Annotated in this window: 41 protein-coding genes, 4 tRNA genes and 1 riboswitch (2 of these 46 running past the window's edge); of the genes, 24 read left to right on the top strand and 21 right to left on the bottom strand. The window is 48.1% G+C overall.

Going from position 1 to position 57,671, the window contains the following annotated elements; genetic code table 11:
- The 5 genes from BQ7489_RS09960 to BQ7489_RS09980 form a co-directional block, all read left to right on the top strand.
- Positions 1-1,536: the 3' portion of a patatin-like phospholipase family protein gene (locus tag BQ7489_RS09960; RefSeq protein WP_072530878.1), read on the top strand. It extends 780 nt beyond the left edge of the window; the window shows 1,536 of its 2,316 coding nt (coding positions 781-2,316); the start codon falls outside the window, past its left edge; the stop codon is at positions 1,534-1,536.
- Positions 1,537-1,612: 76 nt separating this feature from the next.
- Positions 1,613-1,686: transfer RNA gene (locus BQ7489_RS09965), tRNA-Arg, on the top strand.
- Positions 1,687-1,713: 27 nt separating this feature from the next.
- Positions 1,714-1,787: transfer RNA gene (locus BQ7489_RS09970), tRNA-Arg, on the top strand.
- Positions 1,788-1,815: 28 nt separating this feature from the next.
- A tRNA-Arg gene (locus BQ7489_RS09975) sits at positions 1,816-1,889 on the top strand.
- 31 nt (positions 1,890-1,920) lie between these two features.
- Positions 1,921-1,994: transfer RNA gene (locus BQ7489_RS09980), tRNA-Arg, on the top strand.
- 219 nt (positions 1,995-2,213) lie between these two features.
- On the opposite strand, the gene BQ7489_RS09985 is transcribed toward BQ7489_RS09980, so the two are convergent.
- The 3 genes from BQ7489_RS09985 to BQ7489_RS09995 form a co-directional block, all read right to left on the bottom strand.
- The gene (locus BQ7489_RS09985; RefSeq protein WP_072532116.1) at positions 2,214-4,586 is read right to left on the bottom strand and encodes a beta-galactosidase; all 2,373 of its coding nucleotides are present in this window, start codon (positions 4,584-4,586) and stop codon (positions 2,214-2,216) included.
- A 28-nt stretch (positions 4,587-4,614) separates the two neighbouring features.
- Positions 4,615-7,911, bottom strand: a complete 3,297-nt coding sequence (locus tag BQ7489_RS09990) for a DUF5107 domain-containing protein (protein WP_072530879.1) — start codon at positions 7,909-7,911, stop codon at positions 4,615-4,617.
- A 107-nt stretch (positions 7,912-8,018) separates the two neighbouring features.
- Complete coding sequence (locus tag BQ7489_RS09995; protein ID WP_072530880.1) at positions 8,019-9,407, bottom strand: sugar porter family MFS transporter; 1,389 nt, start codon at positions 9,405-9,407, stop codon at positions 8,019-8,021.
- A gap of 156 nt (positions 9,408-9,563) precedes the next feature.
- On the opposite strand from BQ7489_RS09995, the gene BQ7489_RS10000 reads away from it, so the two are divergent.
- The 4 genes from BQ7489_RS10000 (at position 9,564) to BQ7489_RS10015 (ending at position 14,038) form a co-directional block, all read left to right on the top strand.
- Positions 9,564-10,451 carry an AraC family transcriptional regulator gene (locus BQ7489_RS10000; protein ID WP_072530881.1) on the top strand — a complete coding sequence of 296 codons (888 nt, stop codon included), beginning with the start codon at positions 9,564-9,566 and terminating at the stop codon, positions 10,449-10,451.
- A gap of 375 nt (positions 10,452-10,826) precedes the next feature.
- The gene (locus BQ7489_RS10005) at positions 10,827-11,975 is read left to right on the top strand and encodes an ABC transporter substrate-binding protein (protein ID WP_072530882.1); all 1,149 of its coding nucleotides are present in this window, start codon (positions 10,827-10,829) and stop codon (positions 11,973-11,975) included.
- An 18-nt stretch (positions 11,976-11,993) separates the two neighbouring features.
- A complete protein-coding gene (locus BQ7489_RS10010; protein WP_072530883.1) occupies positions 11,994-13,031 on the top strand; it encodes an iron ABC transporter permease in 1,038 nt (345 codons plus the stop codon).
- Positions 13,028-14,038 carry an ABC transporter ATP-binding protein gene (locus tag BQ7489_RS10015; RefSeq protein WP_072530884.1) on the top strand — a complete coding sequence of 337 codons (1,011 nt, stop codon included), beginning with the start codon at positions 13,028-13,030 and terminating at the stop codon, positions 14,036-14,038. Before BQ7489_RS10010 ends, BQ7489_RS10015 begins: the two co-directional genes overlap by 4 nt.
- 25 nt (positions 14,039-14,063) lie before the next feature.
- Here the strand turns inward: BQ7489_RS10015 and cbiD are convergent, their stop codons facing one another.
- The 6 genes from cbiD to BQ7489_RS10045 all read right to left on the bottom strand — a co-directional run bounded on the left by cbiD (position 14,064) and on the right by BQ7489_RS10045 (position 24,118).
- Positions 14,064-15,857, bottom strand: a complete 1,794-nt coding sequence (cbiD, locus tag BQ7489_RS10020; RefSeq protein ID WP_072530885.1) for a cobalt-precorrin-5B (C(1))-methyltransferase CbiD — start codon at positions 15,855-15,857, stop codon at positions 14,064-14,066.
- Positions 15,854-17,674, bottom strand: a complete 1,821-nt coding sequence (gene cobM, locus BQ7489_RS10025; RefSeq protein WP_072530886.1) for a precorrin-4 C(11)-methyltransferase — start codon at positions 17,672-17,674, stop codon at positions 15,854-15,856. Before cobM ends, cbiD begins: the two co-directional genes overlap by 4 nt.
- Positions 17,671-18,858: a precorrin-6y C5,15-methyltransferase (decarboxylating) subunit CbiE gene (cbiE, locus tag BQ7489_RS10030; protein ID WP_072530887.1), complete on the bottom strand. Its 1,188-nt coding sequence runs from the start codon at positions 18,856-18,858 to the stop codon at positions 17,671-17,673. The genes cobM and cbiE overlap by 4 nt, the downstream gene beginning before the upstream one ends.
- Positions 18,851-20,257, bottom strand: coding sequence for a precorrin-3B C(17)-methyltransferase (gene cobJ / locus BQ7489_RS10035; protein ID WP_072530888.1), 1,407 nt, complete (start codon positions 20,255-20,257; stop codon positions 18,851-18,853). The genes cbiE and cobJ overlap by 8 nt, the downstream gene beginning before the upstream one ends.
- 170 nt (positions 20,258-20,427) lie before the next feature.
- Positions 20,428-21,717 carry a hypothetical protein gene (locus tag BQ7489_RS10040; protein WP_072530889.1) on the bottom strand — a complete coding sequence of 430 codons (1,290 nt, stop codon included), beginning with the start codon at positions 21,715-21,717 and terminating at the stop codon, positions 20,428-20,430.
- Between the two features lie 37 nt (positions 21,718-21,754).
- Positions 21,755-24,118 carry a TonB-dependent receptor gene (locus tag BQ7489_RS10045; RefSeq protein WP_072532117.1) on the bottom strand — a complete coding sequence of 788 codons (2,364 nt, stop codon included), beginning with the start codon at positions 24,116-24,118 and terminating at the stop codon, positions 21,755-21,757.
- Positions 24,119-24,260: 142 nt separating this feature from the next.
- Positions 24,261-24,462, bottom strand: a riboswitch (cobalamin riboswitch).
- A gap of 66 nt (positions 24,463-24,528) precedes the next feature.
- Between BQ7489_RS10045 and BQ7489_RS10050 the strand changes: the two genes are divergently transcribed.
- From BQ7489_RS10050 to cobS, 4 genes are read left to right on the top strand one after another with little or no spacing between them, the layout of a single operon-like run.
- Positions 24,529-25,266 carry a precorrin-2 C(20)-methyltransferase gene (locus BQ7489_RS10050; RefSeq protein WP_239496944.1) on the top strand — a complete coding sequence of 246 codons (738 nt, stop codon included), beginning with the start codon at positions 24,529-24,531 and terminating at the stop codon, positions 25,264-25,266.
- 14 nt (positions 25,267-25,280) lie between these two features.
- Positions 25,281-25,787 carry a bifunctional adenosylcobinamide kinase/adenosylcobinamide-phosphate guanylyltransferase gene (gene cobU / locus BQ7489_RS10055; protein ID WP_072530891.1) on the top strand — a complete coding sequence of 169 codons (507 nt, stop codon included), beginning with the start codon at positions 25,281-25,283 and terminating at the stop codon, positions 25,785-25,787.
- A gap of 31 nt (positions 25,788-25,818) precedes the next feature.
- Positions 25,819-26,859 (top strand): nicotinate-nucleotide--dimethylbenzimidazole phosphoribosyltransferase, encoded by a 1,041-nt coding sequence (gene cobT / locus BQ7489_RS10060; RefSeq protein WP_072530892.1) that lies wholly within the window; start codon positions 25,819-25,821, stop codon positions 26,857-26,859.
- A 25-nt stretch (positions 26,860-26,884) separates the two neighbouring features.
- A complete protein-coding gene (gene cobS, locus BQ7489_RS10065) occupies positions 26,885-27,637 on the top strand; it encodes an adenosylcobinamide-GDP ribazoletransferase (RefSeq protein WP_072530893.1) in 753 nt (250 codons plus the stop codon).
- A gap of 33 nt (positions 27,638-27,670) precedes the next feature.
- Here cobS and cbiB read toward each other — a convergent pair whose 3' ends face one another.
- The 5 genes from cbiB to BQ7489_RS10090 are packed head-to-tail and all read right to left on the bottom strand — an operon-like array spanning position 27,671 to position 33,080.
- Positions 27,671-28,621, bottom strand: coding sequence for an adenosylcobinamide-phosphate synthase CbiB (cbiB, locus tag BQ7489_RS10070; RefSeq protein WP_072530894.1), 951 nt, complete (start codon positions 28,619-28,621; stop codon positions 27,671-27,673).
- Positions 28,606-29,619 (bottom strand): threonine-phosphate decarboxylase, encoded by a 1,014-nt coding sequence (locus BQ7489_RS10075; RefSeq protein ID WP_072530895.1) that lies wholly within the window; start codon positions 29,617-29,619, stop codon positions 28,606-28,608. Before BQ7489_RS10075 ends, cbiB begins: the two co-directional genes overlap by 16 nt.
- Positions 29,612-31,102, bottom strand: coding sequence for a cobyric acid synthase (locus tag BQ7489_RS10080; RefSeq protein WP_072530896.1), 1,491 nt, complete (start codon positions 31,100-31,102; stop codon positions 29,612-29,614). The genes BQ7489_RS10075 and BQ7489_RS10080 overlap by 8 nt, the downstream gene beginning before the upstream one ends.
- Before the next feature lie 31 nt (positions 31,103-31,133).
- Positions 31,134-31,712 carry a cob(I)yrinic acid a,c-diamide adenosyltransferase gene (locus tag BQ7489_RS10085; protein WP_072530897.1) on the bottom strand — a complete coding sequence of 193 codons (579 nt, stop codon included), beginning with the start codon at positions 31,710-31,712 and terminating at the stop codon, positions 31,134-31,136.
- Positions 31,713-31,718: 6 nt separating this feature from the next.
- Positions 31,719-33,080, bottom strand: coding sequence for a cobyrinic acid a,c-diamide synthase CobB (locus BQ7489_RS10090; protein ID WP_072530898.1), 1,362 nt, complete (start codon positions 33,078-33,080; stop codon positions 31,719-31,721).
- Between the two features lie 196 nt (positions 33,081-33,276).
- On the opposite strand from BQ7489_RS10090, the gene serB reads away from it, so the two are divergent.
- Both serB and BQ7489_RS10100 read left to right on the top strand, forming a co-directional pair.
- Positions 33,277-34,509 carry a phosphoserine phosphatase SerB gene (gene serB, locus BQ7489_RS10095; RefSeq protein WP_072530899.1) on the top strand — a complete coding sequence of 411 codons (1,233 nt, stop codon included), beginning with the start codon at positions 33,277-33,279 and terminating at the stop codon, positions 34,507-34,509.
- A gap of 27 nt (positions 34,510-34,536) precedes the next feature.
- A complete protein-coding gene (locus BQ7489_RS10100) occupies positions 34,537-35,838 on the top strand; it encodes a DEAD/DEAH box helicase (protein ID WP_072530900.1) in 1,302 nt (433 codons plus the stop codon).
- Positions 35,839-36,200: 362 nt separating this feature from the next.
- On the opposite strand, the gene BQ7489_RS10110 is transcribed toward BQ7489_RS10100, so the two are convergent.
- Both BQ7489_RS10110 and BQ7489_RS10115 read right to left on the bottom strand, forming a co-directional pair.
- Positions 36,201-36,983 (bottom strand): DUF4738 domain-containing protein, encoded by a 783-nt coding sequence (locus BQ7489_RS10110; protein ID WP_072530901.1) that lies wholly within the window; start codon positions 36,981-36,983, stop codon positions 36,201-36,203.
- On the bottom strand, positions 36,980-38,293 hold the full coding sequence (locus BQ7489_RS10115; RefSeq protein ID WP_072530902.1) for a UDP-glucose dehydrogenase family protein: 1,314 nt from the start codon (positions 38,291-38,293) through the stop codon (positions 36,980-36,982). The genes BQ7489_RS10110 and BQ7489_RS10115 overlap by 4 nt, the downstream gene beginning before the upstream one ends.
- Positions 38,294-38,401: 108 nt before the next feature.
- Here BQ7489_RS10115 and BQ7489_RS10120 point away from each other — a divergent pair, with 108 nt between their 5' ends.
- The 6 genes from BQ7489_RS10120 (at position 38,402) to hydF (ending at position 45,539) form a co-directional block, all read left to right on the top strand.
- On the top strand, positions 38,402-39,550 hold the full coding sequence (locus tag BQ7489_RS10120) for an HU domain-containing protein (RefSeq protein ID WP_072530903.1): 1,149 nt from the start codon (positions 38,402-38,404) through the stop codon (positions 39,548-39,550).
- Between the two features lie 24 nt (positions 39,551-39,574).
- The gene (locus BQ7489_RS10125) at positions 39,575-40,117 is read left to right on the top strand and encodes an FHA domain-containing protein (protein WP_072530904.1); all 543 of its coding nucleotides are present in this window, start codon (positions 39,575-39,577) and stop codon (positions 40,115-40,117) included.
- A 233-nt stretch (positions 40,118-40,350) separates the two neighbouring features.
- Positions 40,351-41,829: a 4Fe-4S dicluster domain-containing protein gene (locus BQ7489_RS10130; RefSeq protein WP_072530905.1), complete on the top strand. Its 1,479-nt coding sequence runs from the start codon at positions 40,351-40,353 to the stop codon at positions 41,827-41,829.
- A 12-nt stretch (positions 41,830-41,841) separates the two neighbouring features.
- The gene (gene hydE, locus BQ7489_RS10135) at positions 41,842-42,882 is read left to right on the top strand and encodes a [FeFe] hydrogenase H-cluster radical SAM maturase HydE (RefSeq protein ID WP_072530906.1); all 1,041 of its coding nucleotides are present in this window, start codon (positions 41,842-41,844) and stop codon (positions 42,880-42,882) included.
- A 17-nt stretch (positions 42,883-42,899) separates the two neighbouring features.
- Positions 42,900-44,318, top strand: a complete 1,419-nt coding sequence (gene hydG / locus BQ7489_RS10140) for a [FeFe] hydrogenase H-cluster radical SAM maturase HydG (protein ID WP_072530907.1) — start codon at positions 42,900-42,902, stop codon at positions 44,316-44,318.
- A gap of 36 nt (positions 44,319-44,354) precedes the next feature.
- Positions 44,355-45,539 (top strand): [FeFe] hydrogenase H-cluster maturation GTPase HydF, encoded by a 1,185-nt coding sequence (gene hydF / locus BQ7489_RS10145; protein ID WP_072532118.1) that lies wholly within the window; start codon positions 44,355-44,357, stop codon positions 45,537-45,539.
- Between the two features lie 21 nt (positions 45,540-45,560).
- Here the strand turns inward: hydF and BQ7489_RS10150 are convergent, their stop codons facing one another.
- The 4 genes from BQ7489_RS10150 to BQ7489_RS10165 all read right to left on the bottom strand — a co-directional run bounded on the left by BQ7489_RS10150 (position 45,561) and on the right by BQ7489_RS10165 (position 52,436).
- The gene (locus BQ7489_RS10150; protein ID WP_072530908.1) at positions 45,561-46,886 is read right to left on the bottom strand and encodes a cobyrinic acid a,c-diamide synthase CobB; all 1,326 of its coding nucleotides are present in this window, start codon (positions 46,884-46,886) and stop codon (positions 45,561-45,563) included.
- An 80-nt stretch (positions 46,887-46,966) separates the two neighbouring features.
- A complete protein-coding gene (locus BQ7489_RS10155) occupies positions 46,967-48,247 on the bottom strand; it encodes a TolC family protein (protein ID WP_072530909.1) in 1,281 nt (426 codons plus the stop codon).
- A gap of 25 nt (positions 48,248-48,272) precedes the next feature.
- Positions 48,273-51,386 (bottom strand): efflux RND transporter permease subunit, encoded by a 3,114-nt coding sequence (locus BQ7489_RS10160; RefSeq protein WP_072530910.1) that lies wholly within the window; start codon positions 51,384-51,386, stop codon positions 48,273-48,275.
- Between the two features lie 15 nt (positions 51,387-51,401).
- Positions 51,402-52,436, bottom strand: a complete 1,035-nt coding sequence (locus BQ7489_RS10165; protein WP_072532119.1) for an efflux RND transporter periplasmic adaptor subunit — start codon at positions 52,434-52,436, stop codon at positions 51,402-51,404.
- 203 nt (positions 52,437-52,639) lie between these two features.
- Between BQ7489_RS10165 and BQ7489_RS10170 the strand changes: the two genes are divergently transcribed.
- The gene (locus BQ7489_RS10170) at positions 52,640-53,539 is read left to right on the top strand and encodes a helix-turn-helix domain-containing protein (RefSeq protein WP_072530911.1); all 900 of its coding nucleotides are present in this window, start codon (positions 52,640-52,642) and stop codon (positions 53,537-53,539) included.
- Between the two features lie 118 nt (positions 53,540-53,657).
- On the opposite strand, the gene BQ7489_RS10175 is transcribed toward BQ7489_RS10170, so the two are convergent.
- Positions 53,658-55,097 (bottom strand): tagaturonate reductase, encoded by a 1,440-nt coding sequence (locus BQ7489_RS10175; protein WP_072530912.1) that lies wholly within the window; start codon positions 55,095-55,097, stop codon positions 53,658-53,660.
- 337 nt (positions 55,098-55,434) lie between these two features.
- Between BQ7489_RS10175 and uxaC the strand changes: the two genes are divergently transcribed.
- Both uxaC and BQ7489_RS10185 read left to right on the top strand, forming a co-directional pair.
- On the top strand, positions 55,435-56,841 hold the full coding sequence (gene uxaC / locus BQ7489_RS10180) for a glucuronate isomerase (protein WP_072530913.1): 1,407 nt from the start codon (positions 55,435-55,437) through the stop codon (positions 56,839-56,841).
- Positions 56,842-56,939: 98 nt separating this feature from the next.
- Positions 56,940-57,671 carry the 5' portion of an MBL fold metallo-hydrolase gene (locus tag BQ7489_RS10185; protein ID WP_072530914.1) on the top strand. It continues 75 nt past the right edge of the window, so 732 of the gene's 807 nt are visible here — the first part of the coding sequence; it begins with the start codon at positions 56,940-56,942; its stop codon lies beyond the right edge, outside the window.

Consider the following 57,671-nt stretch of genomic DNA (forward strand, 5'->3'; position numbering starts at 1 on the left):
ACCGACTATACCATCCCCGATTCCTTGGGTATCCTGATGACCTTCAAGTATACCGATGTGAGCCTGATGGATTTCGACCGCTTCGACGAACTGCACGACATAGGCTACAAGCGTACCATCGAGCTGATGGATTCCATCAAGGCCCGTATCCCGCGCCGTGCGAATTACCGACAGCTGGAACGCCGCCGTATCACTTACAGGAACCAGTTGCCGGAGCTCAGGTTCCGCCGTATCCTTATCGATGGAGCCAATTACCAGCAGAAAAACTATATCCGCAGGGAATTCCATTCCTCGGAAAATGAAGTGTTCTCTTTTGAAGATTTCAAGCGGGGATATTTCCGTCTGATGGCCGACAACATGATTTCGGAGATAATTCCGCATGCGGTATATAATCCAGCCGACTATACCTACGACCTGCATCTGAATGTCAAGCTGGAAGATGATCTGGCCTTGCGTGTAGGAGGTAACGTCGCTTCCAATGGAGCAAACCAGATTTATGTGGGTGCAACGTACCACAACCTGAACAACTACTCGAAAGAAGTATCTCTCGACGGACAGCTCGGACAGATATACAACAACTTCCAGATATCCGGGCGGATAGACTTGCCTACCCAGATACCGACTTCCGTACGCCTGGTAGGCTCTTTCTCTTCTTTCGACTATTACAAGCAGGAAAAGATTTTCACGACGGGAAACGACCCTGTATTCAACCAGAAAAAAGAGAATTTCGTAAAGCTTCTGGTATCCATGCCTTTTCTTACCCGCCAGAAAGCCGAATTCTCGATCGGGTACGGACAGCTTAAGGATGAATATTTCCAGTCGAATGTCATCGATTTCAGCAATGACAAGACGGACATGAGCAAATACAACGTTTTCGGAGGATCGGTGGCACTCGAGGGCAATACGCTGAACAGCCGTAAATACGCTACGGCAGGCCGCCGCGAGAGGCTTGTTGCCAATATCTATACAGGTAAGGAACATTATTTCCCGGGTAATGCGCCCGAAGAAGGTACCGGAAACCTGATGCAGAATTATGAATATAACCAGTCCTGGCTCCAGCTTTCGTACGAAATGGAACGTTATTTCCAGCTCAGTCCTAAATTCATTCTGGGAAATTACATCCACGCCTATTATTCGTCGCGTAATTTCAGCCAGAACTATACGGCATCCATGATGCAGGCCGGAGAGTTCTCTCCTACCAGCCACAGCAAGATTACCTATAATGAGGCGTTCCGTGCCAACCAGTTTGTCGGACTGGGGGTAATGCCTATCTATATGCTCAATTCCGTATTCCAGGCAAGGGCCGAAATCTACGGGTTCGTACCCATATTCCCGATATTGCGCGATGAAAATAACCAGGCATATTACGGGAAAATACTCAGCCGTATGTCGTATATGGGAGAAATTTCATTTGTCATCAAGCTTCCGTTCGGTTCAGTTGCGGCCTATGTAAACCACTATAGTTCACCAAATAAGAACTGGAATGTAGGGATAACATTGGGCTGGCAGATATTTGGAAGCCGGTTTATCGAATAAAAAACGTTCAAAAAAGTAGTCGAAATATTTGCACAATTCAACGGAAGTACCTACCTTTGCACCCGTCAAACAAAAAGGCCGCGTAGCTCAACTGAATAGAGTAGCTGACTACGGATCAGCCGGTTACAGGTTTGAATCCTGTCGCGGTCACTCTTGATTTTGATAGTTTGAAGATTTGGTCGCGTAGCTCAACTGAATAGAGTAGCTGACTACGGATCAGCCGGTTACAGGTTTGAATCCTGTCGCGATCACTCTTCGATGATAGCGTTTGAAAGTTTTGGCCGCGTAGCTCAACTGAATAGAGTAGCTGACTACGGATCAGCCGGTTACAGGTTTGAATCCTGTCGCGGTCACTTTCGTTGATAACGTTTTTATAGTTTTTCTGGCCGCGTAGCTCAACTGAATAGAGTAGCTGACTACGGATCAGCCGGTTACAGGTTTGAATCCTGTCGCGGTCACTGAGGTCTTCACTTTCAAACGGTGGAGACCTTCTTTTTTGTATGTCACTGCATGATACATAAAAAAGAACCTGATATCCCGGTTGTGATGTCAGGTTCTTTTCTTCCAATGATCAAGTCTTTTTGATTGAAAGATCAAATTCTTTTTTCAGATTATTCAAGTTCTTTTTCAGATTCGTCAGGTTCTTTTTCCCGTGCTATAATTTCCGGTAACCTGCTTTACTCTGTGCGGATAACGGCCCTATACTCCGGAATAAGCTCTACGCTCCTGATCTGACATACGGCACGTTTCCCTGTAAAATCGGGAACCGCTTTTCTAGGCAGATCTGCCATGAAAGGGGCGTCTTTGGCCAGCGGACGGAAGTAGAAGCTCATTTCATTACTCTCCAGCGCCTGGCGGAAACGCTTCATGCCGATAACCCAAGGTGCTCCGTAATAGAAATGGTCCAGAACCATCTCTCCTCCGATGAACGCCATACCTACATCACCCACATAGTTGACACGCAGGAAGTATTCGTTTACCTGCGGAAATTCGGGTTGTCCGGCACGGACAGTCATTCTCCGGGCACCTACCTTTTCCCATTCTACAGAAGGGATAACCGGGTCTACTTCGGTCCACTGCTGTTTCCAGCCGGCAGCCGACGGATACAGCACATAGCCGATACGGTTTTCTCCCAGACTCAGCAAAGTACATTTTCCCTTTTCCGGCAAGACTGTAGCCGAGGTTATCAATACCTGGTTATCCAGCTTTACCAGATTCAAAGCCTGCGTGCGCGTCAAGGTGGTGACCTTTATTTTCCGGCCCGAGCGTGCCTTTACCGAGAATGTGCTTTCCAGTCCCGGCCGGGGCGTATAGATATGCTTCCCTCCTTTCAGCGTCTGCCTGTCGAAACAATATTCCGTATCCATACCTTCGGGGGCAAAGAATATATAATGGTCGCATCCGTCCTCTTCTATCCGAGTCAGAAGCTGAGCGGTGGCATACTTCAGCAGTACATCGTCCATGTGCAGGTTGAAAGGCAGGATGACACTCTCATCCTTTTTCAGGGTAAAGGTTCCGTCGCTCGGAATCATGAGCGGACCGCCTGGCAGGTCCAGCTTGAGCCGGAGTCCGGTCTGGTCTGTACGTGCCGTGTCATGATCCTGGAAATTGGTCATGAACACAAAGCCCGATCCGTCCTTCACGCGTACAGCATACCGCAACGTAGTACGGTCGGCAGGAGTAATCTTCTCATACCCTTCGGGCAGGACGGTTTGCATCGGTGCCAGCAGGTAGCCGAAATCCTTCACGAAAGTATGGAGCAGACGCAGGCATCTGTATGAGTCTCGTACCTGTCCGAACTCTCCCACCGGCGCCTGAAAGTCGTAGGATATTTTAGGGACACCCATCGGTTCGTCGCTGAAAAAACCTACTCCGTCACTCCGTTTGGGTGTCGACCCGCCGTGATACATATAATAGCCTATGCCGTTGGCACCGCTTCCCAGTGAGCGGACCATCAGGGCTTCGGCGGCTTCGGCAGTAACTACGGGCCGGCGCGAATAGATCATCTGGATTCCTACCCCCATCTCTGCGCAGAACGACGGATAAGCGTCGGTATCATAGCGCACCGGAGCATAGTCGGGATTATGCTGTATATCCTTGAAGAGGCAGAACGGTGACATCGCCACCTTTCCCCAGAACGGGTATGTATAGGCTGCAGTTACGGGAATTACCTCGTTGTCGATGATGGCTGCGTTCCCCCACCCCGTAGCCGTATAGAGAGGAGTTATCATGCCTTCCTCTACAGCCATCCGCTTTAGGGTACGCATATGCAGTTCACCCAGTTCGGCAGTTGTTATCTTCTTGTCCTGCACCCCTACACCGACCATCGTGATGGAAGAGTCGTAGGTGGCGGCTGTCATGTCTTTCTTTTCTCCCGGATAGCAGATAGCCCAGGGAGCGGCCGAGTGCTGGTGCTCATTTTCTATCTGGATACCGATAACGGGGCCTCCGTCCTTGTAATAAAGACCTTCAAGCTGCAACGCTATCTGATGATATAGGGATTTCACGCACTTCAGGTAATTGTCATCGTTCGAACGCACCTCCAGAGGTTTTGCAAAGAGCCAGTCGGGCAAGCCTCCGTTACGGATTTCTCCATGACAAAAGGGACCGATACGGACTATTACGGGCATGTCGTGTTTCTGGCACAGGCGCACAAAACGGCGCAGGTCCTTATTTCCTGTCCAGTCGAACACTCCTTCCTTTTCCTCATGGATATTCCAGAACACATACGTAGAAATTACCGTAAGTCCTCCGGCCTTCATTTTCAGGATAGCGTCTTCCCACTGTTCTGCCGGATACCGGCAATAATGGAATTCACCCATGGCCGGAATGACCGGAAGGTTGTCTTCCATCATGTAAAAACTGTTGAAACTGATGTTCCCTCCCGTCGGAGAGCTACCGCCCAGCTTGAGATGCCCTGAACGGATTCCACGGAAAGTGTCCGGAACCTTCAGTTCATATACCTGCTGGGCAGATACCGGAAGCATACCTTCCACTCCCAGAGCAAAGGCACACGCCATTATATAACTTACATATCTTCTTTTTTTCATTGTTCTGTCCATTAAAATTCCTTACAGATTACATGTTTTCACTTACTTTGATGTACGACCGTAATGCCTGGATTCCCTGATGGTTGTTGTCCATCGCTTCAATCTCTTCCAGAAATTTCAAAGCCTTCTCCCTGTCACCCAGTCCCCAGTGTCCGAGAGCCATCATGTACTTGCAGTGGATTACGTTCCGGGCGTCCAGATTGTCTTCCCAAATCAGCAGGTCGGGCAGCGATACGGCAAAATAATCCATTTTCACCTTATCGAACAGGTGCTTCTCACCATATGAAACCAATTTATGGAAACGGCCGTTGGCCTGACCGCTCCTTCCCAGTTTCAGTAAAGCCAATCCCTGGTAAAAAATCTTGTCCGGCTTCGCATCATTATAATAAAGTGCAGGAGCCGGTTCGATAGGACCGGCAGTAGCCTTTTCCCAACATTCCATCGCTCTTTCCATCTGGCCCATCTTTTCATAGGCACATCCCATGAAATAATAGAAATCGTTTTCCTGTGCGCCATACAGCTTACCTTCACCCAAGTGAGGAGGATAGACAAGACACTCTTCCAATATATCTGCAGCTTCCTTGAACCTTCCCTGTACCAGAAACTTCTTTGCCAGTTCCACCCGGGCAAACTGATACTGACCCGAAACCTTCCCTTCACCTCCTTCCCAAGGATGAAACACATGCTTGTCAATCAACTCCTTGGCTACCTCAAATTTACCTGTCTGGTTCAGTAAGGTGATTTCTTCCAGCGTAAGGTCGTCACGGCAGGCTATCAGCTCCGGATATTTCTGCAGGAATTCCAGCCGGTCCTTATGCGGACGATGCATCCGTTTATAGAGCTGGTCCAGTTCCATCAGGATACGTGCGTCGCCTGTATCCAGCCGGAAAGCCTTTTCCATGTATTCCAATGCTTTATACGGTGAATTCATCTTGTTGAAATAGGCTAGCGCCAAGTTACGCCATACCGTAGGGAAGCTGTCATCCAACCGGGCCGAATATTTCCACGCCTCTACCGCCAGGTCATATTGGCGCTTGTCGTAATACAGGTTGCCCAGATAATAAGGAGCTTTTGCGTCTCCAGAATTCCGTGCCATGGCGCACTGAAGGGCCAATATAGCTTCCAAACGGTTAGGAAAACAGCAGTCGGGCCGCATGGCGGCTGCTTTCTGCAATATACCGTCGGCTTCGTCCGATCCGGCTTGGACCAGGCACCATCCCCAGTAATAGTAGGTCATCGGTGTTACCGCCCCTTCCCGCTCGGCCAACTGCCAAAGTGCCGCTGCTTCTTCCAGGCATCCGGCATTGCAGTAGTCCAGAGCTACCTCGTCATAATTATGAGGCTCACGGCGCATCAGATCCTTAAAGCGGTCCAGAACTTCATTACTGCCGGTAATCAGGTATTTCTCATACAGGCATCCGAAATTGAACAGATCTATCGAGAGCGAGTCTTCGATCCATCGCAAAGCTTCATCCGTCCTGCCACATTTACGCAAGACAGCCGTTTTCAAGGCACGTGCCTTGTGGTTGTGCCAGTTGCGGACCAATGAACGTTCTATTTCATCCAGAGCGTCTTCCAGTCTGCCCTGCATGAGCGAAATCTGTGCACAGGCAAAATAACCGGCATCCTGCCAGGCAGCGTTCCAGCACGATTTATAGAAGTGGTCATAAGCCTCGCTGTAACGGCCCTGATACTTCAGAGTCAGTCCCAGATTATAGATCGGTTCTCCGTCATAAGGATTCGGATTACGTTTCTGCAGGACCTTCACCGCCGTTCTCAGGTAAGGTTCGGCTTTGAGGAACCGTCCCTTACGGATATACCAAAGGCCCAATGCATTGTTGTTGCGTACATCCAGCGGATCGCGACGCAGGGCTTCCTTGTAATAGTCGACCGGGTTATAGGTGGCATGACGGTATTGTTCCAGATGCAAGCCCGTAAGGTAAAGCTGTTCGGTGGTCTTGATTTCTTCCGGAAGCAGAGCAGCTTCGGCAGCATCGGGAATAGGCTTCACTTCATCGGGTTCGGCATGCCAGTTCAGCAGCTCTTTTCCTCCGGAAGTGATTTCCAGCGTCAGGCAGTCGAACCGTTCCCCCTTCACGTCGACCGTGCGGTCGAATATTTCCTCCGGACTGATATCCGTTTCCTGATGGAAGAAGATTTTTCCCCCGTCGCTTTCCAGAGTTACGCACACACGGAGTGCGGAGGTTGCGAAAATCTTGATCCGTACCGCACCGTCACCAGCAGGATCGATGTTCAGCAACAAGTCTTTGCTGGCATTCTTCACGATTCCCAGTTCTCTGTAAGGTAAAAAATACTGGACAAAACTTTTTTCCTCATAAGGTTGGAGCCAAGTAAAGTCGGGCTGGTTTTCGGTATACACACCAGCCATCAGTTCAATATACGGTCCGTCCTCGTCGGTCAGGTTACGGTCCCAGGCACGCCCGAAGTCACCGTTACCCCACGTCCACTGTTTCTTGCCCGGAGAGACATGGTGGTTGGCTACATGCAGCATGCCACCGTGCGTATCGTTTTCATAACCTCCTTCAAAGTCGAAACGGGAATTGACTGCCATATATGATGTAGGCACTTTGATGTTCTTGTAGTTTGAAATGTCCACGCCAGCCGAATAGTCCATCTTGTAGTATGTTCCCGTTGCAATGGGGAAACTGGATACGGCACGTTTGCCGTGGTCGAATACGGCGTTGATGTCGGGTGGAAACACGCTCTGATAATAATCATTTACAGCTACGGCCGGATTTGCCCACCACAGGAAAGTCTGTGGCATGTCTGTACGGTTATACACTACCCCTTTGATTTCCAGGTACGCATGTCCGGGCCTCAAGGTAAATCCTGCCATTCCTTTCTGATGGAACATCCGTTCCATTTCATTTACCCACACGGTCACACTACCGTCGGGGTGCTCCTCGATGGTAGAATCAACAGGCATGAACGTACTCGGACGGTGATGCTGGGGCCAGTTGAACTCGATACCTCCCGAAATCCAGGGCCCTGCCAGTCCTACCAGCGCCGGTTTGATCACGTGGTTATAGTAGATGAAATGACGCCGCTTGATCTTGTCATAGGCCATCTGTACACGTCCGCCCAGCTCGGGCAGTATCATCACCTTGATGTATTCATTCTCCAGAAAGACGGCATTGTATGTTTTGTCTTTCTTTTCGTCCGATATGGACTCGATTACCGGATACGGATATACCGCTCCACTGCTTCCCTGATACACACGCTTTTCAAGGAATATCGGATTCTTTTCAGGTCTGCCCACTTCGTAAGTGGGGATTACAACCTGCTCTCTCCAGGCTTTTACCATCGTTATATCTATTTTTTTGTCTGTTTATATCAGTTTACCTGACAATTATGTCATACAAGTTTATTCCGTTACGCAGGCCATCTGTTTTATCAGAAAGCCTGGTCTGACTACCTTTCCTTTATCAGTTCCTTCTCCAGCATTTCCAACGATTTTCCTTTGGTCTCAGGCAGACGGTACAGGAAAAATATGTATCCTGCACCGCAAACCAGCGCATATATCAGGAACGTTCCGCTACTACCCAACGCACTGTTCAGCAAAGGGAAAGTATACGTAAGTATGAAGCAGGCCGTCCATAAGGCGAAGGTGCAGACCGCCATGGCCACCCCTCTGATGCGATTGGGAAAAATTTCCGACAGAAGTACCCAGGTCACAGGCCCCAGAGACATGGCGTAACAGGCAATGGCCGCCACTACCAGTACCACCATGAACAGGCCGCTCACCTGGAAAAAGTAGCAGATTCCCAATATAAGATAAATGCCAGCCAGACTTCCCGCACCCAGCAGCATCAGGGCACGGCGTCCTATGCGGTCTACCGTAAAGATGGCTACAAACGTGAATATCACATTGGCTATGCCGGTCACAACAATGTTGAAAAGGACATCGCCTATCGAATATCCGGCCGACTGGAATATTTCTTGCGCATAATTGAAGATGACGTTGGTACCGCACCATTGCTGAAAAACGGCTACAATGACTCCCAGTACCAGTATCTTGCGGAAAGGTTTACCGAACAATGTTGCCAGTCCGGCTTTTCCACGCGTTTCGGATACTTTCTTCATTATTCCCAGTTCCCGCTCGGCATATGCCAGACCGGCAATCTTGAACAGGATCTCACGAGCTTTATTACGCTTCCCCTTCAAAGCCAGCCAGCGGGGACTCTCCGGGATGAAGGACAGCAGGATAAAGAAAGCGGCAGCGGGGAAAGCAGCTCCCCAGAACATCCAGCGCCATCCCATCTGTCCGTTCCATGACGCAGATATATCTGCCGGCGAAAACTCAGCCGGAATAGGTTCGGCTATCAGCCAGTTCACTGTCTGTGCGGCCAGAATACCCAATACGATAGTCATCTGATTAAATGATACCAGTTTACCCCGAACCGCAGCAGGAGCTACTTCGGCTATATACATGGGCGACAAGGCCGAAGCGATTCCGATGCCGATACCTCCTGCAAAACGTGCAACAAGAAAACCGGCAAAATGCCCGGCGGCTCCCGTAGCATAGGCTGAAGCAAGAAAGATGAAAGCCGAAACAAAAAGAAGTGGCTTACGTCCGTAACGGTCGGCCAGCATACCGGTAAGCATGGCGCCGATGAGACACCCCAAAAGGGCTACACTCATGGCCATACCTTGCAAGACCGGACTGTCCGAAATGTCGAAATACAATTCATAGAAAGGTTTGGCTCCACCTATTACCACCCAGTCGTAACCGAACAGCAGACCTCCCAAAGCCGAAACCAGGCAGATAAAATAAACGAACTTCCTGTTATAGTTTTCCATGTACCGATTAATTTAAAGTTGACATCGCAAATATAGGAGAAAGATACAAGGTGTAAAATGGACTTTTTTTCTCTATACATGGACAATCTTCTTATTCTGTAGGTATACACCGTATGTAAATTCCGTATATTTGCAAAAACCTCAATACTTTTATTCATGATCAAACTCAAGGACGGATTCCATGGAGAAAGGACCATTGTCATTCCCCCCATGATTATCGGCATCATGGAAAGAGACCCTTTGTTGTCGGCATTACATATTACCGATATAGGGTATTATCCGAGGGCCTGTCACCATTACCGCGAACGGGAAAAGGCCATCAACCAATACGTATTCATCTATTGCATAGACGGTGCCGGATGGTACCGTACAGGCGGACATGAATACCGTGTACACGCCAACCAGTATTTCATCCTGCCCGCCGGATCTCCTCATGCCTATGGTGCCGACGAAACCGAACCATGGACTATCTACTGGATACACTTCAAAGGGACGCTGGCTCCGTACTACGCCCGTAATGTAAGCCAGCCTGTCGACGTCAGACCCGAAGCACACTCCAGAATCAGTCAACGTATCAATCTTTTCGAGGAAATATTCAATACACTCAAGAACGGTTACAACAATGAGAACCTCCATTACGCTTCGTCACTCTTCCATTATTACCTGGGTTCACTCAGGTACCTGCAGCAATACCGGAACGCCGGGAGCAACGGGCTGGATGAAAACGATATAGTGGAGGCAGCCATCCATTATATGAAGGAAAACATAGAAAAGCACCTTACACTTCAGGAAATAGCTGCTCATACAGGATATTCTCCCTCACATTTTTCCATGCTGTTCAAGAAGAAGGCAGGTCATGCACCACTCTCCTATTTTAACCTGCTGAAAATCCAGCAGGCCTGTTTCCTGCTGAATTCCACAGATATGAAGATCAATCAGATATGTTATAAGGTAGGCATAGAAGATACCTATTATTTTTCTCGTCTGTTCAGCAAGATCATGGGAGTATCTCCCAAAGAGTTCAGACTTGCTCAGAAAGGATAGAATGTTTTCGGTATGTAATTGTAGAGATATCAATCTGTAGGAAGGAAAGTAGATGCCAGACTATGAACAAATCTGGCATCGGATTATTACGAAAATGTGTTTCCGTCCGTTTCTCTTTCGCTCCTGGGCATAGATTTGGGAGCAGATACTCCGGGAGATAATGAAAATGCGTATGTAGCTGAAGGTTGCCGGTATGCTAATGTGGGATTATATAAAAGTTTTTTTAAGGACAGCCTCGTGAGAAGTTGTCTTTAATGTATACTGATATATAGTTTCCGATGATTTCTTCAGACTATTCGGAAATCCAACTGAAAACATTATCTTTGTTGGGTTTTTCATTGGAAAGAGAAATCACAAGAAAGAAACATATTGTTAATGAAAAGAATATTATATACACTCTGTTTGGTTGCTATTGTAGTCTCCGGTTGTGGAAACCGTAGCAAGAAAGAATCTGGCAGTAAGGTGGATACTATAGTCACAGATGCCGTAAGAACCAGAATCGCTCCCCGATATGCACAAGGCTTTGATGTAACTTATACGTCGGATGCCTGCCTGCTCGACATTCATGACCCTCAAAAGGAGAAAGGTGAATCTTTCCACTATGCCTTGGTTCCGCGTGGCAACAAGCCTTCCGATATTCCGGAGGGCTATACGGTCATAGAAACTCCTGTAAAAAGCGTCATCTGTATGACCTCACTCCAGTTATCCAACTTTATCAAGCTTGATGCTCTGGATGCCGTAGCCGGCATTACCAGTACCCGGCATCTGTTCAATGAAGAAATGAGCCGTCGGTTGGAGGAAGGGAAAGCCCATAAAATAGGGATTGAAGGGAATTTCGACAACGAAGTGATTATCGGAATCAATCCCGACATTATTCTCATATCTCCTTACAAACGCGGGGGATATGACGCATTGAAAGAAGTGGGCATTCCCTTGATTCCACATTTGGGATACAAGGAAATGACACCACTGGCACAAGCGGAATGGATCAAATTTGTAGGCCTGTTATTGGGACAGGAGGCTAAGGCCAATGAAACATTTGCTGCTATTGAAGAGCATTACCGGAAACTGTTGAAGCTTACGGCAGATGTAAAGAAACGTCCGGTAGTGTTCAGCGGTGAACTGAGAGGAGGAAACTGGTATGCGCCGGGTGGGAAAAGTTTCCTTGCGCAACTGTTCAAGGATGCCGGAGCAGATTACTTCCTGAAAGACGATACCCGTTCGGGAGGAGTCACACTGGATTTCGAGACAGTCTACAGCCAAGCCGCCGATGCCGATTACTGGCGTATTGTCAACAGCTATAACGGTGAATTTTCATATGAAATACTGGAAAAGGAAGACAACCGCTATACCGACTTCAAGGCTTTCCGTACCAGACATGTCATCTACTGTAACATGCGTGAAAAACCTTTCTACGAGAGTATGCCGGTAGAACCGGAAGTGGTGCTAAGCGATCTGATCAAAGCTTTTCATCCTCAACTATTGCCTGATTATCAACCAAAATACTATGAACTGTTAAAGTAATAAAGCAACGAAATACGCATGAAACGTCCTGCCGCCTTCTATATGCTGTTGATAACAGCTTCCATCTTCGTATTCTTTTTCCTGAACCTGATATTGGGTTCGGTCTCCATTCCGTTCCATTCCATATGGAGCATTTTGTGGGGAAGCGAAAATGAAAGCATTATCTGGCAGAACATTATCTGGAAATCACGTGTACCGCAGGCACTTACCGCCTTGGTAGCAGGAGCCGGACTTTCAGTGAGCGGCCTCCAGATGCAGACGGTTTTCCGTAATCCGTTGGCTGGACCTTCTGTGTTGGGTATCAGTTCGGGAGCCAGTCTGGGCGTCGCCTTTGTGGTATTGCTTTCAGGCAGTATCGGAGGGGTGGCATTGAGTCAGGTAGGTATCATCGGTGAAATTGCACTGACCGTAGCTGCCATTGCCGGAGCTCTTCTGATTATGGCCTTGATTGTTTTCGTTTCACAAAAGGTGAAAGGTAACGTGACACTTCTCATCATCGGTGTAATGATAGGCTATGTAGCCAATGCCGTTATCGGTGTACTGAAATTCTTCAGCGTGGAAGAAGACATACGTGCCTATGTGATTTGGGGACTAGGCAGTTTCGCTAGGGTTTCGGGCGACCAGATGACGTTATTCATCTGCCTGATGGCGATACTCCTTCCTCTCTCTTTCCTGCTAATCAAGACTTTGAACCTGCTCCTGCTGGGGGATGCCTACGCCCGAAACCTCGGACTGAACATCAAACGGGCACGTCTGCTGGTGATTACCTGCTCGGGAGTACTGGTGGCAATCGTGACAGCTTATTGCGGCCCGATCATTTTTCTGGGACTGGCTGTCCCTCATCTGTGCCGGGCCATTTTCCGGACATCCGACCATCGGATTCTGATGCCTTCCTCCCTATTGGCAGGGGCTTCACTCGCCCTTCTTTGCAACCTGATAGCCCGTATGCCGGGATTTGAAGGAGCATTGCCAGTCAATTCTGTCACTGCACTGATAGGTGCACCGGTCGTAATCTCTGTATTGTTTAATAAACGCCGTAACGATATGAACGAATGATGAAACAAGATACCATACATATAAAAAAACTGACCATCGGTTATACCGGAAAGGGAAATATAAAGACGGTAGCTGAAAACATTGATGCAACCATCCATAGCGGTGAACTGACATGTCTTTTAGGTGCCAATGGTGTAGGAAAGTCTACCTTGTTGCGTACATTATCCGGCTTCCAACACCCGTTGGGAGGCGAAATCGAGATTATGGGAAAACGGCTGGAAGATTATACCGACAAGGAGCTGGCTACTGTAATTGGAGTTGTACTGACCGAAAAATGTGACTTACGGAACATGACGGTCGAAGAACTGGTAGGAATGGGAAGAAGTCCGTATACCGGTTTTTGGGGCCGGTTGGGAAAAACAGACAGACAAGTGGTAGACAAGGCCATCGGTATGGTCAAAATTGAAAACCTGCGCCACAACATGATGCACCGGCTGAGCGACGGAGAACGGCAGAAGGTAATGATAGCCAAGGCTCTGGCCCAGGAAACACCAGTCATATTTCTGGATGAACCGACTGCTTTTCTTGACTTTCCGAGTAAAGTGGAGATTATGCAGCTGCTGCAGCACTTGTCACGCTCCATGAACAAGACAATCTTCCTCTCAACACATGATCTGGAACTGGCCTTGCAGATTGCCGACAAGATCTGGCTCATGGACCGGCAGAAAGGTGTTACGATAGGGACTCCCGAGGATTTGTCGCTCGATGGTTATCTGAGCAGTTTCTTCATGCGCAGAGGAATCAGTTTCGATATGGAAAGCGGACTGTTCCGGATTGACAATGAATTCCGGAGGCAAATACGTCTCACCGGAAAAGGGAACAGATTCGCTATGGCCCGCAAAGCCTTGCAACGGAACGGTATCCATGCCGATACCGGGTGTGTATCAGACTGCTGGATTGATGCTGGCGATGAAAATTCCCGTAATTTCATTGTACATACCTCAGATAACCAGACCGTTTCCGCACATAACATAGAAGAAATGCTGCAAATTGTTTCCGACTTGTAGCCTGGGAATCATTAATTGCTGGAAATCAGATGCGGTAGGCAATATTACCTTCTTCGTCAATAAGGAATATGTTCAGCTTTCCTTCCGGCAACAGAGAAGCGCAATGGCTCATGCAACGCTTCAGCAGCAAAGGGAAAAACAACTGTGCATCATCATCGGATAGCAGATTCCATAATTCGCGGGCCAAGGTAATACCATCAATGACAGCTGTCGCCTGAGGGGAACAACCGGCTTCCCGAGCCAGCTGCTTCAGAAAGGCCTTATTCATCACAACCTTTTTGCTGTGTGTGTCAAGATTACCCTCGGCCAGTTTGACAGCTTTCCCCAGCATGATCCCCATTGTAACAGATGGTACTTCCAACTCTGCCGCAATTTTCAGTGTCTCTCCTATGAAATTACCATAATGGATAAACGCTTGCGGGGGAAGATCGGGATATTCACGCTTTACATACTTTTCGCTTTTCGCTCCGGAATTAATGATAATCCGTGAAGTACCTATGGCACATGCCACCTCCATCTCTCTCCGTATGGCATCGACAAACGCTTCGGAAGAAAAGGGGCGTACAATCCCCGACGTGCCGATAATGGAAATGCCGCCTGTAATCCCTAACTTCGGATTGAATGTACGGCTGGCCAGCTTCTCTCCTCCGGTAACAGAGATCGTTACATCCAATCCCTTCGGATAAAGCTTACTTAATTCGTCAGTCATCATCTGACGCGGAACACGGTTTATGGCAGGCTCTCCAATCTCCAGACCAAGTCCCGGAAGTGTCACCTTCCCTACTCCTTCCCCTTGCAGAAACCGGATTTTATCGGCATCCGAGAAACGGACGGTAGCGAATACAGAACATCCGTCGGTTACATCCGGATCATCACCGGCATCCTTGACAACACATGCCGTAGCCCAATTGTCTCCGATAACAGTGGAAGCTACCGGCAAAGTCATTTCCTCTCCATCGGGGATACAAAAGGAAACCGACTGCTGTTCTTCCCGCTGCAGCAACGCCAGCAAAGCTGCCTTGGAAGCGGCAGTAGCACAGGCTCCGGTAGTATATCCGCTACGTAGTTCATAGAATCCGGGGAGATACTGTTCTATCTTTTTCCGTAATCCGTATTCTCCTGTCACAACAATAAAGCCAGAAGGAAGTGGCGGACGTTTCACGGCAAAAACCGGTATTCCCAGTTCTTTAGCCGCTTCTACTTTCTCACTGAAACCACCCGACATACCACTTTCTTTAGTGAGGACGGCATCGGGGTGCAATTGTTCCAACAGTTTCCTCTCCGATTCACCTACATGATAGAATACAAGCTTGCCGGCATCAAAGCCTTGTTCCTTTGTCAATGATAGAGACTCATCCCTTTCCAGGATACGGAAACGGCAATCATGCCTTTCCCAAAATGGTTTCAGCTTACCGATAGTCTGTACCCCGGTAAGCGCCAATAACCGGTCTACTCCTCTTTCCTCCAGCTTGCGGACTGCATCTTCATAATCTTCACACCATACAATATCATCAGTGCGTGGAGGATATACTCGTTCCAGACGTATAACCGGCAGGTGAAGTAACTCCCCGACTTTGGCAACCGTGGCATGAAGACGGACGGCAAAAGGATGGGCAGCATCGACCAGCAGACGGATTCCATTTTTCTGGCAGCAGGCAGTCATTTCATCTTCATCCATCCCTCCTGTAACCCGTATTCCATGACGGGACACGATTTCCTGCATTGTCCCTTTGGTAGAATAATAATAGGTCTTCCCAGCTTCATCGGCAACCTTGGCGGCTATGCGTCCTTCGGTAGTTCCCCCCAATATCAGAATCATTTGCGGAACAAGTGTTTGAATTCATGGGCATAGAGTCTTGACAGGCCTTGACGGTTGTCGATAGCCTCCCCTACGACCAATAATGTTGTTAACGTCAGATTATGTTCACGGACAATCGCAGCCAGATCCTTCAACTGTCCACGATAGATTTTTTCTTCTTTCCAGGTCAGCTTGTAGCAGGCAGCAACCGGTGTTTCAGGAGGATAGGCCTGAAGCAGTTCTTCCTGTACCTGCTCTACAATGGCTGCACTCAGGTAGATGCACATGGTACTTTGCGACTGTGCCAGCTTATGAAGCTTTTCCTTCTCGGGCATGGGTGTACGGCCTTCTCCACGTGTCAGGATGATGCTCTGTACCTTTTCCGGTATAGTGAACTGTGAACGCAAGGCAGCTGCGGCGGCCTGGAACGATGAAATCCCCGGAGTTATGTGATAGCTCATGCCATACCGGTCAAAAAATGCCATCTGTTCCTGGATGGCTCCATAGATACAGGGATCGCCTGTATGCAGCCGGACGATGAACAGACCTTTGTCATAAAACTCTTTCATCAATGCGAACTGTTCTTCCAGGTCCATTCCGGCCGAACTTCTTACTACAGCACCTTCCTTGGCATAATATGTGAGCTCACGAGGTACCAGACTGCCGGCATAGAGAACCAGATCAGCCTTTTCCAACATTCGTTTTCCACGGACAGAAATCAGTTCCGGATCACCGGGACCGGCTCCTACAATCTCGATATGCCCTCCCCGCATGACATCTTTATCCAAAGCTACCGCAAAGGTAAAGTTATTGCCTTCCGACAAAAGTCCTTTCTGCTTTTCCAGTACCAGCAATCCATCCTTGGCGCTTTTCAGCGCTACGCTTTCCGCTACGCCATAAACTCCTGTCACTTCGTGTACTTTCTCCGAAGGATTCGGGACTTTAATATCCTGCAATTCTTCTGCCGTATAGATACAGAGATCAGACCCTTCCCACCGTTTGTGAAGCACTTCCAGTAAAGGTTCATCCTTCTTCATGGCAACAGAACCTACGGAAGCTATTGCCAGCGGTGACAAGCGGTTGGCTGCCATTATCTCTTCCATATATTGTGCTACCCCTTCCGGATTACAGTTTTTGCGGCAACCCACTCCTACATGCAATACAGCCGGACGGAAGTATAGTACAGGTATAGAAGAAATAGTATAGATATAAGGAGTGACTGCTATGACCAGAGCAGTATCCGTCAAAGGTACATCTTCAAAATGATAATATACCTTCACATGTGGGGGTAAGGTCCGTTCCAGCCAGTCGGTACCCCTATCCCTGATATCCAACAACAACGCTGTTGGACGCAGATTTACAAATCTGGCTATACATTCGTTCAGTTCCGCATGAGAAGCTTCCGTCTTCCATCCATAGTTTTTGGGAAGCATATCCAATGCCCATAGTCCCGCATTGTCACTTTGTGTGGTGATGACAGCTTCAGCCCCTAGAATACCGGCAATCTGACGTGCCAGCTCATTGGCTCCGCCTATATGTCCGGAGAGGACCGGAATGGCAAACCTGCCACTGCTGTCAACGCACACCACAGCCGGATCGGTATGTTTGTCCCTGATACAACCGGCAATACTCCGTACGCAAATGCCCATTGCGCCGATAAAGATTACTGCCGAAAGCTCATCTGCATGTTCTTCCAGAAAACCGCTGTAGGAAGAAATGACGGAGCACCCGTCCAGTTCGTTTCTGGAATAAATTGTGGCATCTAATTCACGTTGCAGGATCTTAGCCAAAGATAAAGCCTGTGCTGAAACCAATAGGATAGCTGTCTGTCTTTTCATTTCGCCTTCAATATTTCTATAGGATTATAGGTATCGACGGCCAGACGGACCGCATCGGTCACTTTTCTGCCTGTCAATCTGATACCTTCATAAAAAAGTTCTTTACTTTCCTGTGATACGGAATTGAATACGATAATTCCATCGGGCTGCAGGACCGTATCAATCTTCTGCAGTATTTCAACCAGTTTTCCTCCATGTCCTCCAATAAAGACAGCGTCAGGCCGGGTGTATCCGGAAACGTCTGTTTCCAGAAAATCCCCGATAATGGCCCTTATACCTGGAGTCCCGAACTTCCGGGAATTCAAATCCATCAGTCCCTTCCCCTCAGGACGTTGCTCGAACGACGTCACTTCCAGTTCAGGAAACTGGAGTTTCGCTTCAATGGAAACAGAACCGGTGCAGAAGCCTATATCCCAAAACGAACGACGGTTACGGAGGTCGAGCATACTCAACGAAAGCAAGCGGACCGGCATCTTGGTAATCATCCGGGGTCGTCCGTCCAAAAGATGGAACTCACTTTCCGGAATGCCGAAAGGACGTGGACGAACCGATGTACGTTCCAATATCAGGCAATTCGGAAAAACAGGATCCCCCCCGACAGCTGCCTCCAGAGACAATGTACGTACCCTCTCCCTTTTCTCATTACCGAGTGCTTCCCCTATGGTCATCCGGTAATTGCTGTAGCCATAATCCAGCATCCGTGAAGCGATAGCAGCCGGGGTCTTCGTCCTGTCGGTCAATACACCGATCAGCTTTTCTCCCCGTATCAAAGCTGAGTCGAATTCCTTCCACGGACGTCCGGTCAACGATACCGCACGCATATCCTGATAAGGTAACAACATGCGGTGAGCCAGCATCTGTAACGAATTGAATGAAGGATACAGACGGATGTCACTTCCGGGAAGTTCTCTCTTTATAGTATTGGCAAAGCCGAAAAACAATGGGTCTCCCGAAGCAAAAACCACAATTTCCCGATATGGTGCATAACGGGCAAACACATCACTTAACGGAACTGTAATATCAATCCATACCGTCCCTTCCGGAAGGTAAGGCTTCACCAGTTCATGATGCCGTCGTCCACCTGAAAAAACGGTTCCTTCCGCTATAACCTTCTGTGTGGCAGGAGGAAGATACAGATCATTGCAGTCGCTGATTCCGATAATATGAAAAATCTGTTCAGACATCTCTCCCTGGTTTTAGCTGTTCGGCATCATCGAAAGTCAGGATAGCGTTTACCAGCGTAGCAGCCAGATTACTACCCCCTTTCCGTCCTTCCACAATCAGTTTGGGGATGGATGTAAAGGTCTTTACCATGTATTTGCTTTCACAAACATGTACAAAGCCTACGGGAGCCGCCACTATACCGCAAGGGGTAGCTTTCCCTTTACGTATCAGGTCACACAGTTCCATTAAAGCGGTAGGTGCATTTCCGAATACGAAAAGCGCATCCGGATGTTCTGCTACAGCCATCCGTATTCCGGCCTGTGTACGGGTAATTCCCTGTTCCTTGGCCAATACCACGGTGCGTTCATCGCCCAAATAACATTTGACGGTCAGTCCCATCCGTTCCAAAGCTCCTTTGCGAATACCCGAAGCAGCCATCGTGACATCGGTCACAATGGTACGGACCTTGCCTCTGCTCAATATTTCATGCAGTGTTTCAACCGCACAGTCATCTACCTGCAACAGATTTTCCATTTCAAAGTCGGCTGTAGTATGGATGGCATGAAGCATGGCCCATTTCTTTCCTAACGGCAGATCCTTTACCTTCAGTTCCTTCTCGATGGTACGGAAACTGTTTATCATGATTTCCTGTCCCACTCCTGTGGCTCCACGTACCTTTTCACGGTAATAGCCGCGCGGTGTGATGAATTTGCCGTCACTGCAATACGACTGTGAATTACCGATCAGAACAACCGTAAACATATCCACATCTTCCGGATTGAAAGCCGATAAGGTAGTCAACTGTACAGACTGTCCTTCTCTTCCGGCCTGACGTACAAAGCCTACCGGAGTATCACCTGAGCGTTCTTGCATGAAGATTTCTTTCAGACGGTACAGTTGCCAATAACGTCCTTCACTTTTCGGGTTATAGACAGCAGTCACGAAATCGGCCATTGCCGCAGCCTTGATGCGTTTCTCGATCTTTTCCCACGGTGTCATCAGATCAGAAAGGGAAATCACACAGAAATCATGGCCGACAGGTGCACCCAGCAAGGAAGCCGCCTTCTGGAAAGCGCTGATTCCCGGCAACACTTCGATTTCTACATTGCTGCCTCGTTCACGTTTCATTTCATAAACCAACGGAGCCATTCCATAGATACCGGCATCACCCGAACTGATGACACAGACACTTTTACCCTGCTCCGCCAGTTCGAATGCCTGGACAGCCCGTTCCTTTTCACGTTTCATACCTGTATCGATACATTCCGTACCTTCCGGCAGGTAAGGCCGGACATATTGGAAATAATACTTATAGCCGATAATGACATCGCAGCTTTTTACAGCCTGCACCACAGCAGGAGTGATATCTTCGGGCGAACCGGGACCGATACCCGCCACGATTATTCTGGAATTGTTCATTTCTTTACGTTTCTGGATAAAGTTTTATATCTGACAAAATTAATAAAATTAACGGAGTGGTAGAAATTTCTATAAGAAAAGCATCGGACTCCCGGCCGATGCTTTTCCTAGTCTCCGGTAGAGACATCTATTAACTACCGGAATTACAGATTCAGAGAGAAAAAGAGATGTCAGTCATTCTCCAGCAAGCGGATCATGTCAAAGTAATAGCCTTCCGCTATTTCCACACCTTTTTCTACATTACCCGTTGCAATATCATAAATATAGATACAAGGGTTAGCATCCTGGGTATTCACTCCAATATAGGCCTTTCCGTCTACAATAACCGAACGTTGTGCGAAACGGCCTGCGCTGTAAGGAATTTCCTCACCCTGACAACTCAGACGGGTTCTCTTGCCTGTAGACAGATCTATAATAGTGTAATAATGGCTGAAATCATCTATACCGGTTCCGGCTGCATCGTTACGTGCGTAAGCCAAAGCTTTTCCGTTACCCAGATTCTGGATAGTAAGCAGTTTACCGTCGGCATCCGGATATCCTTCGTAGCTGGAATCAAAATCGGTTTCTCCCTTCTTGATACGGAGCAGATGACCTTTTTCCATATCGTCTTCATCGGAAAAGGCAGCCAGATACAGGTCGCCATCCTGATACATGACAATACTTTGCAACAATTCACCATATGCACTGCCGGCCATTTCATGCGCAAGGCTATTCACTTTATTACTTTCTACAGCCATTGTAGAGGGGTTGATTACAGCTGTCAGGAAATTGGATGTAGCCTTGCCGTATCGGCCCGACTTATCTTTGGCAAAGTAAAAATAGAACAGTTTCCCGGTCGCTTCATTGTAAGTGAGTATACCCGATGCATTGAATACCTGGGCACCTTCCGGCAACGGCAGGTCCAATGTCCCTTCATCCAGAATGCGCATATCGTCGGCATTCAGTTTGGTCCAGATTATCTTGTCGGCATCACCGTTGGCAGCCATAATAAGCAACACATTATCATCCAACCATGCATGGGTATAGCTGCGTACTTTATAAGTATTCTGTACAAAGGGCTGTTCCTGAATGACTTTTACCGAATTGCCCACTACCTGTAATTTGGTAAAACGGTCGTTCGATGTAGGGACCTGATAATAATATTTACCTTTCACAATAGCTTCCATTGAATAGGTCACATCTGCCGAACGGAATTCCACACCGTCATTCCTGATGTCAATCACCGGTTGTCCGGCATCCAACGAACCTACACTTTTTACAATGGTACCGTCGCCGCGGTTCATACCTCCATGCTGGCCGATTGTCATGAAAATATCGAAATGACAGCCGGATTCTTCAATTTGCCCGTTATTGTCGTTTCCGTCATCGGGCATCGGTTTCTCATTATCCGAACAGGCGCTGAACGGAAGGGTCATTATTGCAGCGGCAAATAGGTAGAACAAAGATTTTAACTTTTTCATTTTCAGAATGTTTAAATATTAGTGGATAAATTAATGGTTACTCAAGGAACAGCCTGAACTTGGCCATGAAGGCACGTCCCGGTTTCTGCAGCTTATAATTGTCGTAGGCAAGCCTGTCGAGAAAATTGGTACATTCCACAGATACGTTATAACGGCCGTTATGCCAGGAATAGGTGATATCTGCGTCACAAATGTGCTGCGTAGGAATCTTGGCCTTACTCTCACGGGCTCCGTAAGCCTCCCAGGTAAGGAAATACCAGTGTACCCACTGATAGTCCATGCCGATACGGAGACGGCTATCACGCAGGAAAAGGTCGTGAAATGTATACGAAGCTCCGGAACTGCTGAACAGCCAGGGACGGTTCGGGACACGGTTCCTGTAGGTAGCCGAAGGCTTCCCGTCATCCTTCAGTCTGCGCTGATCTCGGGCATCCTGATAGCTGATATTGGCCGAAAGTTGCAGCCTGCCATCCCAGTCGTAACGGACTTCGCCCTCCATTCCTTTGATATGGACAGCCGGAACATTTTCATATTGCATCATTCCTTCCTTTTCAGAAACGGTAGCCTGGATATAGTCGTCCACAAACCGGAGAAAACCGTTCAATTCATAGGAAAGAGTATGTCTACCGGCAGGATGCCACGTGCCAAACAGGCCCAGGTTGACATTGTCACTCTGTTCCGGTCTCAAGGCCACGTTAGCATATACCGTTGTTCCATTGCCCAGCAATTCACGGGCTAATGGAAGGCGTACGCTATGTTCATAGGACGCTTTGACAGCCAGCTCGCGGGAAAAACTGTAACGCAAGCCGGCCCCATATCCCGGATAACTCCTGGTACTGGAACCTTTTACTTCGTCCGAACCTGTCTGCCAATACAAATCGGTCTGACGGATATTCAGGTGGTTTACATAATCCTTCACGAAAAAAGAATTCTCCATCCGTCCGTTCCATAGTGACTGATGGTAAGCCAATCCCACGATATGTTTGCAAAGCACGTCGTTCGCCGCTTCAAAATCCGTATCAAGCTCATCATAACGGTCATTCCCGGTACGGTTCAACATGTAATTCAGGTTAATTCCATGAGATTCGTTGAAGGTATAGTCCAGATTTCCCCGGACTACTGTAAACGGACGGTTGTAATGACGTATGGAACGCCCGCGTCCCGTTATCTCATTGCGTGAACTTTCTATGTAGTTACCGTTCCAGTCATATTTTCGGTAAGCGGTATCTACCGTTACCGAACGGTCCCAGGTATGTGAGAACAAGGCGTTGAACTGCAACCGGTCCAACAGGAAACGGTCCTTCCTGTAACGTGCTGAAACGTTCCATGCGTCACTCTGACGCTCGGCCATTCCATATACCTTACTTTGCACAGATCCGGTCTGCAACTCCTTGTCTATCTTTGAATAAGATGCCGATATGAAGAATGCGTCCGCCCACGGTTTGTTCTGGAATCCGGCTTCCACCTGTGCCAGCATAGAGAAATAACCGTCATGAAAGCGCCGGCGGTCGGACGGTACATATTTGCGGCTGTCTTCATCCCAAACTTCTACGCCTTTCATCATATAGTCATTCCGGGAATAGTTGATACCGACGGTAGGATGAATAATCAGTCCGGTACGCTTTTCCACGAACTGGGCGTTCAAGTCGGCCTTGTGGGTATGGAAAGATCCTACACTGTATGAAACATCCAGGTAATTCTTCTGCTCCTGACGTGTAATGATGTTGACGGCTCCTCCCAGAGCATCGGTACCCAGACTGGCCGGAACCACTCCTTTGTAGATTTCTACACGATCGATGATATTTACGGGAAGGTTTGAAAGAGAAACGCCGCTTCCCTTGATATCCAAAGGAACTCCATCAATGAAATAGCGTACAGAATTACCCGACATTCCGTTGATAGACAAATCGAAGTCGGAACCGGTCCCTCCTTCCTGGCGGATCTTCACACCCGCACTATGATCAACCAATGCCGTAAGACTGTTCAAGGAACTGACTATCGGTTTTACGTCCAAGGCATTGACGGAAAAAGCTCCTTCCCTTATTTTCTGTGAACGGCTCTTCCCATAGACACGGACTCCTTCCATGCGTACGGAACTTTCCTTTATTACAAAATCCTGTTCCACATCCTGTTCCAGATGTATCTTCTTCTCCTGGGTCTCATATCCCAGAAATGAAACAGACAAGGTATAACTTCCCGGAACTAACTGCAGTGAATACCGCCCGGCAGTGTCAGTATAGGTTCCCCACGTCGTTCCTTTGACAGACACAGTGACCTGTGGCATTCCACTGCCGTCATGTGATGTAATTTTCCCCGACACGGTCACCTTATGCTGTGCAGCCGCTTCCAGGCATACAAACCATGATACCAACAGAAAATATAGACAGAAAGAAAATTTCATTTTCATTAATTACATTACCCTTGTTAACACTTTATACTTACGGGGTACATGCACAAAGGAAAAATGAATTCTCTTTTTTGCTGAAGAAAAAAGAAAGAAAGCCAGATCCGATGTTTTAACTGCCTTATTTCCCGAAAGCATCAAAACGAAGCTGTTACTGGCAGGTCTTCTGACTCGTTCCGTTTCAAGAAGCCTTCCCATCCGGTATCCGGACAGTGGCACCGAGTTTCTTGAAACAAAAAAGGAACTCACAGCAGCGGGTCTGTTCAGGATTTCCACCTGATTCCCTTTTCATCACTTGCCCTACGGAAGAAGAGCAGTGAACCAATAACTTTGGCAAAAGTAGAAAAAAAATCAGAATCGCATGCATTTAGCATTAAAAAGTTTATCTTAGCCGCCGCAAAACCGAAATGACGAATAATATGCATACCGATAAACAACCGATCTATTTCGTTTCTCTGGGGCCTGGCGACCCCGATCTGATTACATTAAAGGGACTTAAGATCCTTCAGGAGGCAGACGTCATCTATTGCCCTGCCACACAAGACACAGAGGGAAAAACTTCATCCCGATCTGCAGACATCGTGGCAGCTTTGGGAATACCCCCTGAAAAGACTGTGAAATTCATTCTGTCCATGCAACGTAACCGTGAAGCAGCCCTGCAGGCTTACGATAACCTGGTGGAAGCAGCCTCCCGGCTCCATGCCGGAAACCGGCGGATAGCCGTCGTGGCTGAAGGGGATGCCGGATTCTATACGTCCATCCAGTATCTGTACGACAAGCTTACGGCCCGCCAGATTGAAGTAAAACGGATAGCAGGCGTTCCTGCATTCATAGCGGCAGGTGCCATGGCAGGCATGCATATCGTCAAACAGAACGAAAAGCTGGTTGTAATGCCAGGCATCACATCGGTCGAAGAACTGACAGACAAGATCAAGGAAGGATATGCCGTCGTCATCATGAAACTGTCTTCCTGTAGGGAAAAGGTCAAGGAGTGTATCCGACTCTTCCCTGAAGCCCCGTGGAACTACTTTGAGAATATAGGAAATGAAAATGAATACCATACAACTGATACGGAAACGATACTTCAGAAGCAATTCCCTTATTTCTCGCTGATGGTAATTACGGCATCCCGGAAAGAAGACTAGCATAAAACAATAAGATGAAAAAGATAATACTTATTACCGGAGGACAACGTTCCGGAAAAAGTTCGTATGCCGAGAAATTGGCACACCGGCTGACAGACAAGCCGGTCTATATTGCCACCGCCAAAGTATGGGACGAAGAGTTCCGCCAACGCGTCTTGCGGCATCAGCAGAACCGTGGACCGGAATGGACCAACATAGAGGAAGAAATGGAGCTGAGCCGACACGACATAAACGGACGTACAGCCGTAATAGACTGTATAACACTGTGGTGTACAAATTTCTTCATGAATTACTCTAATGTGGAAGAAGCTCTGGAGGCCGTCAAACAGGAATTCGACCGGTTTACCAGACAGGAAGCCACTTTTATTTTCGTCACCAACGAAATCGGATTGGGAGGTGTATCACCCAATGAAGTGCAACGCAGGTTTACCGACTTGCAAGGATGGATGAACCAGTACGTGGCATCATGTGCCGATGAGGTTATCCTCATGATAAGCGGTATACCGGTAAAAATAAAATGAAACAACCTTTTACATAAAGAACTACCAGACAATGAAAACATTCAATATAGAAGATATACATGATTCCCGGATGGAAGAGGCTATCCGGTTCAAGATAAATGACCTGACCAAACCTAAAGGCTCACTGGGACGGCTGGAAGAACTGGCCGCACAGATATGCCTGATCCAGCGAACGCTATCTCCCGTCCTTTCTCATCCGTATAACATTCTATTCGCCGGCGACCACGGTATTGTGGAAGAGAACGTCAGCGTATCTCCTAAAGAAATTACCTGGCAACAGATGTATAATTTTCTGGAAGGTGGAGCCGGTATCAATTTTCTATGTCGGCAGCATGGATTCAAACTGATGCTGGTCGACTCGGGAGTAGACTACGACCTGCCTTACGAAAAAGGTATTATCAACATGAAAGTACGGAGAGGTACACGCAATTTCCTCCACGAAGCGGCCATAACTGCCGAAGAAATGGACCTTTGTCTGGAAAGAGGTGCCCTATGTGTTGAAAAGGCATATAAAGAAGGATGTAACATAGTCAGCTTCGGCGAGATGGGTATAGCCAACACATCTGCTTCCTCCGAATGGATGTCATATTTTGCCCATATTCCTCTGCAGGAATGTGTAGGTGCCGGAGCCGGTCTGGACAAACCAGGCATAACACACAAATACAAAGTACTGAAACAGGCTCAGGAAAACTTTTCGGGTGAACATACAGCCGAAGAAATTATCTGCCGGTTCGGAGGTTATGAAATGGTCATGGCTGTTGGAGGCATGTTGAAAGCTGCCGAACTGCGCATGATCATTCTGGTCGACGGATTTATCATGAGCAACTGCATACTGGCGGCATCACAGCTATATCCGGAAGTCATGCAATACGCCATTTTCGGTCATCAGGGGGATGAAAACGGACACAAGCGCCTGCTTGAAGCCATGCATGTATCTCCGCTTTTACACCTTAACCTCCGCCTGGGAGAAGGCAGCGGTTCAGTCTGTGCCTTCCCTATTGTCGATTCGGCGGTAAGAATGGTCAATGAAATGGATACATTCAGCCATGCCTCCATCACCAAATACTTTTAACCTACCAAATCCAAAACCTGCTATCATGAACAATTTATTGGCAGCTCTCATGTTTTTTACCCGGCTTCCGTTCTGGAGAATCAAGACAGTACCTCAGGAATGTTTCAGGCATGTGGTCAGCTATTGGAGTTTCTGCGGATGGCTGACAGGTGCCATAATGGTGGTAACATTTATGGTTGTAAACGCCATACTGCCTGTTCCGGTAGCCATACTCGCAGCACTGACAGCCCGCCTGCTTGTTACCGGGGCCTTGCATGAAGACGGTCTGGCCGATTTCTTCGACGGATTCGGAGGAGGAACCGACAGGGAGAGTACACTCCGTATCATGAAAGACTCCCACATCGGGACATACGGAGTTCTGGGATTAATCGTTTATTACCTGTTGGGATTCAATCTGTTGAATACTTTGCCAACCTATGACCTCCCGTATATCCTGTTTTGTGCCGATCCGTTCTGCAAGTTTGTATGCAGCCATATCCTGTGGCTGTTGCCTTATGCCAGGAAGGAAGAAGAAAGCAAGGCAAAAGTAGTCTATACCCGTCTGGACTGGAAAGAGGAACTCATTTCTGCCTTAGGAGGTCTGATTCCCCTGTTGGTCTTACCGGAATTCTATTATTACATATTGCTGATACCTGTTTTCGTATTCATTTGTATACAGGCATTGTTCCGTCGTCGCCTGCAAGGATATACAGGCGACTGTTGCGGGGCAGTCTTCCTGCTGAGTGAATTATCTTTCTGGCTGGGAGCAGCCATTATGAGCTATAGCCTGATAGTCTGACAGAATGGAATGGGAGGAAATTCCGAAACCGCATCAATATACTGCCAAAGCATAACCGATGTAAAGGATTACCATACATATAACCATGGCTCCTTCTGCCTTCCGGTTGATACGGATAGCTGTCATTGCGTCCTTAGTGTCCAGCAGACGGTCATTCTCGCCTATATAAGGTTTGTAGACTGTTTCCCCGAAATAATCGTGAGGTCCCCCGAAACGGCAGTCAAGAATACCGGCTAAGGCCGATTCGGGATAACCCGAATTGGGGCTGGCGTGCTTGCGTCCGTACTTTCTGACAAATGACAGGAGAGACGGACGTCCCGAAACCAGCACCATCAGAAAAGCCGTGATACGTGCGGGTATGTAATTGGCTATATCGTCCAAATGTGCGGCAAAACATCCGAAATCCCGGTAACGTTCATTCCTGTATCCTATCATCGAATCCAATGTATTGATCATTTTATAGGTAAGTATACCGGGGACACCCAGCACAAGATACCAGAACAAAGGAGCGATTACCCCGTCGCTCAGATTCTCGGCCAGCGTTTCCAGGGCTGCCGTACGCACTTCCTGACCACTCAGCCGGGCAGTATCCCGTCCCACTATCCGTGATACTTGATACCGTCCCTTGTCGAGCGAAATATCCAACGCTTCAAAGACCATACGCACCTCATCAATCAGGGTCTTGCCTGCCAGACAAAAGAATACCAAGACAGAAGCTACAGCCATACCCAGCCAGTCATTAACTGAAAAGCAGAAATGCATCAATCCCCATGATACGATATAGACTCCGACAACCAGTATGAGTACGGTCCATATTCCTTTTCTTTTCCTGCCGGTTCCCTTGTTCCAGCGATGTTCGAAAAAACCGATCAGACGTCCGAATCCCACAACCGGATGTGGCAGTCCTGCCGGATCACCCAATATCTTGTCCAGAATCACCCCTGCTACCAACGGCAATATAACGGTTATTACAAATACATCCATTCCTTTATGCTTTCAATCAATTCATCGTTTTCTTCGGGCGACTGGATAGCTATGCGGAAAAAACGTTCGTCCAGTCCGGTAAAGTTCGAAGCGTCTCTGATCAGGATTCCCTTCTCTTCAGCCAGAAACTGTTTCAGGGCCGATGCCTTTCCGTAATGCAGGCAGACCAGCATGTAATGTGTATCCGAATTCCATACTTCCAGTCCGCCTATTTTTTCCAAAGCTTCTGCCACACGGTCCTTCTCCCGCAGCAGTGAAACCAGATCCGGCTGCAGTTCAGTCTCATGTTCCAGCAGATATAGTCCGGCCTTGATAGCCAAAGCGTTCACCGACCAGGGCATGTGGCTCCGTTTCAATTGCTGTATAAGTACAGGATTTCCTGTTACACCTCCCAGACGTAAGCCTGGAATTGCAAACTGCTTGGTCATGGAATGTAAAAGCAGCACATTGGGAAGTTCAACCGTTTCGGGCACCGAAAGTACCTCCTTGTCGGTAAACGGAGCATACGACTGGTCTATCACAAACAGGCATTTCGGAAATGCCGTGACCAGGCGGCGCAAATCACGTACATCGTATGTCTCTCCCGTCGGATTGTTGGGATTACACAACCAGCAGATACCGTTGCCGGGCATCGATATGTCCTGCAGTGAAAAGACCTGCCTGATACGGTGTTGGTGCAGCCGGCATGCATCGGCATATTCGCTGAACGTAGGCATGAGAATGACCGAACTGCTTTCGCGGTAAACCTGTGCAATCAGGTAAATGGCTTCCGTGGCTCCGTTTGTCACGCAAACGGCCGACGGGTCTGTATGAAAATATGCGGCCCATGCCTTTTCCAGGGAATAAGGCTCCGGTTCCGGATAACTGCGGATACAAGCCATTTCATGGGAAAGAAAATCATTCAGTCCGCTATGGTCTATGCGGTTATATACATTCGAGCTGAAATTCAGCCGGATGTCTTTATATCGGTAAATATCGTCTCCGTGTCCTTTAATCATGATCGGTCAGTATTTGATACAGCAGCGGCATGTTGAGGTGAGCCCTCACATGAGCTGCCAGCTTGTCGTATTGTTCATCCTTGAATGTCCGGTAATCGGTAAAAGTCTCTTTCCTTCCGGCATAAGGGTCAAGTAGCCAGTCGATTACCTCTCTATTGTCCAATATGCCGTGAATATAGGTACCCAGGCATCTGTGACCCGCCATGCATCCTTCTCCTGCACCGTTTTCCAGGTAGTTCAGATGAGCAGCCTCTTCCCCGTCGGCCAGGGTAGTACGTCCCATATGGATTTCATATCCTTTGCAGGTACATTCCGACCGTTTCAGGAACGAGAAGCACACCTGGCGGGTAATCTTGTTACCCTGCATGACTGTATGCATCGGCAGCAGGCCCAGTCCGGGCAGGCTACGGATACTGCCTTCCACCCCTTCCGGGTCTTCTACAGAAAGGCCCATCATCTGATAACCGCCACAGATTCCCATAACGGTAGCCCCTTCCCGGTGTGCCCGGACAACAGCCTCGGCCACACCGTTCCTGCGCAGTTCATATAAATCGTCCAAGGTACTTTTGGTTCCCGGAAGAATGATGATATCCGCTTTCTGGATTTCATCGGTATTATTCGTGTAATAAAGATTGGTACGTCCGTCGTGCTCCAGCATATCGAAATCGGTAAAGTTCGAAAGATGCCGGAGCAGAACAACCGCAACGTTCACCTTTCCGCTTACAGCCCGACGCTGTTTCTGCTGAAGTTCCAGGGAATCTTCTTCTTCAATATGAATGTCCTTATAATAAGGAATTACCCCAAGTACAGGTACCCCGCAAATATCTTCCATCATCTTCACTCCCGACTCAAACAGACGTAGGTCGCCCCGGAACTTGTTGATAATAATTCCCTTGATACGTTTCCGGTCTTCGGGTGTCTGGAGGGCAATGGAACCGTAAGCACTGGCAAAAACGCCTCCGCGGTCAATGTCGGCAACCAGAATCACATCGGCACCGGCATGGCGTGCCATCGGCATGTTCACCAGGTCGGTATCCCGCAGGTTAATTTCAGAAATGCTTCCGGCTCCTTCCATCACAATGGGGTTATAACGCTGTGAAAGCCTGTCGAAAGCAGCGTTCACGGCCCTACGCAGCTCTTCCCTCCCTTCCTTACGGAAATAGTCGTATGCGTTGCGGTTGCCAATCGGCTTCCCGTTGAGCACCACCTGCGACGTGTGGTCGGAACTGGGTTTCAGCAACAGCGGATTCATATCTGTGTGGCAAGGGATTCCGGCAGCTTCGGCCTGTACAGCCTGGGCACGACCTATTTCCAGTCCCTCAGGGGTAGCATACGAGTTAAGTGCCATATTCTGAGCCTTGAAAGGAGCCGGAGTATAACCGTCCTGCAGGAAAATACGGCACAAGGCCGTTGCCAGTACACTCTTTCCCACATCACTTCCGGTTCCGGCCAGCATCAAAGGATGTAATCGTAAGGTCTGCATAGTTTTCGAGTCGTTTATCTGTATTTTTATATCAGTCCATCTTCTTCTTGCGCTTATAGGCAAATGATTTCCACTTCTCTTCGGGCCAGTTCTGACGCTGCAGCTCAAACCGGGCCATGACAAAGAACAGATCCGAAAGGCGGTTGACAAAGCGGAGGATCTCCGCCGGTACCGGATCTTCCCGATGCAAGGACCACAGCCTGCGCTCGGCACGGCGGGCCACCGTACGGGCATACTGCAACTGGGCCGCCAGAGGGGTTCCCCCCGGAAGGATGAAAAAGCCGTTATCTGTAAGCTGTTCCATCATATCGTCCATCCACCGTTCACAAAGTCTGTCCATATCTTCCGGTACAGGATTCGGGTTCTGCTTCCGGATAACCGATGGCGTCGCTACATGGCTCATTACCGTCATCAGTTCACGCTGTACGGTAAACAGAAGTTCCTGCCAGGGGTCGTCTTCCTCCAGCATACTTCTGACTATTCCAATCAAAGCATTCAGTTCGTCCAGACAGCCATTGGCCTCTATCCGTATATCATCTTTCGGGACACGCCCTCCTCCATGGATGCCGGTTGTCCCGTCATCTCCGGTACGTGTATATATCTTTCTCATAATCAGTTATTTTCCAGTATTCCATAACCGGAATATGTCGGTCTCTCCCCAATACCAGTGTGTATAGCCTGCTATGACATTCCTGTAACGGTAAAGCGGTGTGTCTACCTTCTGCCCCTTTGCGTTGAACTGCTGTGTGACAGACGGCAAGCCTTCTGCGTTCCTCACACTCGAATAGTGGAATTCATGTCCCCTCAGGGAAAGGCCGTTACAGACCGTACTCCGGTATCCAAGATGCAGACGGGCCTTTTCCATGGTAGCTTCCAGGGGCAAGACACCTGCCATCCGATAAATTTCACCGCTCTGTGTCGTGATGGAACGGGTCAGATACATCATTCCGCCACATTCGGCCAGTATCTTTCCTCCATTTCCCGCATAATCCCGGATCTGGATCATCAGGCGCTGATTCCTGGTCAGCTGGGGAGCAAACAGTTCGGGGTATCCCCCGGGAAGATACACAAAATCCGATTCCGGCAGTTTTTCACCGGCAAGAGGACTGAAAAAAGTTACCTTTCCCGCTTCACACAACCGGTCGATATTCTCCCGGTACATAAAGTTGAAGGCAGCGTCACGGGCCACCGATATCCTCAATCCTCCCGGACTCAGAGGATCCTCCCTGAAAAACAGTTCAGACTGTACATAGGAATTCCCGGTTCCGGTCTCCGGTACAATCTCCCGTGTATGAATCTGGGGGCGGTTCCTGCAGATATCCAGCAGTCTGTCTACATCGACATGTTTCTCTATCAGATCGGCAACCCTGTCAATCAGAGCTTCCATCTTCCGCTCTACGTCCAATGTAAGTCCCAGGTGACGGGAAGGTACCTGTATCTGTTCCGTTCTCGGGATATATCCCAACCCGGGAATGCCGACATCCTCACATGCGTCTTCCAGGAAAGCATAATGTGAAGGCGAAGACACCTGGTTGAACACTACTCCCGCTATATGGACCTTAGGATCGAAAGTCTTCAGGCCATGCAGGACCGCAGCTACTGTGTAGGCCGAAGAACGGGCGTTCAGAACCAGGATAACCGGTATCCTTAACAGACCTGCTATCTCTGCGCTGCTCCCCTTCATCCGGTCATATCCGTCGAACAGTCCCATGACTCCCTCGGTAACACAGACATCGGTCCCTTCCGAATAACGTCGGTAAACGGAACGGACATGCTCTTCCGACGCCATCCAGGTATCGAGATTGACCGACGTCCGCAAAGCGGCCATGGAATGGAACTGGGTATCGATATAGTCGGGCCCACATTTGAATGGCTGTACCTTCAGCCCTTTCCTGTGCAACACACGCAGCAGTCCCATCGTAAAAGTGGTCTTCCCGCTTCCCGACATGGCGGCTCCTATCAGCAGATGAGGTTTCATGGTTCTGTCTTTTGGGGTTTATCCTGCAAAGATAAAAGAAATATCTTACTTTTACCGGAAAACAGGTCAGGCATTCTGTCCCTATGGCATGAAATTATGCCAAAAACGAAACAATTGACACATTTTCCACCTCCACGACCCAAGAATTCACGATTTTTTATATAGATTTGCAACTACTTCGAGTGAAAAAGGAAACATGGATACAAGCACAGAACTTATTTTGATACGTATCAGCGGCGTAGACCGGCCGGGACTGACAGCTACCATTACGGCCATCCTGGCGGGTTATGACGTGGATATTCTGGATATCGGCCAGGCCGACATCCACAGTACCCTTTCATTGGGAATTCTCTTCAAATGTAGTGAACAGGATTCGGGGAATATCCTGAAGGAGCTTCTGTTCAAGGCTTCCGAACTGGGAATCAACATCCGTTTCTATCCCATTACTGCCGAGGAATATGAAGAATGGGTAGGCATGCAAGGTAAGAACCGCTATATCCTTACCCTGTTGGGCAGAAAGCTTACGGCAACCCAGATAGCCTCGGCTACCCGGGTTCTGGCCGACCAGGGACTGAACATCGATGCAATCCGACGACTGACGGGACGTGTCCCTCTCGACGAACGGAAGGCACAAGTAAGAGCCTGCATCGAGTTTTCCGTGCGCGGCACTCCGAACAACCGTGAAGAACTGCAGACCAACCTGATGAATCTGAGCTCGTCGCTGGGAATGGACTTCTCCTTCCAGCAGGATACCATGTACCGCCGTATGCGGCGCCTGATCTGTTTTGATATGGATTCTACCCTCATAAAGACAGAAGTGATAGACGAACTGGCCGAACGTGCCGGAGTGGGTAAGCAGGTAAAGGAAATAACCGAACGTGCCATGAGAGGAGAAATAGACTTCCGTGAGAGTTTCAAGGAACGGGTAGCGCTGCTTAAGGGGCTGGACGAAAGTGTCATGAAAGATATAGCTGTAAACCTGCCTATCACCGAAGGCGTAGACCGGCTGATGTATGTATTGAAAAAGTATGGATACAAGATAGCCATCCTCTCGGGCGGATTCACTTACTTCGGCAATTACCTGAAAGAAAAATACGGCATTGACTATGTCTATGCGAACAACCTGGAAATTATAGACGGCAAACTGACCGGACGCTACCTGGGTGATATCGTAGACGGAAAACGGAAAGCGGAACTGCTACAGCTTATCGCGCAGATAGAGAATGTGGACATCGCCCAGACCATTGCGGTGGGAGACGGAGCGAACGACCTTCCCATGCTTTCCATAGCCGGCCTGGGCATCGCCTTCCATGCAAAGCCGAAGGTAAAGGCCAACGCACGCCAGTCTATCAGTACCATCGGTATTGACGGCGTCCTGTATTTTCTGGGATTCAAAGATTCTTATCTGGACGAAAGAGCAAACAGCTAATAAAATTAGATGAAGTAATAGAATAATATGAAGTTTTCCGAACTGAATTTAGAAGACAGTGTTCTCGATGCACTTGATGCGATGAATTTCAAGGAGTGTACTCCTGTACAGGAAAAGACTATTCCTGTAATACTGGAAGGCAGAGACCTGATTGGAGTGGCACAGACAGGGACGGGCAAAACGGCAGCCTATCTGCTTCCGGTCATCAACCAGTTAAGCAAAGGTGGCTATCCTGCCGATTCCATCAACTGCATCATTATGGCCCCGACACGTGAACTGGCCCAGCAGATTGACCAGCAGATGGAGGGGTTCTCCTATTTTATGCCGGTATCCAGTGTAGCCATCTATGGAGGCAATGACGGGATACGCTTCGAACAGGAGAAAAAAGGATTGACCCTCGGAGCGGATGTGGTTATCGCTACCCCGGGACGTCTTATCAGCCACCTGAGTCTGGGATATGTGGATTTGTCGAAAGTATCCTTCTTTATCCTGGATGAGGCCGACCGCATGCTCGACATGGGATTCGCCGATGACATCATGCAGATTGTCAAATACCTGCCGAAGGAACGTCAGACCATCATGTTCTCGGCTACTATGCCGGCCAAGATCCAACAGCTGGCCAAGACCATTCTGACCGATCCCGTTGAAATAGCCCTGGCTGTATCAAAACCAGCCGACAAGATAATACAGGCCTGCTATATCTGTTATGAAGCACAGAAGCTGGGAATCATCAAGAGCCTGTTTACCAAACAGAAACCTGAACGTGTCATTATCTTCGCATCGTCAAAAATGAAGGTAAAGGAAGTGACCAAGGCTCTGAAACATATGAACCTGAATGTAGGGGAAATGCATTCCGACCTCGACCAAAGCCAGCGCGATGAAATCATGCACGACTTCCGCAACGGACGGATCGACATGCTGGTGGCTACAGACATCGTGGCGCGGGGAATCGATATAGACGATATACGTCTGGTCATCAACTACGACGTTCCTCACGACAGTGAAGACTATGTACACCGCATAGGCCGTACAGCCCGCGCCAACAACGACGGTTGTGCCATTACTTTCGTCAGTGAAACCGAACAGACCCGGTTCAAGCAGATAGAAGATTTTCTGGGCAAGGAAATCTATAAGATTCCAGTTCCGGAAGAACTGGGAGAAGCTCCGGTATATGAACCCAAGGCACAACGCAGCGGAAGGAAACACGGGAAAGGAGGCTGGAAAAAGCGGAATAACTTCAACAACAAGCGCCCGGACAACGCCCAGAGCACAAAAAACGGCAACGGCAAGAAACGTAACCGTCCCGCTTCACGGACAAGCAAATCCTGAAAACCGATATGCAACCTCAAGGATTCCGGCGGAATACTGCCGGAATCTTTTTTATTTTTACCGGACATAGAACAAACGGGAGCCGATTCTGTATAATAATTTTAATAAATACCGGTTTATTTATTAAAACATGTTATAAAGCAGAAAAAAGTAGTTGTTTTATTTGCATTATGAAGAAAAGTCCCTACCTTTGCAACGTGTTTTTCATAGTATTAGATTTAAGGTTAACAAAAGGTTGGAGTACAGCGGTACTCCTTTTTTTATGTCCGTACCATTCATCCCGCTCTTTGCGGATTTCCATAAAAAAAGGAAGCCACATTCCTGCAGCTTCCCGTATTCCTTTATAAGATCGTTCCTGAAATCTACTGTTTCAGCATATAGGTCAGGTTATCTTCCCTGTCAATCAGCAGGTCGACATAATAGCACGAACTGCCGTCCGGAATACAGATGGTGGCACGGTAATGATAGCCCTTGGCATCCACTCCCATGAAATCCATATCCGAAAGGATGGCTCCCCGAAGGAAATTATCCGGCACCGAACCGGCAAACATCTCTTTGGTGATATCTTTGGAATACAACCGACGGGTTCCCTGATATACGCAGATATGGATTACATTGTCGTAAAAGACGTTGTCCACCTTCAGGCCTTCGTCGGTTATGCCCGGACGGATCACTTTCTTCGTTGAAGGATTGATATAGGCATATCCCCTGTATCTGTTCCCTTCATACATGAACACCGAATCCTTCTGGATTACCTGAGGCTCCGGTGCCGCCTCCTCCACTTCATAACCGAAAGGTATGGTATCCGTTTCGGCCTTATGCAAAGACATAAGGTCGCCCATAGACGTATAGAACTGCAATACATGTTCCCCCAACTTCTGGATACGGTATGCAGTCTTCTCCGCCCCATAGGATATCAGCGTATCACCGGAGACGCCGAATCTGAAGGGTGCGTTCACCTGACTGGCCAGATACATACTGTCGCCCTTGACCTTCAATATAGGCATTTCCGTATTGTCGTCCAGCCAGACTCCCTGCAACATCTCTACCGCAGCCCGGTCCGCCTCGTCTGTTCCTTGGTCTTCCTTTTTACCCCCACAGGAAACCAATGCCAAAACTAATATGATTGATGCATATCTTTTCATTTTCCGATGCAATGATAGGTAATCCCCAGTTCCTGCAATTCGTTGATATCGTAAATGTTTCTTCCATCAAAAATAACGGGATTGTTCATCGTCTTCTTCATGACTCCCCACGCGGGCAGACGGAATTCCTTCCATTCGGTCACAAGAAACAGGGCGTCGGCATCCAGCAGGGCGTCATACATGTCGCGGGCGTAATAGATGCTGTCGCCCAGACGACGTCTGGCTTCGTCCATTGCCGCAGGGTCGTAGGCACGGATTATGCATCCCGCCTCCTTCAGCTTCTTGATCAGGACCAGTGCCGGAGCCTCCCGCATATCATCCGTTTCGGGCTTGAAGGCCAGTCCCCACATGGCAACGGTCTTCCCTTTCAGGTCGCCGTTGTAATATTTCAGCAGTTTACGGTACAGAATATCTTTCTGGGCTTCATTGACTTCCTCCACCATTTTCAGGACACGCATGGTATAGCCGTTCTCCTCGGCCGTCTTGATGAGTGCCTTTACATCTTTCGGGAAACAGCTTCCACCGTAACCGCATCCGGGATACAGGAACTTACGTCCGATTCGGCTGTCCGAACCGATACCGCTACGCACCATGTTGACATCAGCGCCTACCAGTTCACACAGGTTGGCTATGTCGTTCATGAAACTGATTCGGGTAGCCAGCATGGAATTGGCTGCATACTTGGTCATTTCGGCCGACGGTATATCCATGAAAATCACGCGGAAATTGTTCAGCAGGAACGGGCGGTACAGCTTGCTCATCAACTCCTTCGCCTTATCCGATTCCACTCCCACCACCACACGGTCGGGAGTCATGAAGTCGCTGATGGCATTCCCTTCTTTCAGGAACTCAGGGTTGCTTGCCACATCAAAGTCTACCTTCACTCCACGTCTGGACAATTCTTCATTGATCACCGCCTTCACCTTCTTGGCCGTACCTACGGGTACGGTACTCTTGGTGACAACCAGCACATAGCGGTTCATGCAGGAACCTATGGTCCGGGCCACGTCAAGAACATGCGACAAATCGGCACTTCCGTCTTCATTAGGAGGAGTCCCTACTGCACAGAACACGATAGTCACTTTATCCAGACATTCGGCCAGTGACGTGGTGAAATGCAGGCGTTCCGCCTTAACATTACGCAAGACCATATCTTCCAGCCCGGGCTCGTAAATAGGGATAATTCCTTTCTTCAGGGCCTCTATCTTCTCTTCGTTGGTATCTACACAATACACATTCGCCCCTGTTTCGGCAAAACATGTACCTGTAACCAGACCGACATAACCGGTTCCGACAATAGCTATATTCATACTGTTTCCTAAATTTATTTCAAAATACCGGATGCAAAAGTAACCAAAAAAAAGAATTATATAAAAAATGATATTTAAAAATAAAGAGAAAAACATTACATTTGCAATATGATTGAATTGGCTAAACATATTGAAGTTCTCTTGCTGGAGAACGACTGCGTCATCGTCCCCGGCCTGGGCGGTTTCATTGCGCATTACCGTCCTTCCATATATAATGAGGATACAGGGGCCTTTTGTCCGCCCATGCGTACAATCGGTTTCAATCCGCAACTCGTCATGAATGACGGATTGCTGGTACAATCGTACATGCAGGCCTACAATACGGATTTTCCCGACGCCACCCGTAAGATTGAAAAGACCGTAAGCCTGATGAAGGACGAGCTTTACCAACGCGGACAGATTACATTGAACAATGTGGGAACGCTGTATTACAACATGAACGGAATATATGAATTCGCTCCGTTACAGACCGGGTTCTTCACCCCGTCGCTCTACGGACTGGAACCGTTCGTCCCCTCTCCGCTGCAGGAACTGACGGAAACCGTAACCCGCCAGACTTATCGTCCGGAACCAGTAAAGGAAATAGTTCCCCAGACGGCAGGCCCCCAGACTCCGGTCCGTGTCATCCCGATCCGCAAATGGCTGAAGAATGCCGTAGCTGTAGCAGCTGCCGTCATCCTGTTCTTCATCCTTTCCGTTCCGGTAGAAAACACTTACGTGAGCGAAGCCAACTATGCGTCACTGGACTCCTACAGCCTCTTTGATGCTATCCGCAACCAGTCGGCCGCTTCGAGCATAACAACCGAACCGCAGAACAACACCCGCCACAGATCTCAGGCGAAGAATAACGTCAACACCTTGAGACCGGCTTCGGTAAGGACCGAAAAGGTAGCCCCGGCCAAGAAGAAGATACAGCCGAAAAAGGAAAAGCCTCAGACCGCGACGACACAGCCGGCTCCTGCCTCCAAGGCTGAACCGAAAAAACAGACTGTTGCCCCCCGTCCGGAAGCTTCTCAAGCCGCAAGCCGGAAAGGATGCTACGTCATTGTAGCCAGTTTGCCCAATGAGGCAGATGCACAGCGCGAAGCACAGCGTCTGCAAGGCAAAGGATTCAAAGATGCCGAAGTGGTAGAATCACAAGGACGTTATCGTATTTCGGTAGCCCGTTACACACAGGCTTCCGATGCATACAAAAAAATCCAGGACCTGAAGAAAACGGCAGGATTCGAATCGGCTTGGGTATATACAGTCAAGTAACAACAAACACCGAACAAAGAGACAATGAAAAGAGTAAGATGTCCGAAATGCGACAATTATATACAGTTTGACGAAACCAAGTATTCCGAAGGCCAGTCGCTGGTATTCATCTGTGACAACTGCAAGAAACAGTTCGGAATCCGTATTGGAAAATCCAAGTTGAACGCCGGAAGCCGCCGCGAAGAGGTGGTGGATGAAACGGAAGGTACCCGGGACTTCGGGAATGTAGTAGCCATTGAAAACGTTTTCGGCTATAAACAGGTCATCCCGCTTCATGAAGGCGACAACCTCATAGGCCGCCGCTCGAAAGGGAATGAAATCGATGTACCGATCGAGACCAACGATCCCAGCATGGACCGCCGTCACTGCATCCTGAACGTGAAACGTAACAAGCAAGGGGAACTGGTCTATACCCTCCGCGACAACGACAGCATTACGGGAACCTTTCTGATGAATGAACTCCTGGGTCCGAAAGACAGGGTCCGCATCGAAGATGGAGCAATTTTCACCCTGGGTGCTACAACGCTGATTCTCAGGGCTGCTGGCAGCGAAGAAGAGAAGCGGTAAAAACAACTTGATTTTTTCAGGAAACACCTTGATTTTTCGGAAAAAAGAACCTGAACTTCCATCCGAAACATCAAGGTGTTTTTTATCCGTTCCAAATAAAGAAATTTTTCCATATTCAGACCTTCTTCCTTGGTGTATTGCAAAGAATGTAGTACCTTTGTAACCCGAAAGCCACATCATATATAAGGCTTTCTTTAGGATAACATTATACTAACAAACTTAACTTTTACATTATGCCGTTTACTAACAACGTAATGATTGTGCGACATAAGCTGCTGGAAAAACTCGTCGCTTTATGGAAAGAAAATCAGTTGGTTGAAAAGATAGACCGTGTTCCGTTGGAACTGAGTCCCCGCCGTTCGCAGCCGGTAGGACGCTGCTGTATCCATAAAGAACGTGCTGTAACCAAATACAAATCACTCCCGTTGCTGGGCTGGGACATGTCGGACGAGCACGACGAGCTCACCCCGCTGTCGGAATATGCCCGCCAGGCACTCGAACGGAAGAAACTCATCAAAGAAAATATTCTGTGTGTCATAGATGAAGCCTGCTCTTCATGCGTACAGGTAAACTACGAGGTAAGTAACCTGTGCCGCGGATGTGTGGCACGCAGTTGTTATATGAACTGTCCAAAGGGAGCGGTCCACTTCGACAAGAAGACCGGACAGGCCCATATTGACCACGATACATGCATCAGTTGCGGTATCTGCCACAAGAGCTGCCCCTATCACGCCATCGTCTATATTCCCGTACCGTGCGAGGAAGCGTGTCCCGTCAAAGCCATCAGCAAGAATGAGCTGAATGTGGAACACATTGACGAAAACAAGTGTATCTACTGCGGCAAGTGCCTGAATGCCTGTCCGTTCGGAGCCATCTTCGAGATTTCCCAGGTATTCGACATACTGGAAGCTATCCGCCGTGGAGAAAAGCTGATAGCCCTCCCCGCCCCGTCTGTTCTGGGACAGTTCGACGCTACCATCGACCAGGTGTACGGAGCCCTGAAGGAAATCGGTTTCGCTGAAGTCATCGAGGTGGCCGAAGGTGCGATGCACACTACCAGCAACGAAGCTCATGAGCTGCTCGAGAAGCTGGAAGAAGGTCAGAAGTTCATGACTACCTCCTGCTGTCCGTCGTACATCGAGCTGGTACGCAAGCACATTCCCGGCATGCAGCAGTATGTATCAAGTACCGGATCGCCCATGTACTATGCGGCTCGGATTTCCAAGGAAAAATATCCCGATGCCAAAACGGTATTCATTGGTCCGTGTATTGCCAAGCGAAAGGAAGCCCAGCGCGACGAATGTGTGGATTATGTAATGACATTCGAAGAGCTGCATTCTGTACTGAAGGGACTGAATATCGAACTGGCTCAGGCCAATCCATACAAGGTGGCATACGAATCAGTCTGCGAAGCCCACGGATTCGCTCAGGCCGGCGGTGTAGCCGGAGCTGTCAAAGCCTATCTGGGACCGAAGGCCGACGGAATCAAGATGCTGCAGTTCTCCGACTTCAACAAGAAGAGCATCGGCCAGATGCGTGCCTGGGCCAAGACCGGCAAGGTAGACGCCCAGTTCATCGAAATGATGGCCTGCGAAGGCGGATGCGTAACCGGACCGAGTGCCTATAACGATGCGGTTTCGGGTAAACGGCAGCTCAACCAGGATCTGCTGAAACGCACGCTGAAATACGAAAACAGTACCAACAAAGAATAAGTACTCTTCTCCATGAGAAGTATCATAGAACGTCTTTATCGGGAGCATACCGCTGCTCCCGATGAATTGCGTACACTGCTTGCCGGCTGTGACAGCAGAAACCTGGAACTGATCAATGAAAAGGCCCGTGAAACGGCACAGGCCCGGTTCGGCAACAAGGTCTTTATCCGGGGACTGATAGAAATAGGAAACTGCTGCCACAACGATTGTTATTACTGCGGTATACGGCGAAGCAACCGGAACATCGAACGCTACCGGCTCGACAAGGAAACGATACTGGCCTGCTGCCGTGAAGGGCATGCCTTGGGGTTCAGGACATTCGTACTGCAGGGCGGTGAAGACGATTACCTGACTACAGAACGGGCTACCGGAATCATCGCGGACATCCGCCGCGAATTTCCTGATTCCGCCATCACTCTCTCCCTCGGAGAGAAAAGTACAGAAGCCTATGAAGCCTTTTTCCGTGCGGGAGCCAACCGTTACCTGCTCCGACACGAAACCCATAACCCGGCACATTATAGGCAGCTTCACCCCGCAGGCATGTCGCTGTCCAACCGGCTGCGATGCCTGGACGACCTGAAACGTATCGGTTTCCAGACAGGTACCGGCATTATGGTGGGCAGTCCCGGACAAACCATCGACAACCTGGTGGAAGATATCCTGTACATCGCACAGCTCCGCCCCGAAATGATCGGTATAGGCCCCTTCCTCCCGCATCACGACACACCCTTCGGGAAAATGCCTGCGGGAAACCTGGAACAGACCTTACTGCTGCTCTCCATTTTCCGGCTGATGCACCCCGATGCCCTGATTCCGTCGACTACAGCCCTTGCCACACTTACACCCGAAGGCCGTGAAAGAGGAATCCTGGCCGGAGCGAACGTGGTGATGCCGAATCTCTCACCGCCGCAGCAACGCAGCAAATACGCGCTGTACGACAACAAGGCATCCATGGGGGCCGAAGCAGCCGAAGGACTCCGGTTGCTGCAGGCACGCCTGGAAAAGATAGGATATACCATTGATATGGGAAGAGGAGATTACCGACTTATATAAAAACAACAATATATATTATGTACAATATAAATTCACCTCATGCAGAAGAATTCATCTGCCATGATGAGATACTGGATACACTGGAATATGCACAGGCCAACAGTAACAACCGCGAACTTGTGCGTTCACTCATTGAAAAGGCACGTGCCTGTAAAGGACTAAGTCACCGTGAAGCGGCCGTATTGCTGGAATGTGACGACAAGGATCTCCTTGAAGAAATCTATTCCCTGGCCCGCGAAATCAAACAGAAATTCTACGGCAACCGCATCGTGATGTTCGCCCCGCTATACCTGTCGAACTACTGCGTAAACAGTTGTGTGTACTGTCCTTACCACGTGAAAAACAAGACCATAGCCCGCAAGAAACTCTCACAGGACGATATCCGTAAGGAAGTGATTGCACTGCAGGATATGGGCCACAAACGATTGGCCATCGAAGCTGGAGAAGATCCGATACACAACCCCATCGAATACATCCTTGAGTCAATCCGAACAATCTACAGCATCAAGCACAAGAACGGAGCCATACGTCGCGTAAATGTGAACATAGCGGCCACCACCGTAGAGAACTACCGCCTGCTGAAAGATGCCGGTATCGGCACTTATATCCTGTTCCAGGAAACCTACCACAAGGAAAATTACGAAAAACTCCACCCGAGAGGCCCGAAAAGCAACTATGCCTACCATACGGAGGCAATGGACCGTGCCATGCAGGGAGGTATCGACGATGTGGGTATCGGAGTGCTTTTCGGACTGAATACCTATAAATATGACTTCGTAGGCCTGCTGATGCATGCCGAACACCTGGAAGCGGCTTTCGGCGTGGGACCGCATACCATCAGTGTACCGCGTATCTGCTCGGCCGATGATATCAATGCCGCCGATTTCGAAAATGCCATTTCGGATGAAATCTTCCAGAAACTGGTGGCCGTAATCCGTATCAGCGTACCTTACACAGGCATGATTGTCTCTACCCGTGAATCGCAACGTTCGCGCGAAAAAGTGCTGGAACTCGGTGTTTCTCAGTTGAGCGGCGGATCACGTACCAGCGTAGGCGGATATGTCAAGCAGGAAATTCCAGAAGAAAATTCGGCTCAGTTTGATGTAAGTGATACACGAAGCCTCGACGAAGTAGTAAACTGGCTGCTCCGCCTGGGCTATATCCCCAGCTTCTGTACTGCATGTTACCGTGAAGGACGTACAGGCGACCGCTTCATGTCGCTCGTCAAGACCGGACAGATTGCCAACTGCTGCGCCCCGAACGCCCTGATGACCCTGCAGGAATACCTCGAAGACTACGCATCGCCCGAAACCCGTGCACTGGGAGTCGACATGATACGTACACAGATGGAACAGATACCCAATCCTGCCATCCGGCGCCGTGCGTTGGAAAACCTGGAACGTATCACGAAAGGGGAACGCGATTTCCGCTTCTGATGCAACTTATTAATGACACTACAAAATATCCATATCATGCAAGATACTCCCCGTGCGAACCGCATCCACATAGGCCTCTTCGGCAAGCGTAACAGCGGAAAGTCATCACTGGTCAACGCACTGACCAACCAGGAGGCTGCACTTGTCTCCGACATTGCCGGAACAACTACCGATCCCGTCTACAAACCGATGGAAATTCATGGCATAGGACCTTGTGTATTCATCGATACAGCCGGACTGGACGATGAAGGCCGGTTGGGTGAACTGCGCATCAAACAGACACTCAAAGCTATGGAAAAGACCGATGTAGCCCTGATGGTCTGTACCGGTGAAGACATAAACCAGGAACTGGAGTGGAGCCATACGCTGAAGGAAAAGAATGTACCGATAATCTGGGTGCTGAACAAAGCCGACCTTCTTGAAAATGCGGAACAGACAGCCCGTAACATCGAAAAAAAATGCGGACAAGTTCCTTTGATTGCATCGGCTAAAAAGAAAACCGGAATGGAAGACATCCGCCGCGGTATCATTGGCAGACTACCCGATGAGACGATGGAAAAAGGCATTGTAGGGAAACTGGTATCGGAAGGCGATACTGTCATGTTGGTGATGCCGCAGGATATACAGGCACCCAAAGGACGGCTTATCCTTCCTCAGGTACAGACCATACGCGAACTTCTTGACCGTAAATGCCTGGTAATGTGCTGTACGACCGACAAGATTGAGCCGATGCTACAGGCTTTGTCGGCTCCCCCGAAACTGATTATAACCGATTCCCAAGTATTCAAGACCGTATACGAAAAGAAACCGGAATCCAGCAGGCTTACATCCTTTTCGGTCCTGTTCGCACAATACAAGGGTGACATAGACTATTTCATGGAAGGGGCGGAAGCTATCGGACGACTCACCCCCTCATCGCGGGTACTGATAGCCGAAGCATGTACCCACGCCCCACTGGCAGAAGATATAGGAAGAGTAAAAATACCTAACATGCTACGCAAACGCATCGGTGACGGACTACAGATTGACCAGGTATCGGGAACCGATTTCCCGGAAGATCTTTCGGGATATGATCTGGTTATCCATTGCGGTGCCTGCATGTTCAACCGCAAGTATGTGATGAGCCGTGTATCAGAAGCCAGGAAACAGCATGTTCCGATGACCAATTATGGAGTGACCATCGCCTGTCTGAGCGGTATTCTGGATAAAATAGACTATTGAACGGTACACTCCTGCCCTGCCTCACCACAATTTCAGGATGTCCGTCTCACCCCAATACCAGTGGACATATCCGGCAATGACGTTCTTGTAGCGGAAGAAAGGTGTGGAAACCTCCGCCCCTCTGGGAGTAAACATCTGCGCCGCTACAGGCAGGGCTTCGGACGACACCAATGCGGAATAATGGTATTCATGCCCACGCAGCTCTATGCCATTATATACCATACGACGGTATCCGGCACACAGGCGGGTATCTTCCATACTGCAATCGAAAGGCAACACACCGGCCATTTCGTATGCCGTACCTCCTTTCCTTACCGTCAGCGTACGACCCAGGAATATCATACCCCCACATTCAGCCAGAATCCGGCCACCTGCTTCGGCATAGTCACGAATCTGCTGCATGAGCCGTTTTCTCCGGTGCAGCTGACGGGCAAAAAGTTCGGGATATCCTCCCGGAAGATAGACCAGATCCGCCTCTGGCAGATCACTCCCGTATACAGGACTGAAATAGGTTATCTGTCCTACTTCGGCCAGACGGTCGATATTCTCCTTATACAAGAAGCTGAAAGCCGGGTCACGGGCAATGGCAATACGCAATCGTTTTTTCCCGGCCGTATGCATTGCCTCCACTTCCAGATCGGAGGTAAAAGGCAGTGTATACGGACAGGGGAATATACGGGTGCACAGATTCATCAGCTTTTCCAGATCGATGTGCTTTTCAACCAGCAATGCTACTTTATCGATCAGCGTACTCATTTCCCGCTTTTCGGTCAAGGTAAATCCGGTGTGACGGGAAGTGATACGGATATCGTCCACTACAGGCAGATAACCCAGACATTCAATCCCGGCATCGATGCACGCTTCACGTAAAGAAGCGAAATGGGCAGGCGAAGCCACCTGATTGAAAATAACCCCGGCAATGCGCACGGAAGGCTTGAAATGCTTGAAGCCATACAGCAGCGGAGCCACGGAATAGGCTGTGGCACGTGCATTGACAACCAGTATCACAGGTATATTCAACAACCGGGCTATTTCAGCACTGCTGCCTTCCATACGGTTATACCCGTCGTAGAATCCCATGGATCCTTCCACCACGCAGGCATCAGAACGTTCGGCATACGTATTATAAATATACTGTACATGCGTTCCCGAAGTCATCCATGTATCCAGATTGACCGAATCACGCCCGGTAGCTATGGCATGGAACTGGGTATCGATACAGTCGGGGCCGCACTTGAACGGCTGTAACTTCAGTCCCCGGCGTTTCAAGGCACGTAACAGTCCCAGCGTAAAGGTGGTCTTTCCGCTTCCCGACATAGGTGATCCGATCAACAGTTGTGGCTTCATGTATCAAGTTTCAAATTTCCCGCAAAGATAGGGAGAACACCTGAATTTTCAGTATAATCGGAAAAATAAAAACAAAAATTCTAACGTCCCGTAGCCTGCAGGTATTCCCGTTTCTTGACTTCATACTGTGCATATGATTCTACATACCTGTCGCGGCTCTGCTGGAACAAGGTCTGCGCCTCGAGCAAGTCACTCATCGTACAGGTACCGGCCCGGTAATAATCAGTCTGCAACCGGAGGTTCTCCGAAGCCTGCCCGATGGACTCTATAGCTATTTCCACCTGCTTGTAGGCATCAGTCAGGCTGTTCCAGGTATTATTCATCCGAATTACCAGCAATTGACTCTGGTCAGTCAGCTGATTCTCTGCATTACGGACCTTCAATTGTTGCCTTTTTATATCGTGAAAACCTCCCCACCATCCTGACAAAGGTACACTTACTGTTGCAAAACCGACCCAAAACGAATGGTCCTTATCCATCAGATTATCATATATATACCCGCCTCCGACAGATAGCAAAGGTAGATTTTTCCCAATAGAAATCTTATGCTGCAGACGGGCTGCCTTTACATTCTGTTGCAACAGATTGTATTCATCGGTAGCTGGAAGAGAAGATTCCGGCAATACATAAAGCTCTCCGGGATGACCGGGCAAAGAATCGGTCAGAGCCATATCTACATCTACTGAATCAGACGGATGCCCCATATATTGTGCCAACAAGCTCGTAGAAACAGCAAGAGCATTCTCTACCTGAATGCGTGTGCTACGTGTTTCATTTTCCTTGAGCTGTACCTGAAGCAGATCGTTACGATTGCTCACACCCGCCTGTACGGCCGCATCAACATCTTTATGAATACTGGACAGCTGTTCCCCTACGATAGAAAGAGTCCGTAACTTCTCTTTCAACATGACTATCTGCCAGAAATACTGTTCGACAGTAAGCCGTACTTCCTTCTCTGACTGCCGGCGTTGCAACCGGTTCACTTCCACATTCACTGCAGACAATTTATTACCGTTGACAATTTGTCCACCTGTAAAAAGCGGCACTGCTGCGGTTATACCTCCAATCACACCGTTCTTCATCATGGACAATTTTTCACCAGGTATCATTTCCATTTCAACCAACCCTTTATCGGCCGTAAAGCCTGTACCGAAAGCATTGAAAGAAGGGAAAAATTTGGTAAAAGCTTCCTGCTGTACATGACGTGCTGCAGCCAGGTCATTGTCTGCATTCTTAATACGGGTATTGTTTACAAGAGCCTCATGAATACAGGCATCCAACGTATAGGCATGCTGGGAGAAAGCAGGCATTATGCCCGCTATTCCAAGTCCCAAAAGAAAAATATGTTTTACAAATTTCATAACTGTCAATATAAATTTAAATTTCTCATTGCTTTTCTAAACTTTCCATCTGCAAGCGCTTTCCGGAAGTTCCTCTGAATATCAGCAGATAAGCACAAGGAAGTACCGTAAGCAGAAATACCATGGTAATAAGTGTTCCGTAACAGATGACCGTTCCCATCGGCATCCACAATCCGCTTTTACCCAGAATCATCGGTATCACTCCCATAGAAGCCGCAGCTGAAGTCAGGAATATAGGACGCATACGACGGCGTGCCGAATGATAGATGGCTTCGGCAGCCGACAGTCCTTCCACGGCCCGCAACTCTTCGGCATAATCGATCATGATGATACCGTTACGGACAATGATGCCCATCAGACTGACTATACCCAATACGCATGTAATGCTGAATTCGACTCCCTGTATCAGAATACCGATAGCCGTACCGAAAAGACAGAGTGTCAGACTGGAAAAAATAAGCGTAGCGATATTGACCTTGTGGAAATGGATAACCAGAATAAAGAAAATGATGACAGCCGCAATCATCAACCCAGCCATTACCGGAGGCATCTTTTCTTCACTGTCCTCATAATCGCCTCCATATTTCATGTCCACTCCTTCCGAAAGCCGGAAACCGGACAGCTTATTCTGGACGAGTGACAAAACTTCCATCGCATTTTCACCCCGACGGACATCTGCCATAACCGTAAGCGTATAAATCCCGTTCCGGCGGACAACCTGTCCGTCCTTCCATACCGGAATTACATCGGCAATCTGCCGAAGAGGTACACTGGAAATACCACCGGCAACAGGAAGCAGTTCATCCTTCAAGTCGGAGAGCAGAGCACTGTCCGACTTTTCACTTTTCATTACAACCGGAATATCATAACTACCTTCCCACACGCTGGTCACAGGTATTCCATCTCCGTAACGCATGGCAAGTGTACTCTCTACACCCAGATTACTGATACCTAAACGACTGGATTCATCTTCGTGCAGCACCACTTCCGAGGCGGCCAGCGGCTCATTCAGGTCGGTCTGTACCGAAACCAGTTCAGGCATTTCCTGCAATATCAACCTGATGCTGTCTGCATCCCGTTTCAATGCCTCCCGGTCATCGCCACTGAGACGTATCTCAATAGGGTAAACAGCTTCACTGTAACTCAACTGTTTGAAACGGATACGGGCATTCGGAAAATAGTCGGTATACTTAGGCGCATACTCATCCAGCAATTCTACCGTCTCCTTTACGCCGGTCGTGTTGACAATGAACTGAGCGAAATTCGTCCCGGCAATCTGCGGTGCATAAGTAGTCTGAAAACGGGGCGAAGCACATCCTTTGAATGAAGCGACACTTACAACCCGTTTATCCCTGCGGAGAATATGCTCCAGACTGTCTGCCACTTCCGCTGTTTCTCTTACATCCGTACCTGTCGGAAGAAATATCTCCACTGCAAACTGGTTACGGTCGGCGTAAGGCATCAGCTGTTGAGGAAGCTTTGCTATAAGTAAGATACCTATAACGACAGAAATTACACCGATCCCTACCGTTATCTTAGGATGGGAAAAACAACAGTCGAACAGGCGGTTATAATAACGTTGCAGCAAATCGAGGAAAGAAAATGACTTCTTTCCGTCTCTTTCCTTCTGCTGCATAGGCTTCCGAATGAAGTAAAATTGCAGAAAAGGCACCAGCAGTGTGGCAACCAGGAGTGATACGGCCAGCACAATAGTGATAGCCCAAGGAAAACTACGCAAGAAATCATTGATCATTCCCGTTGTTGTGATCAGGAACGGAAAAAACGTAATACTGATAGCCAGCGTCGCCGAAAATATGGACTTGAAAAAATGCGTGGTACTCTCTATGGAAGCATGCCAACGGGAAGTCCCCTCCCCCAGTTTCTCCAGATAGCTGTCGATGATAACAATCGAATTGTCTACAATCATACCCAACGTGACTATCAGCGCTGCCAGTGTTACCGTATTCAGTTCGATACCGAAAGCCTGAAACAGTCCTAACGAAATGAAGATGGTAATCGGAATGGTGGAAGCGGCCACCAGAGCCACACGCATGGGAAGCAGCAATATTACCACTGCAATGACCGCTACGATGGCAATGACCAGCTCACGCAAAAAGTTCTTTACACTGTCATCTACCACCTGACTCTGGTCGGTAATCCGGAAAATGCTGACATCCTGCGGCAAATCCAGCTGAAAATCGCTGATAACCTCATTCACAGATTCCCCCATTTTCACGATGTTCTGTCCCTTCTTCATTTCTACCGAAAGAAGCAGGCACTTGCGCCCGTTGTTGGTGATATAACTATCAGACTGAGGGTATTCCTTTACCACCCGTGCAATGTCCTTTAACCGGACATTATTTCCTTGCGGATCGGTATAGACAATCTGTTGCTGTACGTCATAAACGGTATTCAGTGACTGGCTGACATAAATCGTTTGTACATATCCGCCGGTCTTTATCCGTCCTCCTGTAGTTACAAAACCTTTCTGCATCAAAGCAAGAGCCACTGTCTGCTCGTTCATGCCATATTGTGAAAGCCGGTCGTTATCTACATAAATGGAAATCTGTTCCTTCTGAAGTCCGCTGACAGTCATTCGCCCAACACTCGTAATTCTCCGCAAGCGGTCCTGCAACCGATCCATGTAATCTTTCAGTTCCCGATAAGTCTTGTCCTCACTTTCCATCGTAATAAGCAAGGCCGACGTATCGCCGAAATCATCCATCACCTGTACAGCCAACACTCCCGAAGGAAGCTGCGACTTGAATCCGGATACTCCATGTTTGAACTTGCTCCAGAATTCATCCTTATCGTTCAAATCATCGTTCAACTGCACCTGTATATAAACGATTCCATCTCGGCTTTTCGAAAAAGTTTTCTCCTTTTTCACTTCCTTATATGTAAAGATATACTCCTCCAGGGGCTTAGTAACCTTCTCTACCATTTCATCCACAGTATATCCCGGAGCCACAGCTACCACTACTCCCTGCCGGATGGTAAAGTCTGGAAATTCATTCTTCCGCATTTCCGGCAGACTATAAATGCCGAAAGCCACAAGGCAGCATACCACCAGAATGATAATCTGACGGTAGTGCATGGCCCATTCCACTGCATTCCGTTTCTTCCTGTTTTTATCCATTGCTGTAATCTTCTTTTAAAAAACATCCAATTCTGTTCCTTCACAAACTTTATGCTGCCCTTCTACTATTACACGGGCTCCGTCCTGCAAGCCGGAATTCACGGTAACTCCATTCGCCGTAAACTCTCCGCACCCGATAATCTGCTTACTTGCCTTGCCGTTTCTTTCCACCCAGACAAAATAATTGTTCCTTTCATCCAGCTGGACTATGGATGCAGGAATGATGCAACGCACATCCCGGGCAGAATCCGTTTTATGCTCCAAAGCAACTTCTGCTACCATACCCGGCATCAGTTCTTTTCCCACATTTTCCACCCGGATCTTCACCTCATAAGAGCGCGACAAAGGATCGGCTACAATACCTTTTTCCACCACTGTTCCCGAAAAACTTTTTCTACCTAAAGCCTGGACCGTGATTCGAGCCTTCTGCGAAAGGGTGACACCCGCTATTTCTGCTTCCGGAACCGCTATCTTCACCTTCAGTGTTCCGGCAGTTACCAATTTGGCAACAGATACTCCTGGAACTACGTTCTGACCCACTTCTACCGTTTTCATGGCAATCACCCCACTGAATGGAGCGTAAAGTCTGCAATCCTTCAAGTTCTTGCCGGCAATTTCTTCCAGCGAACGGGCCTGTTGCAATTTACTCTGCATCTCCACCCATTGTATCTCAGGTAAGCTTCCTTTATCATACAGCTCCTTCATCCTCCGGTAGGCGTCTTCGGCCTGTTCCAGAGAAGCTTTCGCTGCATTATAACTACTCTGTATGGATGTAGGATCGAGTGTAGCAAGTAACTGCCCTTTTCCGATATGCTGTCCTAAATGGAAATGCACTGTCTTTACCGTACCCGCCACCGGAAAACTGAGACTGGTACCGTTGCCTGCTTCCACCGTTCCCGAAAAATGTCCCTCCGCTTCAACGGTTCCAGCCGAAACCTGCATCACTTTCACCCTTACAGGATGAACTTCCGTAACTTGACTGCCGTTACTCTGGCATCCGGCCAGTATGAGAGCCGAAAACAATGTTGCTGTCAGATAAATCTTTTTCATCTCAATTATAGTTTCTTTTCTTTCAGCCGCAAAAGAATGACGTTTTATCTGAAACCACACCTTTTTCACACCCCTAAAAGTGGTCTGTTTGAGAAGTTTACAGAAGAATAAGACTTACGGAACATTTATTTCTCTATATGGATAAGTAGCCGGTTCGAAATATCCTGTTAATTTGCAGGCAAAACAAATAGAAACAAAGCTTTATGGACAATATTGAAAAAGTAAACCTGGACGCCAGCGAAATACGGCAAATAACCATATATAACAACGAGGAACTGGCTTTCATAGAAAATATAAATGACATCGACATAACACGGACAATACAGACCGAGTTCTATGTCATGGTACTCGTTCTCGAAGGGAAGGCGTCGGTAGACATCAATGGTACCCCCTATACAACCTATAAGAATGATATCTTTGTATGTACCCCCAACAATATCATAGAAAACGGCATGGCCAGCATTGATTTCAAATGCCATAGCATTGGAATGTCACAGGAATATATCCGGAAAATATTCCCGATGGCAGATAACATTTTATGGGACATGAAGAAGATTTTCGAAAAGAATCCGGTATATACACTACATTCCGATGAAGTAACGATCTGGAACCAGTACTACGAACTTCTCTGTTCCAAAACCCGCCAACCGTCGGTCGTACAGAAAAAAATCATCGATACGATCATGCTTGCCTTTTTCTATGACATGCAGAATATCATGGGCAGAGTAATCAACCAAATAACCCCACGCCCGTTTACATCCGGCGAACAGCTTTTCAAACGATTCATTGACCTTCTGGAAACATCTTATCCTAAAAACAGGGAAGTGTCTTATTACGCAGACCATTTGCACGTCACTCCCAAATACCTATCATCTATCTGCAAACCCATCTGCGGACAGACCGCTTCTACCATAATCGACCAATATGTATTGAAAGATATCGAGTTCCTGATGAAATATTCCCAGAAAAGTATCAAGGAGATTGCCAACGAACTGGATTTTCCTAATATTTCATTTTTCGGCAAATATGTGAAAAAACACCTGGGAACAGCCCCGAGACTGCTCAGGGAGAAATACAGGAAAGAATGTGGACAACAAAAATAATTTTCTGAACAAAGACACACCTGCCTACGATCTTCATCGGAGAGAGACAGACAAAAAAGAGGGAAAACTCCGTTACCGGAATTTTCCCCCAATACTATCTGGAATTTCTAACAATTAATTACAGAATAGATTTGACTGTCTCCAGCATACCCTTAGACTGGATGTTGTCCAGATCAGCCTTGACAGCGGCAGCCAGACCCGGAATATTGTTCAGGTTTTCACCCCAGATGAATTCAGCGCCCAAAACGCCTTCTGTAATCTTCTGGGTATCACCTGTAGCCCACAACTGCTTCAGCAGATCCATGATTTCCTGTGCATCGTTCGGCACGATTTCAGCACCGTCCTCACGGACACCACCTTTGTAGTAAGTGATAATGGCAGCCAGACCCAATACCAAGCCCTTCGGCAATTCACCTTTACGCTGCAGATAAGTCTTCAGACCTGGAAGATCACGTGTCTGGTATTTCGGGAATGAGTTCAGCATGATTGAAGTAACCTGATGGTCAACAAACGGATTGTTGAAACGGTCCAGAACATCATGAGCGAATTTTTCCAGTTCATCTTTCGGCAAGTTCAATGTTTCCATCAATTCATCAAACATTACTTTATGGATATATTTGCCGATAACCGGATGCTGGCAGGCGTCACGTACAATATTTACACCCGACAGGTAAGCTACCGGTGACAATACAGTGTGAGGACCATTCAACAGAGTTACCTTTCTTTCATGATAAGGAGCTTCAGACGGAACGAACAATACGTTCAGGCCGGCCTTGTCGGCAGGGAATTCCTTAGCGATTTCCTGAGGAGCTTCGATTACCCACAGATGGAAGATTTCAGCCTGTACAACCATGTTGTCATCATACTGCAGTTTTTCCTTGATAGCGGCAATGTCCTTACGCGGGAATCCCGGAACAATACGGTCTACCAATGTAGCATAAACGCCACAAGCCTTTTCGAACCAGGTCTTGAATTCATCGCCCAGGTTCCACAGTTCGATATACTGGTAAATGGTTTCTTTCAGTTTATGGCCGTTCAGGAAAATCAGCTCACAAGGGAAAATGATCAGACCCTTTGTCATATCACCGTTGAAAGTCTTGAAACGATGGTACAGCAGCTGAGTCAGTTTGCCCGGATAAGAAGAAGCCGGAGCGTCATCCAGTTTGCAGGAAGGATCGAAAGCGATACCAGCTTCGGTTGTATTGGAGATAACAAAACGCATTTCAGGCTGTTCTGCCAGTTTCATGAATTCTGCATTCTGGGTATAAGGGTTCAACGCACGACTGATGACATCGATCATAGTCAGACTGTTGACAGCTTCCCCTTTATCGAGTCCCTGCAGATTCACATGATACAGACAATCCTGAGAATTCAGCATGTCAACCATACCTTTTTCAATCGGCTGTACGACAACGACACTACTGTTAAAATCTGTCTTCTGGTCCATATTGTAGATAATCCAATCAACAAATGCACGCAAGAAGTTACCTTCACCAAACTGAATGATTCTTTCAGGACGGACTGCCTTAAATGCAGTTTCTTTGTTTAATGCTTTCATACTTAGTTGTATATTTTAAGTTATGTTTTTAGGTTATTTTCCGTCTTTGGAACGTCTGTTACAATAAAAAGGTGGAACTTACATTCCAACCCTCGCAACGGATGATAAAAAATATTTATAAAATCATATGTTTCACCTGCTTAGGCAAGCATAATTTTATTAAATAACCGTTGCAAATATACGAAATATTTTGTTATTCCAAATAAATTTTCTACTTTCGTGTTCGATAACGAGAAATAAAACGCAATACATGTTCTTTAGCATAAAAATGTGTAATTTTCTCGAGTCTTAATGAAAATACCTAACAAAAGGACATAAACTAAAAAACACAATTGTTATGAAAAAATTTATGGATGAAAACTTCCTGCTGAAGACTGAAACCGCACAGGAACTGTACCACAATCATGCAGCTAAAATGCCTATCATCGACTATCACTGCCACTTGATTCCTAAGATGGTTGCCGATGACTATCAGTTCAAGTCAATCACGGAAATCTGGCTGGGAGGTGACCATTACAAATGGCGTGCAATGCGTAGCAACGGCGTTGACGAACGTTACTGCACAGGCAAGGACACTACAGATTGGGAAAAATTCGAAAAATGGGCTGAAACAGTTCCTTATACACTCCGTAACCCGTTGTATCACTGGACACATCTGGAGTTGAAGACAGCTTTCGGTATCGACAAGATCTTGAATCCTTCTACTGCACGTGAAATCTTCGACGAATGTAATGCCAAACTGGCTACTCCCGAATATTCTGCACGTAACCTGATGCGCCGTTACCACGTAGAAACCGTATGTACTACCGATGATCCGGTTGATTCCCTGGAATACCATATCGCTACCCGTGAAAGCGGCTTCGAAATCAAGATGCTGCCTACATGGCGTCCAGACAAGGCTATGGCCGTTGAAGTTCCGGCAAATTTCCGTGCATACATGGAAAAATTGTCTGAAGTGAGCGGTGTCAACATCTCTTCTTTCGACGACATGGTAGCCGCATTGCGCAAACGTCATGAATTCTTCGCAGCACAGGGCTGTAAGCTGTCCGACCACGGTATCGAGGAATTCTATGCTGAAGACTATACAGATGCCGAAATCCGCGCCATCTTCAATAAAGTTTACGGCGGTACAGAACTGACCAAAGAAGAAATCCTGAAGTTCAAGTCGGCTATGCTGGTTGTATTCGGCGAAATGGATTGGGAAACAGGCTGGACACAGCAGTTCCACTATGGCGCTATCCGTGACAACAACAGCAAGATGTTCAAATTGTTAGGTCCTGATACAGGTTTCGATTCTATCGGTGAATTCACTACAGCCAAGGCTATGTCAAAATACCTTGACCGCCTGAACTCTGAAGGCAAGCTCACCAAGACTATCCTGTACAACTTGAATCCGTGCGCAAACGAAGTGATCGCAACCATGCTGGGTAACTTCCAGGACGGTTCTATCCCGGGCAAGATCCAGTTCGGTTCAGGATGGTGGTTCCTGGATCAGAAGGACGGTATGGAAAAACAGATGAACGCCTTGTCACTGCTCGGTTTGCTGAGCCGTTTCGTAGGTATGCTGACCGACTCTCGTTCATTCCTGTCATATCCGCGTCATGAATATTTCCGCCGTACATTATGTAACCTGTTGGGCAACGATGTTGAAAACGGTGAAATTCCGGTAAGCGAAATGCCACGTGTACAGCAGATGGTAGAAGATATCTGCTATAACAACGCAAAGAACTTCTTCCAGTTCTAAAAAATCAGGATCCATACTAAAATCTTATACGGAAGGGAATCTGCCTTTTGGCCGGTTCCCTTCTTTTTTATACCTTTGCGTTTCTAAAAAGAAACAACATGAAGATTAGATTTATGAGTCTGGGAAGCGGCAGTAGCGGCAACTGCTATTACCTCGGAACAGAGACTTACGGCATACTTGTAGACGCAGGAATAGGCATCCGCAGCATCAAAAAGATTTTCAAGGATTACGGACTGAGCTTGAATGATATCCGTGGAGTATTCGTTACCCACGACCATGCCGACCATATAAAGGCTGTAGGACATCTGGCAAACAAGCATAACATACCTGTATATTCTACCCCGGAAGTACACAACGGCATGAAGAAAAGCTACTGCATGACCGAAAAGCTGGATATGAGCCACATACGTTATATCCATAAGGAAGAAACCATCCGGCTGGAAGATTTCAGCATAACCTGCTTCGAAGTGCCTCACGACGGTTCGGACAATGTAGGTTACAGCATCACCGTCGACGGAAAGAATTTTGCTTTCCTGACCGATATCGGACACATAACCGAAACAGCTGCAACGTACATCCGTAAGGCTAACTACCTGATACTGGAGGCCAACTACGACGAAGCCATGCTGCAGATGGGTCCTTACCCCAGACATCTGAAAGAACGGATTGCAGGCCCTAACGGACACATGTGTAACCGCGAAATGGCAGAATTCCTGGCACAGAACTTCCCTCCCGGACTGCGATACCTATGGCTCTGTCACCTGAGCAAGGATAACAACCATCCGGAACTGGCTCTGAAGACCGTTGAAATAGCCTTCAAGGAACACAAT

Origin of the sequence: Bacteroides ilei, assembly GCF_900128495.1 — a bacterium.
Taxonomy (GTDB): Bacteria; Bacteroidota; Bacteroidia; order Bacteroidales; family Bacteroidaceae; genus Phocaeicola; species Phocaeicola ilei.

What these genes read in the sequence shown, in the direction of transcription:
- BQ7489_RS09985 (WP_072532116.1), bottom strand. Translation starts at nt 4,586, where the DNA reads ATGAAAAAAAGAAGATATGTAAGTTATATAATGGCGTGTGCCTTTGCT.
- BQ7489_RS09990 (WP_072530879.1), bottom strand. Translation starts at nt 7,911, where the DNA reads ATGGTAAAAGCCTGGAGAGAGCAGGTTGTAATCCCCACTTACGAAGTG.
- BQ7489_RS09995 (WP_072530880.1), bottom strand. Translation starts at nt 9,407, where the DNA reads ATGGAAAACTATAACAGGAAGTTCGTTTATTTTATCTGCCTGGTTTCG.
- BQ7489_RS10000 (WP_072530881.1), top strand. Translation starts at nt 9,564, where the DNA reads ATGATCAAACTCAAGGACGGATTCCATGGAGAAAGGACCATTGTCATT.
- BQ7489_RS10005 (WP_072530882.1), top strand. Translation starts at nt 10,827, where the DNA reads ATGAAAAGAATATTATATACACTCTGTTTGGTTGCTATTGTAGTCTCC.
- BQ7489_RS10010 (WP_072530883.1), top strand. Translation starts at nt 11,994, where the DNA reads ATGAAACGTCCTGCCGCCTTCTATATGCTGTTGATAACAGCTTCCATC.
- BQ7489_RS10015 (WP_072530884.1), top strand. Translation starts at nt 13,028, where the DNA reads ATGATGAAACAAGATACCATACATATAAAAAAACTGACCATCGGTTAT.
- cbiD (WP_072530885.1), bottom strand. Translation starts at nt 15,857, where the DNA reads ATGATTCTGATATTGGGGGGAACTACCGAAGGACGCATAGCCGCCAAG.
- cobM (WP_072530886.1), bottom strand. Translation starts at nt 17,674, where the DNA reads ATGAAAAGACAGACAGCTATCCTATTGGTTTCAGCACAGGCTTTATCT.
- cbiE (WP_072530887.1), bottom strand. Translation starts at nt 18,858, where the DNA reads ATGTCTGAACAGATTTTTCATATTATCGGAATCAGCGACTGCAATGAT.
- cobJ (WP_072530888.1), bottom strand. Translation starts at nt 20,257, where the DNA reads ATGAACAATTCCAGAATAATCGTGGCGGGTATCGGTCCCGGTTCGCCC.
- BQ7489_RS10040 (WP_072530889.1), bottom strand. Translation starts at nt 21,717, where the DNA reads ATGAAAAAGTTAAAATCTTTGTTCTACCTATTTGCCGCTGCAATAATG.
- BQ7489_RS10045 (WP_072532117.1), bottom strand. Translation starts at nt 24,118, where the DNA reads ATGAAATTTTCTTTCTGTCTATATTTTCTGTTGGTATCATGGTTTGTA.
- BQ7489_RS10050 (WP_239496944.1), top strand. Translation starts at nt 24,529, where the DNA reads ATGACGAATAATATGCATACCGATAAACAACCGATCTATTTCGTTTCT.
- cobU (WP_072530891.1), top strand. Translation starts at nt 25,281, where the DNA reads ATGAAAAAGATAATACTTATTACCGGAGGACAACGTTCCGGAAAAAGT.
- cobT (WP_072530892.1), top strand. Translation starts at nt 25,819, where the DNA reads ATGAAAACATTCAATATAGAAGATATACATGATTCCCGGATGGAAGAG.
- cobS (WP_072530893.1), top strand. Translation starts at nt 26,885, where the DNA reads ATGAACAATTTATTGGCAGCTCTCATGTTTTTTACCCGGCTTCCGTTC.
- cbiB (WP_072530894.1), bottom strand. Translation starts at nt 28,621, where the DNA reads ATGGATGTATTTGTAATAACCGTTATATTGCCGTTGGTAGCAGGGGTG.
- BQ7489_RS10075 (WP_072530895.1), bottom strand. Translation starts at nt 29,619, where the DNA reads ATGATTAAAGGACACGGAGACGATATTTACCGATATAAAGACATCCGG.
- BQ7489_RS10080 (WP_072530896.1), bottom strand. Translation starts at nt 31,102, where the DNA reads ATGCAGACCTTACGATTACATCCTTTGATGCTGGCCGGAACCGGAAGT.
- BQ7489_RS10085 (WP_072530897.1), bottom strand. Translation starts at nt 31,712, where the DNA reads ATGAGAAAGATATATACACGTACCGGAGATGACGGGACAACCGGCATC.
- BQ7489_RS10090 (WP_072530898.1), bottom strand. Translation starts at nt 33,080, where the DNA reads ATGAAACCTCATCTGCTGATAGGAGCCGCCATGTCGGGAAGCGGGAAG.
- serB (WP_072530899.1), top strand. Translation starts at nt 33,277, where the DNA reads ATGGATACAAGCACAGAACTTATTTTGATACGTATCAGCGGCGTAGAC.
- BQ7489_RS10100 (WP_072530900.1), top strand. Translation starts at nt 34,537, where the DNA reads ATGAAGTTTTCCGAACTGAATTTAGAAGACAGTGTTCTCGATGCACTT.
- BQ7489_RS10110 (WP_072530901.1), bottom strand. Translation starts at nt 36,983, where the DNA reads ATGAAAAGATATGCATCAATCATATTAGTTTTGGCATTGGTTTCCTGT.
- BQ7489_RS10115 (WP_072530902.1), bottom strand. Translation starts at nt 38,293, where the DNA reads ATGAATATAGCTATTGTCGGAACCGGTTATGTCGGTCTGGTTACAGGT.
- BQ7489_RS10120 (WP_072530903.1), top strand. Translation starts at nt 38,402, where the DNA reads ATGATTGAATTGGCTAAACATATTGAAGTTCTCTTGCTGGAGAACGAC.
- BQ7489_RS10125 (WP_072530904.1), top strand. Translation starts at nt 39,575, where the DNA reads ATGAAAAGAGTAAGATGTCCGAAATGCGACAATTATATACAGTTTGAC.
- BQ7489_RS10130 (WP_072530905.1), top strand. Translation starts at nt 40,351, where the DNA reads ATGCCGTTTACTAACAACGTAATGATTGTGCGACATAAGCTGCTGGAA.
- hydE (WP_072530906.1), top strand. Translation starts at nt 41,842, where the DNA reads ATGAGAAGTATCATAGAACGTCTTTATCGGGAGCATACCGCTGCTCCC.
- hydG (WP_072530907.1), top strand. Translation starts at nt 42,900, where the DNA reads ATGTACAATATAAATTCACCTCATGCAGAAGAATTCATCTGCCATGAT.
- hydF (WP_072532118.1), top strand. Translation starts at nt 44,355, where the DNA reads ATGCAAGATACTCCCCGTGCGAACCGCATCCACATAGGCCTCTTCGGC.
- BQ7489_RS10150 (WP_072530908.1), bottom strand. Translation starts at nt 46,886, where the DNA reads ATGAAGCCACAACTGTTGATCGGATCACCTATGTCGGGAAGCGGAAAG.
- BQ7489_RS10155 (WP_072530909.1), bottom strand. Translation starts at nt 48,247, where the DNA reads ATGAAATTTGTAAAACATATTTTTCTTTTGGGACTTGGAATAGCGGGC.
- BQ7489_RS10160 (WP_072530910.1), bottom strand. Translation starts at nt 51,386, where the DNA reads ATGGATAAAAACAGGAAGAAACGGAATGCAGTGGAATGGGCCATGCAC.
- BQ7489_RS10165 (WP_072532119.1), bottom strand. Translation starts at nt 52,436, where the DNA reads ATGAAAAAGATTTATCTGACAGCAACATTGTTTTCGGCTCTCATACTG.
- BQ7489_RS10170 (WP_072530911.1), top strand. Translation starts at nt 52,640, where the DNA reads ATGGACAATATTGAAAAAGTAAACCTGGACGCCAGCGAAATACGGCAA.
- BQ7489_RS10175 (WP_072530912.1), bottom strand. Translation starts at nt 55,097, where the DNA reads ATGAAAGCATTAAACAAAGAAACTGCATTTAAGGCAGTCCGTCCTGAA.
- uxaC (WP_072530913.1), top strand. Translation starts at nt 55,435, where the DNA reads ATGAAAAAATTTATGGATGAAAACTTCCTGCTGAAGACTGAAACCGCA.